At 37.4% G+C, this 49,011-nt stretch carries 47 protein-coding genes and 4 pseudogenes; 26 read left to right on the top strand and 25 right to left on the bottom strand.

The window, feature by feature from the left end; translation table 11 throughout:
- The 10 genes from L647_RS0110815 to L647_RS0110760 all read right to left on the bottom strand — a co-directional run.
- Positions 1-262, bottom strand: a 262-nt coding sequence (locus L647_RS0110815; protein WP_024611120.1) for a biopolymer transporter ExbD, incomplete at its 3' end; no start/stop codon positions are given.
- A 53-nt stretch (positions 263-315) separates the two neighbouring features.
- On the bottom strand, positions 316-843 hold the full coding sequence (locus tag L647_RS0110810) for a MotA/TolQ/ExbB proton channel family protein (protein WP_024611119.1): 528 nt from the start codon (positions 841-843) through the stop codon (positions 316-318).
- Positions 844-846: 3 nt separating this feature from the next.
- Positions 847-2,226 (bottom strand): MotA/TolQ/ExbB proton channel family protein, encoded by a 1,380-nt coding sequence (locus tag L647_RS0110805; protein ID WP_024611118.1) that lies wholly within the window; start codon positions 2,224-2,226, stop codon positions 847-849.
- 10 nt (positions 2,227-2,236) lie between these two features.
- Positions 2,237-2,989 (bottom strand): DUF3450 domain-containing protein, encoded by a 753-nt coding sequence (locus tag L647_RS0110800; protein ID WP_024611117.1) that lies wholly within the window; start codon positions 2,987-2,989, stop codon positions 2,237-2,239.
- A gap of 241 nt (positions 2,990-3,230) precedes the next feature.
- A complete protein-coding gene (locus L647_RS0110790; RefSeq protein ID WP_024611116.1) occupies positions 3,231-3,845 on the bottom strand; it encodes a DsbA family protein in 615 nt (204 codons plus the stop codon).
- Between the two features lie 9 nt (positions 3,846-3,854).
- Entirely contained in the window at positions 3,855-4,949 is a 1,095-nt protein-coding gene (locus L647_RS0110785; RefSeq protein ID WP_024611115.1) for a GGDEF domain-containing protein, read from the bottom strand.
- 450 nt (positions 4,950-5,399) lie between these two features.
- A complete protein-coding gene (locus L647_RS0110780; protein ID WP_253948862.1) occupies positions 5,400-6,239 on the bottom strand; it encodes a transporter substrate-binding domain-containing protein in 840 nt (279 codons plus the stop codon).
- 194 nt (positions 6,240-6,433) lie between these two features.
- The gene (locus L647_RS0110775) at positions 6,434-6,946 is read right to left on the bottom strand and encodes an RNA methyltransferase (RefSeq protein ID WP_024611113.1); all 513 of its coding nucleotides are present in this window, start codon (positions 6,944-6,946) and stop codon (positions 6,434-6,436) included.
- Positions 6,946-7,458, bottom strand: coding sequence for a YcgN family cysteine cluster protein (locus tag L647_RS0110770; protein WP_024611112.1), 513 nt, complete (start codon positions 7,456-7,458; stop codon positions 6,946-6,948). Before L647_RS0110770 ends, L647_RS0110775 begins: the two co-directional genes overlap by 1 nt.
- Before the next feature lie 97 nt (positions 7,459-7,555).
- Positions 7,556-9,391 (bottom strand): DUF885 domain-containing protein, encoded by a 1,836-nt coding sequence (locus L647_RS0110760; protein ID WP_024611111.1) that lies wholly within the window; start codon positions 9,389-9,391, stop codon positions 7,556-7,558.
- A gap of 144 nt (positions 9,392-9,535) precedes the next feature.
- Here L647_RS0110760 and L647_RS0110755 point away from each other — a divergent pair, with 144 nt between their 5' ends.
- Positions 9,536-10,810, top strand: coding sequence for an amidohydrolase family protein (locus L647_RS0110755; RefSeq protein ID WP_024611110.1), 1,275 nt, complete (start codon positions 9,536-9,538; stop codon positions 10,808-10,810).
- Positions 10,811-11,085: 275 nt separating this feature from the next.
- Positions 11,086-13,503 carry a TonB-dependent receptor gene (locus L647_RS0110750; RefSeq protein ID WP_024611109.1) on the top strand — a complete coding sequence of 806 codons (2,418 nt, stop codon included), beginning with the start codon at positions 11,086-11,088 and terminating at the stop codon, positions 13,501-13,503.
- A 78-nt stretch (positions 13,504-13,581) separates the two neighbouring features.
- Here L647_RS0110750 and adhP read toward each other — a convergent pair whose 3' ends face one another.
- Positions 13,582-14,592, bottom strand: a complete 1,011-nt coding sequence (gene adhP / locus L647_RS0110745) for an alcohol dehydrogenase AdhP (protein WP_024611108.1) — start codon at positions 14,590-14,592, stop codon at positions 13,582-13,584.
- Positions 14,593-14,994: 402 nt separating this feature from the next.
- Here adhP and L647_RS0110740 point away from each other — a divergent pair, with 402 nt between their 5' ends.
- Complete coding sequence (locus L647_RS0110740) at positions 14,995-15,540, top strand: MarR family transcriptional regulator (RefSeq protein ID WP_024611107.1); 546 nt, start codon at positions 14,995-14,997, stop codon at positions 15,538-15,540.
- 40 nt (positions 15,541-15,580) lie between these two features.
- Here L647_RS0110740 and L647_RS0110735 read toward each other — a convergent pair whose 3' ends face one another.
- Positions 15,581-16,597 carry a lytic murein transglycosylase gene (locus tag L647_RS0110735; RefSeq protein WP_024611106.1) on the bottom strand — a complete coding sequence of 339 codons (1,017 nt, stop codon included), beginning with the start codon at positions 16,595-16,597 and terminating at the stop codon, positions 15,581-15,583.
- A complete protein-coding gene (locus tag L647_RS0110730) occupies positions 16,590-16,871 on the bottom strand; it encodes a YcgL domain-containing protein (protein WP_024611105.1) in 282 nt (93 codons plus the stop codon). The genes L647_RS0110735 and L647_RS0110730 overlap by 8 nt, the downstream gene beginning before the upstream one ends.
- Before the next feature lie 154 nt (positions 16,872-17,025).
- Here L647_RS0110730 and minC point away from each other — a divergent pair, with 154 nt between their 5' ends.
- The 3 genes from minC to minE are packed head-to-tail and all read left to right on the top strand — an operon-like array spanning position 17,026 to position 18,810.
- Positions 17,026-17,730 (top strand): septum site-determining protein MinC, encoded by a 705-nt coding sequence (minC, locus tag L647_RS0110725; protein WP_024611104.1) that lies wholly within the window; start codon positions 17,026-17,028, stop codon positions 17,728-17,730.
- A gap of 5 nt (positions 17,731-17,735) precedes the next feature.
- Positions 17,736-18,545, top strand: a complete 810-nt coding sequence (gene minD, locus L647_RS0110720; RefSeq protein ID WP_008172113.1) for a septum site-determining protein MinD — start codon at positions 17,736-17,738, stop codon at positions 18,543-18,545.
- Between the two features lies 1 nt (position 18,546).
- Positions 18,547-18,810 (top strand): cell division topological specificity factor MinE, encoded by a 264-nt coding sequence (gene minE / locus L647_RS0110715; RefSeq protein WP_008172115.1) that lies wholly within the window; start codon positions 18,547-18,549, stop codon positions 18,808-18,810.
- A 463-nt stretch (positions 18,811-19,273) separates the two neighbouring features.
- Here the strand turns inward: minE and rnd are convergent, their stop codons facing one another.
- The 3 genes from rnd to L647_RS0110700 form a co-directional block, all read right to left on the bottom strand.
- A complete protein-coding gene (gene rnd / locus L647_RS0110710; protein ID WP_024611103.1) occupies positions 19,274-20,404 on the bottom strand; it encodes a ribonuclease D in 1,131 nt (376 codons plus the stop codon).
- Positions 20,405-20,455: 51 nt separating this feature from the next.
- On the bottom strand, positions 20,456-22,108 hold the full coding sequence (gene fadD / locus L647_RS0110705; RefSeq protein WP_024611102.1) for a long-chain-fatty-acid--CoA ligase FadD: 1,653 nt from the start codon (positions 22,106-22,108) through the stop codon (positions 20,456-20,458).
- 115 nt (positions 22,109-22,223) lie between these two features.
- Positions 22,224-23,075, bottom strand: coding sequence for an alpha/beta hydrolase (locus L647_RS0110700; protein WP_024611101.1), 852 nt, complete (start codon positions 23,073-23,075; stop codon positions 22,224-22,226).
- A gap of 390 nt (positions 23,076-23,465) precedes the next feature.
- On the opposite strand from L647_RS0110700, the gene L647_RS0110695 reads away from it, so the two are divergent.
- Positions 23,466-24,755, top strand: a complete 1,290-nt coding sequence (locus L647_RS0110695) for an alkaline phosphatase (RefSeq protein WP_024611100.1) — start codon at positions 23,466-23,468, stop codon at positions 24,753-24,755.
- Between the two features lie 94 nt (positions 24,756-24,849).
- On the opposite strand, the gene L647_RS0110690 is transcribed toward L647_RS0110695, so the two are convergent.
- The 3 genes and pseudogenes from L647_RS0110690 to L647_RS01000000124050 form a co-directional block, all read right to left on the bottom strand.
- On the bottom strand, positions 24,850-25,179 hold the full coding sequence (locus L647_RS0110690) for a hypothetical protein (RefSeq protein WP_024611099.1): 330 nt from the start codon (positions 25,177-25,179) through the stop codon (positions 24,850-24,852).
- Positions 25,180-25,247: 68 nt separating this feature from the next.
- A complete protein-coding gene (gene tsaB, locus L647_RS0110685; protein ID WP_024611098.1) occupies positions 25,248-25,949 on the bottom strand; it encodes a tRNA (adenosine(37)-N6)-threonylcarbamoyltransferase complex dimerization subunit type 1 TsaB in 702 nt (233 codons plus the stop codon).
- Between the two features lie 9 nt (positions 25,950-25,958).
- A pseudogene (locus L647_RS01000000124050) lies at positions 25,959-27,871 on the bottom strand (ATP-dependent DNA helicase).
- Positions 27,872-28,293: 422 nt separating this feature from the next.
- Here L647_RS01000000124050 and L647_RS0110675 point away from each other — a divergent pair.
- From L647_RS0110675 to L647_RS1000000126400, 3 genes are all read left to right on the top strand, one after another.
- Positions 28,294-29,577 (top strand): sodium:proton antiporter, encoded by a 1,284-nt coding sequence (locus L647_RS0110675; protein WP_024611097.1) that lies wholly within the window; start codon positions 28,294-28,296, stop codon positions 29,575-29,577.
- 194 nt (positions 29,578-29,771) lie between these two features.
- A complete protein-coding gene (locus L647_RS01000000124045) occupies positions 29,772-31,169 on the top strand; it encodes a c-type cytochrome (protein ID WP_253948861.1) in 1,398 nt (465 codons plus the stop codon).
- 23 nt (positions 31,170-31,192) lie between these two features.
- Positions 31,193-31,696 carry an FTR1 family protein gene (locus tag L647_RS1000000126400; protein WP_253948860.1) on the top strand — a complete coding sequence of 168 codons (504 nt, stop codon included), beginning with the start codon at positions 31,193-31,195 and terminating at the stop codon, positions 31,694-31,696.
- 66 nt (positions 31,697-31,762) lie between these two features.
- Here L647_RS1000000126400 and L647_RS0110665 read toward each other — a convergent pair whose 3' ends face one another.
- A complete protein-coding gene (locus L647_RS0110665; RefSeq protein WP_024611096.1) occupies positions 31,763-31,999 on the bottom strand; it encodes a hypothetical protein in 237 nt (78 codons plus the stop codon).
- Positions 32,000-32,419: 420 nt separating this feature from the next.
- Here L647_RS0110665 and hisG point away from each other — a divergent pair, with 420 nt between their 5' ends.
- The 11 genes from hisG (at position 32,420) to L647_RS0110605 (ending at position 41,540) form a co-directional block, all read left to right on the top strand.
- Positions 32,420-33,319 (top strand): ATP phosphoribosyltransferase, encoded by a 900-nt coding sequence (hisG, locus tag L647_RS0110660; RefSeq protein ID WP_007580644.1) that lies wholly within the window; start codon positions 32,420-32,422, stop codon positions 33,317-33,319.
- A 5-nt stretch (positions 33,320-33,324) separates the two neighbouring features.
- On the top strand, positions 33,325-34,626 hold the full coding sequence (hisD, locus tag L647_RS0110655; RefSeq protein ID WP_024611095.1) for a histidinol dehydrogenase: 1,302 nt from the start codon (positions 33,325-33,327) through the stop codon (positions 34,624-34,626).
- Complete coding sequence (gene hisC, locus L647_RS0110650; RefSeq protein WP_024611094.1) at positions 34,616-35,725, top strand: histidinol-phosphate transaminase; 1,110 nt, start codon at positions 34,616-34,618, stop codon at positions 35,723-35,725. The genes hisD and hisC overlap by 11 nt, the downstream gene beginning before the upstream one ends.
- Entirely contained in the window at positions 35,722-36,783 is a 1,062-nt protein-coding gene (gene hisB, locus L647_RS0110645; RefSeq protein ID WP_024611093.1) for a bifunctional histidinol-phosphatase/imidazoleglycerol-phosphate dehydratase HisB, read from the top strand. The genes hisC and hisB overlap by 4 nt, the downstream gene beginning before the upstream one ends.
- Complete coding sequence (hisH, locus tag L647_RS0110640) at positions 36,780-37,370, top strand: imidazole glycerol phosphate synthase subunit HisH (RefSeq protein ID WP_002960265.1); 591 nt, start codon at positions 36,780-36,782, stop codon at positions 37,368-37,370. The genes hisB and hisH overlap by 4 nt, the downstream gene beginning before the upstream one ends.
- Before the next feature lie 33 nt (positions 37,371-37,403).
- A complete protein-coding gene (locus L647_RS0110635) occupies positions 37,404-38,138 on the top strand; it encodes a 1-(5-phosphoribosyl)-5-[(5-phosphoribosylamino)methylideneamino] imidazole-4-carboxamide isomerase (protein WP_010552951.1) in 735 nt (244 codons plus the stop codon).
- Positions 38,120-38,899, top strand: coding sequence for an imidazole glycerol phosphate synthase subunit HisF (hisF, locus tag L647_RS0110630; RefSeq protein ID WP_024611092.1), 780 nt, complete (start codon positions 38,120-38,122; stop codon positions 38,897-38,899). The genes L647_RS0110635 and hisF overlap by 19 nt, the downstream gene beginning before the upstream one ends.
- Positions 38,890-39,504: a bifunctional phosphoribosyl-AMP cyclohydrolase/phosphoribosyl-ATP diphosphatase HisIE gene (gene hisIE / locus L647_RS0110625; RefSeq protein ID WP_007580656.1), complete on the top strand. Its 615-nt coding sequence runs from the start codon at positions 38,890-38,892 to the stop codon at positions 39,502-39,504. Before hisF ends, hisIE begins: the two co-directional genes overlap by 10 nt.
- 108 nt (positions 39,505-39,612) lie before the next feature.
- On the top strand, positions 39,613-40,167 hold the full coding sequence (locus L647_RS0110620) for a hypothetical protein (RefSeq protein WP_024611091.1): 555 nt from the start codon (positions 39,613-39,615) through the stop codon (positions 40,165-40,167).
- Positions 40,168-40,169: 2 nt separating this feature from the next.
- Positions 40,170-40,361 (top strand): DUF1289 domain-containing protein, encoded by a 192-nt coding sequence (locus tag L647_RS0110615; RefSeq protein ID WP_024611090.1) that lies wholly within the window; start codon positions 40,170-40,172, stop codon positions 40,359-40,361.
- Between the two features lie 492 nt (positions 40,362-40,853).
- The gene (locus tag L647_RS0110605; protein ID WP_024611089.1) at positions 40,854-41,540 is read left to right on the top strand and encodes a LipL32 family surface lipoprotein; all 687 of its coding nucleotides are present in this window, start codon (positions 40,854-40,856) and stop codon (positions 41,538-41,540) included.
- A gap of 165 nt (positions 41,541-41,705) precedes the next feature.
- Here L647_RS0110605 and L647_RS0110600 read toward each other — a convergent pair whose 3' ends face one another.
- The 3 genes and pseudogenes from L647_RS0110600 to L647_RS0110590 all read right to left on the bottom strand — a co-directional run.
- Positions 41,706-42,977, bottom strand: coding sequence for an aminotransferase class I/II-fold pyridoxal phosphate-dependent enzyme (locus tag L647_RS0110600; protein WP_024611088.1), 1,272 nt, complete (start codon positions 42,975-42,977; stop codon positions 41,706-41,708).
- 214 nt (positions 42,978-43,191) lie between these two features.
- A complete protein-coding gene (locus L647_RS0110595) occupies positions 43,192-44,517 on the bottom strand; it encodes a hypothetical protein (RefSeq protein WP_024611087.1) in 1,326 nt (441 codons plus the stop codon).
- Positions 44,518-44,938: 421 nt separating this feature from the next.
- Positions 44,939-45,183, bottom strand: a pseudogene (locus L647_RS0110590) (S46 family peptidase); the annotation flags it as partial.
- A gap of 203 nt (positions 45,184-45,386) precedes the next feature.
- Between L647_RS0110590 and L647_RS0110585 the strand changes: the two are divergent.
- Together L647_RS0110585 and map are read left to right on the top strand one after the other, a co-directional pair.
- Positions 45,387-45,593 (top strand): ParD-like family protein, encoded by a 207-nt coding sequence (locus L647_RS0110585; protein WP_024611085.1) that lies wholly within the window; start codon positions 45,387-45,389, stop codon positions 45,591-45,593.
- The gene (gene map / locus L647_RS0110580; protein ID WP_024611084.1) at positions 45,586-46,362 is read left to right on the top strand and encodes a type I methionyl aminopeptidase; all 777 of its coding nucleotides are present in this window, start codon (positions 45,586-45,588) and stop codon (positions 46,360-46,362) included. The genes L647_RS0110585 and map overlap by 8 nt, the downstream gene beginning before the upstream one ends.
- 109 nt (positions 46,363-46,471) lie before the next feature.
- On the opposite strand, the pseudogene L647_RS0110575 reads toward map, so the two are convergent.
- Both L647_RS0110575 and L647_RS0110570 read right to left on the bottom strand, forming a co-directional pair.
- Positions 46,472-46,773, bottom strand: a pseudogene (locus L647_RS0110575) (S46 family peptidase); the annotation flags it as partial.
- Between the two features lie 82 nt (positions 46,774-46,855).
- Positions 46,856-47,236 (bottom strand): annotated as a pseudogene (locus L647_RS0110570) (EAL domain-containing protein); the annotation flags it as partial.
- A 136-nt stretch (positions 47,237-47,372) separates the two neighbouring features.
- Between L647_RS0110570 and L647_RS0110565 the strand changes: the two are divergent.
- The 3 genes from L647_RS0110565 to L647_RS1000000125290 all read left to right on the top strand — a co-directional run.
- The gene (locus L647_RS0110565) at positions 47,373-48,203 is read left to right on the top strand and encodes a heteromeric transposase endonuclease subunit TnsA (protein WP_024611082.1); all 831 of its coding nucleotides are present in this window, start codon (positions 47,373-47,375) and stop codon (positions 48,201-48,203) included.
- Positions 48,190-48,756, top strand: a complete 567-nt coding sequence (locus tag L647_RS0110560) for a hypothetical protein (protein ID WP_024611081.1) — start codon at positions 48,190-48,192, stop codon at positions 48,754-48,756. Before L647_RS0110565 ends, L647_RS0110560 begins: the two co-directional genes overlap by 14 nt.
- A 92-nt stretch (positions 48,757-48,848) precedes the next feature.
- Positions 48,849-49,011: helix-turn-helix domain-containing protein (locus L647_RS1000000125290; RefSeq protein WP_139015434.1), on the top strand; the 163-nt coding region annotated here is incomplete at its 3' end.

Here is a 49,011-nt window from a genome sequence, read left to right as displayed (position 1 = left end):
TGGCTTGCACTGCACGTATGTCTATTTGACGTTTGTTAATCCAAATTTCACCTTTATCTGAAATCGCTACTAATATGTTTGCACGTTCTTTTTTAACAGCGGTTGCAGCTTCTGGGCGATTTACATCTATACCCGCTTCTTTTACAAACGACGCTGTAACAATAAAGAAAATAAGCATAATAAAAACAACATCTAACATAGGTGTCATGTTTATTTCTTCTGCTTCATCTTCTTGCATTAAATTACCTAAAGGGGCTCTCATTTTTATTCTCCTAAAATAAGCTGTTTTATATAGTTACCGCTTATAAAAATTATTTAGTGATCTAACACCATGCTGTCTTCAAGCAGTTCTACTTCGCGCTTAGCTTTGCGTTGTAAGTACGTTGAGGCAAATACCCCCGATAACGCACCCACCATACCTGCCATAGTTGGAATAGTGGCTTTAGATACACCCGATGCCATAGAGCGAGCACTCCCTGTGCCTGTAATTGCCATTACATCAAATACTTCTATCATGCCCGTTACTGTGCCTAATAAGCCAAGCAACGGACATAACGCCACCATCACATTAATTAGCGGTAAGTTAGCATTGAGGCGCATACTTGCTCGCGAAATCATTGCTTGGCGTATTTGCTCAGCATTCCAACTATTACGTTCACTTCGCGCAGTCCATGTGCCTTTAACATTTTTTTTATAACCACGATAACCATTAAAAAAATAAATAAATCGCTCGAGTATCAATAACCACATCGCGAAGATTAACACCCCAATGACCAAGAGAACTTGGCCACCAGTGTCGAGAAAATCACGGATAGCATTGATTGAGTCAATCAATAGCACCATGGTTTATGCTCCTTTCTCACTTCGCTGTGCAATAATTCCCGCGCTTTGTTCTTGTAATATAAGCAGTAATCTTTTTGAGCGAGTATTAAGTAACGTGTATATAAATACGGTAGGAATCGCTACAACTAAACCCAGTACCGTAGTCACTAGAGCTTGAGAAATACCACCAGCCATTAACTTAGGATCTCCGGTACCAAACAGTGTAATTGCTTGGAATGTGTTGATCATACCGGTTACCGTACCGAGTAAACCTAATAGCGGCGCGACTACCGATATAATTTTGATAAGTGTTAAGTTACGCGTAATTTTTGGCATTTCGCGTAAAATTGCTTCGCTTAATTTAAGTTCAAGTGTGTCGTAAGCTACATTTGGGTAGTCGTCTTTTACTTTCATAACACGACCCAGTGGATTATCATCTCGCGCTACGCTATCTTTTAACTGGCGGCGAATTTTGCCACCAACAAGTAATAACGATACAAAACGCTCAATAGCAATTAGTAATGCAAGTAAACCAACACCCAAAATAACGTAACCAACGGCACCCCCTTGATGAACTTGCTCAGCGGTATCTGGGGCTTGAACTAACAAGCCTAAAATTGAACCACCTGTTGGGTCTAGTGCAAACTGGATAACGCCATTTTTAGCGCTTTGTAAATCCTCGGCTGTAGCTGTATAGCGAGAAACAGGTTGACGAGTAAGCTCGCTTAGCGTGTTTGTACCAGGGTTATACTCTAAGTATTTACCCCCTGATATTAAGTTAAACGCACCTACACGTAATACTTCTTGCTCAGCTTTATTACCACCTTCCACTATTACCGTGGTATTGAAGCGGCTAACTTTACCCTGCTCAGTCATTTCGCGTTGCAACTCGTACCATACTTTTTCAATATCTTCGATTGAGGCAAGTTTTGATGTTGAACCCATTTTTTGAGCAAGATCATCCATAAACACGCTTCGCCCCGGAATTTGCGCCGATACAACAGAAGTCGCAAATTTATTACTCGAATCACCAGCAACCTGCTGAAGTACTCCAAACAACTCTTTAAGTGATCCCATACGCTTAGATAAAGTGTCGGTTAAATTAGCAAGCCTAACTTCATTTTCTTCAAACTGTGTTTCTAAGCGCTCAGACTCACTAAGCATTTGATTACGCTTTGCTTGTGTATCTTTTAGCATTTGTACCTGCTCGTTTTGACGCGAAGCAAATTCTTGCTCTCGTTGCTTATTTTGCGCACTTTGAACAGATTTACCGTCTTCAATTGTTTTAAGTAATGAATCAAGATCCATTGGTGCTGCAGCAACACTCATACCTGTAAAACTAAGAGCTATTGTCAGGCTTGCAGCAAATAAAGCCGTTTTAGTAATTTGAGTAAACAATTTCATTTTTAACCTCTTATTCTGCTGCGTGTACTGGCAGAGTTAACATATCTGGGGCAAGTTGCTTACGCGCAATGCGTAGCCCTTTATTAATTTGGCTTATAGTTGAATCAGGAAGTGCCGCAAACGTTTTAGTGTTTGTATCCCAGCTGCCTGCTTGCTTACCATCTCGTGTTAAATAAATAAGCTCTAAACGACCAATGCGTAAAAAGTCTACTTCACGCTCTTTACCACTTACTTCTAATAAAGCGGTGTACGCTTCAATTGTGCGTCCGTAATCAACCTCTACTTGATAGGCTTCTAACACACGACGAAATTTTTCACTTGAAGTGATATCCGCGCGATCCATCATCGTTTTTAAAGAGGCTAAACGTTTTGCACGCTCGTCTTGTAAAAATGGCACATCGAGTGATACAAATTGCTCAAGACCTGTGATCATGCGCATCATTAGTGGGGTTATTTGACGTTCGATAATAGAAACCTGATCCATTGACAGATTCAACGATTCCATTTCTTCTATTTGATTATTTAACTGTTTACTTAGCTGAGCGTTATAAACAGCTAAACCGTCAATTTCTTTATTAAGGGTTTTAAATTGCTGTAAACGTCCTTGCATTGAGTCTGCAATCTTGTCTATTTTTGTTTGTGATTGCGCAGCTGATTTATTAATTTCACTGCTTTTATCAATAACCTTATCTAAATCGTTTGCGTGTACTGCTGCACTTGCGGCTACAATACCAGCTAAGATTAATGGTTTAACGCCTTTCATCGCATACACCTTTACTCGTTAATTAGCAGATTTGCTAGTTTGTTTTTTAAGGTCATAAACTTTGTAATATAAATAATTTATGACTTTAGAATTTCAATGAGCAGAAGTTTATAGGTAGATCATGACAAGGATGTTGCGCAAAAAAGTCGCTTTTATTACAGTGGTAACATTTAAGACTTACAAGGGAGTTTTAACGATAATGAGGGTACTTGTTAATCAAATACCCTTTATTGAGAGGTGGTTAGTCTAAAATTGAATTAATTTGATCAAAAGAATGCTGCCAATCAGTGTAATTAATTTCTATTGGGTACGCTTTATTATCTTTAATAAGCACTAAAGAAGGAAACCCCTGAATAGGTAATGTGCGAACAAAAGACAGCTCATCATTAAATTCATTATTAAGCTCGCTTGATGTTAGCTGCGCAGTAAACTGGGCTTTATCTAAACCAATTTGTTCAGCTAAAGTAATTAGCGTACTTTCATCTGACGGGTTTTGCGCATTTAGGTAATAAGCATTTTGAATTGCGGCAACCATTTCAGTTTCTTTATTTGATTTACGTGCAATAAGTGCAGCTCTACATGCGGGATACGTTGAACGCCTTGGCTGGCAATCGCGCCAAAAGTTATAATTAAATTGCGTACCTAATTGAGCTGAAATTTTATGCCAAGTCCCCTCAAGCATCTCTTTCATATTTTGTGGCATTGGGTCTTGGCTATCGGGTGCCAAACCACCTACCTTATATTCAATATTCACTTTAGCCTCAAGCTGTGCCTTTAACTTAAGCCACGTTGGCGAGTAACCCCAGCACCAGCTGCACATTGGGTCATGAACATATATTAATTTACTTTGAGACATATTAATCCTTCAATTAGAGACTGGGTTCGAAATGACTCTATTACGACCAGCAGCCTTAGCACTATAAAGAGCTTCATCAGCTTGTTTTAATGAATCATCATAATCAAATACTTTATTTACTTGGGCAATACCAATACTACAAGTTATTGATACATGCTTATTATCATCAGTAAACATAACATGACCTGCTACAGCCTCTCTAAATTTATTTGCCATTACAGTAGCTGCAGGTACAGTGATTTGAGGTAAAATAACAACAAACTCTTCCCCTCCGTAACGTGCTTTTAAAGCAGTAGCAATAAATTGAGATTCAAGAAGTTTGGTAAACTCAATCAACACCGTATCACCAAAATCGTGACCATGAGTATCGTTTAAAGATTTAAAGTTATCTAAATCAATTAATAGTAACGAAAAAGGTAAGTATTGGTCGGGTCTAGTTTGCGCAATATGTAAAAAGTGTGAAGTAATAAAACGCCTATTTGCAATGCCTGTAAGGGGGTCGGTGTAAGCATCTTGTTTTTGCTCAAGGGTAATATCGGCAATTGCCATATGACTTTTATTTCGAAAATACTCACCAATAAATGAGAATAAAAACACCATTGAAAAAGACGCGATAAACCGTGTTTTTTCAATATCCCCATAACTTACTTGTCCAAAATCAGGACCATATAAAATAATAATGCAGCAAAATAATAAAGTAAAACCTAACCAACCACCCAGCCTAACGCCTAAAGATGCAAATGTAACAACGGGATAAAACATTAACCAATACAATGCGGTGTTTTCTTTACCACCTGTGTAAACAAGTGCTACAAACATCATGCACACAATACTCATACTGATTAATGCGACTATTTCAAGCTTACCCGTTTTTATAAAGTAGACAGAGCAACCAATAATTGTAATGTTAACAATGATTAACGAAATAGTCAGTATTGGGGAATAAAGCTCATAATTAAAAAACACTAATAGCGTTATCACCACAATAGATATACCTATCATGGTAAATAAAGAAAACGCTTTACGGCGTTTATCAGAGCTATACACACTGTCGATATTTATTAAATTAAGCCAATTTTGCTTGTTTAACTTTTTATTATGCATTTAGGTAGGTACTTTTGAACCAGATAATTTAGTTATTAAATTGAAGTTTGAATTCAACCTATAATCAGCTTTACTTTTATAAATAAAAGCCATGATAACAATTAGTTTTACGCTTTATTTGAGCAATAAATGAATTACATTTTTAATTAATACTCAATTTGTTCTGTACTAATGAATGCTAAAAATAGAAATAATTAGAATGCTTACTTTGTTTAAACAATAAATCATAAACATACTTTCTATCTATATTACTTATTGTGTAGTTTTATCAAAAATTTAACTGAATGTCTTTACTAACCATACTTATACATTAATGTTTAATTAAAAATAAGATGAAAGAGCTAGAAAAATGATCGAAAACAATTAATTCATTAATTGTAATCCTCTGTAAATCTTAGGCCATAAATAAGCATTAAAATAAAAGCAGTCTAAATCATTCAAAACAGCCCCTCAGAAAGTACACTCTGAGCCTAGAGTATCAATCAACCTTTGAGTCTCACCACTGTTATGAAATTTATACAATCCTTCGTTAATATCTTCTAACGTATTTAGCCAATTAGGCGTAAGTTTGCTTATTGCAAAATACAGAGGGTTATACTGCAAAGGAATTGTTTCATGAGCGAGAGAGTCTAATAATGATTTTTTTTCTGAGTTACTTAACGAAGATAGTTTTACAGAAAGCTTTAATACTTGTGGATCACCAATAATTAAATCAACTCGCTTAGCTACAAGTAACTGCACTAATTGCAGGTCATCTACTGAGCTTATAATTTTAAACTCATTATTATCCATCATCGCATCAAACTCTGGGGTGTTTTGATAACCTCGTACAACACCAATTTTTTGCCCTTTAAGTGATTTTAAATTTCCTGAAAAACGGTCTTCGTCACCTTTTCTTTTTAAAAAAGCAATTTCACCACCTTTAAAAGAATTTGATAAGCCAAGTAATTCTCTGCGTGTTTTTTTAGCAACATAATCTGATGGCGCCGTATCTTCAATAAAATATTCGGGCATTAAAATATCAGCTTTACCGAGTTCTACATTTCGTACAGCGCGTGCCCATGGTAAAAATTCAATGTAAACGCTATAGCCCTTACTGTTTAATAACGAAACTGCAAAATGATATACCCAACCTTTATTACATAGCTCATCACCAATGTAAGGAGGCCATTCAACAGTGGCTATATGCATCGTGGGCATATTCGTATCAGATTTAAATAACATACCCGATTTATAACGTTGCCCCTTAACTGTTGTTTGTTCACCCTCACTATAATAACTCACTGACATATCAGCTAAGCTCATTGAAGATGCAAATAGGAAGAAAATTATCAGTGTGCGCATTGAGTTCCTCGTTTACAAAATAAATTAAGTATATTGAGTGTAGAACGAATTTTTAACTTGAATAGAAAATTAATGATTTGGAGAGGTTATAACCGCAGATTATGATAATAAGAGTAAAAAGAGAGCGTTGAAAAAAAGGGTTAGCTTTTAACCCATTTCATTTTATTATTTGTATCTCGGGAGCTTATGATAGTTGAATCACTGCTTTCAACTCCACCTAACTTAGATAAGCGATCGTATAAAACAACGTTACAAGTGGCTGCTAAATTCATACAGCCTATAGTCGGGACGTATACAACTTCATCACACCATTTCAAAACATCTTTAGAAATTGACCCATCTTCTGGACCAAATACATAAAATGCATTTTCAGGATGGTTAAATTCAGGAAGCGGAGTTGCACCTTCAATTAGTTCAATAACCACAACAGTTGAACCTTCAGGCTTTACCAACTCTAAACTATTTGTTTCAGTTAACGGTATACGTTCAACAACATTTTTAGTATCGGTATGAAACTTTTTAGCGTTTAAGTAACGATTACCTGTAAAAAAAACCTGCTTAGCGTCGTAACATCCAGCGGCACGTAATACGCCGCCAACATTTGTCGGGCTTTTAGGGTTAATTAAACCAATACTCGCTTTTAACTTATTCATTAATCAGCGTCCTTTGTTGGCCACTCTGCAATGTATAAATCAAAATCATCTAGCTTCACATCACAGTCTTTTACTGTTTTATCTTTTACAGAAATACCTAGCTCATGCATATTAGTTTTATCGCCATTATTTAATAGCGGATGCCAAGAAGCCAAACCACGACCTTCGTGTAAACGACGGTAACTGCAGCTTTGTGGCATAAAAAAGATGTCTTTAAGGTTTTCTTTTGTAAGTTTTACGCAAGAAGGAACAAGTGTTTGGCGGTTTTCGTATTCGCTACAACCACAGGTGTTGTTATCGAGATACTGACACACAATATTAGTAAAAATTAACTGCTCGCCTTCTCGTAACTGATCGGTTGCAGTAAATTCGTCTTCATCTTCGCTATCAATAAACGTATTTAAACAACACTTTCCGCATCCATCACAAATAGCTTCCCATTCGTTTTGACTCATGTCGCTTAAGCTTTTCTTAAGCCAAAATTGTGTATTTGCTAATTGTTGATCAAACATAATTTACTCGTGCCCCCTAAAGAGCGCGCATTCTACCGTATTGCTGCAAATGGCGCAAAGCCAATACCCTTTAAAAGTACTGACTTTACGCTACAAATTAGCTTTGAGATTTAACCCAACGCTTAATTTTTTCCTCTAGGATTGGCATTGGTAATGCACCATCAATTAATATTTGCGTATGAAACGCTTTAATATCAAATTTATTACCCAATTCTTTTTTAGAATAATCACGTAACTCTTGAATTTTAAATTGCCCTAACTTATAAGACAGCGCTTGACCAGGCCATGCTATATAGCGCTCTACTTCAGCAATTACGTCACTTTTGGCCATAGACGAATTTGCAAGCATGTAGTCTATACCTTGTTGACGCGTCCACCCTTTGGCATGAAAACCGGTATCAAGTACCAAACGCATTGCACGTAATTGCTCGTCTGATAAACGCCCGTACCACATGTATGGGTCGGTAAATAAGCCCAATTCTTTACCTAAGCTTTCTGCATACAGTGCCCAGCCTTCAGCAAATACGGTGTAACCACCAAATTTGCGAAAATCCGGTAAGCCATCAATTTCTTGCTGTAATGCAATTTGAAAGTGATGACCAGGGGCTGCTTCGTGTATCGATAAGGTTTCGAGTAAAAACTTAGGTTGCGCTTTTAAGTTATAAGTATTGATATAAAAAATACCAGGGCGCGAACCATCAGGTGCCGGAGATGCATAAGAAGCCCCTGCAGCAGATTGTGCACGATAAGCTTCAACAGGTTTTACTATGTATGGCGCTTTTGGTGCTACATCAAACAATAAAGGCACGCGAGCATCAATTTTTTTCTTAACGTTTTCATATGCCGCAATTAACTCTTCGGGAGTGTCGTAATAAAACTCGTCTGAATCACGTAAGTGGTCAAAAAATTCAGGTAACTCGCCTTTAAAGCCAACCGTTTCTTTTACTTTTTTCATTTCGGTTAAAATACGCGATACTTCACTTAAACCAATGTCGTGAATTTCGTCAGCCGATAAGCTAAGAGTGGTATTTTTTTTAATTTGGTATTCGTACCATGCTTTTCCGTTTGGTAAGTCGCTGTACCCGACTGTTTCTCGGCTATTAGGTATATATTGCTTAACTAAAAACTCGCTCATACTGTTATAAGCAGGTACTAAACGCTGCATAATTAATTCACGGTATTGCGCTGTAATTGCTTGTTTTTGTTGAGCAGTAAATGAATCAGGAAGGTTTTTTATCGGTCCCCAAAATAATGAATCTTCAGCTTTGGTTACAACATGTGCTTTAAACTGTGGTGCAAGCTTTTGTGCTAATGGTTTAGGTAAAACCACACCTAATTTAATACCTTCAGCCATCGAATTTTGTACGCTAGCTAGCCATTTAATAAAGCCTTCACTTCGCTTTAAAAAATTACTGTAGTCGTCAACTGATTTAAACGGTTGCGCACTTTGCCCCGTGCCAAAACCTGCAAATGTATTATGCGCACCTGACATTTGATTTATGGGTAACAAATAACTAGGAAATTGCATCCCTTCGAGCTTTAAAGCTAAATCGCGGTCTAATATTTCATAACTTAAAAGAGCCTGCCCTACTAACTGCGCTTTATCAATAAATGATAAACGTTGTTGATATTTTTTATAAAAAGCAGCTTTTTTTGCACGGTTAGCTTGTGAAATTTCAGGCGTGAATTGACCGTTAAACTCGCTTCGACCATTGTAAGTTGCACTGATTGGGCTAAAGGTAAGAGATTCATCGTAATATTGTGATACTAGTACATCGAGCTGCTGCTCAGCGGAAAGTTCTGATACAACATTTGCTGAAGTACTATCTATGTTTGATTGCGAATGTGTATTAGTTTTAGAGTCTGTATTAACGCAACCACTTAAAGCAAACATAACACCGCTGGTAACAACGGCTAATTTAATTAATTTCATGGTAATCCTTTTAAAATTTACGCCCTTATTATGGGCATTAGCGCCCATTAAAGAAAGAAATTACGTTCATCGCTATTTATTTGCACTTTATTTTTAGCTTGATAGAGTTAATTAAGTCTTAACTACTTCTATAAGAAAAACAAAATGAAAAAACAATTGCTCTCAGCTTCTATCGCATTGTTGTGCTTAAACAGTTTAGATGCGCAGGCATTAACGTATATTTCTGCCAAAGCAATGCTTGATGTAGAAAATGGAAAGTTGATCCAGTCACCATTAATTACTATAGATAACGGCATAATCACTTCTATTGAACAAAATAAAAAACCGACACTCACCAAAGAAGATGAATTGATTGACTTACCACAGTTAACATTAATGCCTGGTTTAATGGATATGCACGTACATTTAACAAGCGATCCAACGGTGCCGCGCAGTGAACGCTTAGGACAATCGGTACCTAGAATGGCAATTAAAGCGGCTCATTTTGCTAAAAAAACCTTGGAAGCCGGATTTACAACAGTACGCAATGTGGGTGCTGAAGGTTATAGTGTGATTGCAGTACGTGATGGTATAAATGCAGGTGACATTGTGGGTCCTCGCATTTGGGCTGCGGGTCCATCTTTAGGTATTACAGGCGGACATTGCGATAACAATAGATTACCACCTGAACTTAAATATACTTCCAGCGGTGTAGCAGATGGTCCGTGGGCTGCGCGAATAAAAGTGCGCGAAAACATTAAGTACGGTGCAAACGCTATTAAATTTTGTGCTACGGGTGGTGTGTTTTCAAAAGGCACTAAAGTAGGCGCACAACAATATTCTTTTGAAGAAATGAAAGCCATTGTTGATGAAGCCCATATGCGAGATTTACCTGTAGCTGCTCACGCACATGGTACAAGCGGTATAAAAACAGCGATTAAAGCCGGTGTAGACAGTGTTGAGCACGCGAGCTTTTTAGATGACGAAGCGATAGCGCTTGCCAAAGAGCATGGAACTTGGCTTTCTATGGATATTTATAACACCGAATACACTTTAACTTATGGCGAGCAAAACGGCGTAGATGAAGAAAACCTAAATAAAGAACGCCAAGTGTCTAAAAGGCAGCGTGATAGTTTTAGCCGTGCTGTTAAAGCTGGCGTTAAAATGGTTTTTGGTACCGATGCTGCAATTTACCCACATGGCGATAATGCAAAACAGTTTTCACGCATGGTGAAATTTGGAATGAGTGAGCTACAAGCAATCCAAGCATCTACAATTAATAGCGCTAAATTATTAAAAATGGGTGAGCAACTAGGACAAATTAAAACGGGTTTCGCTGCAGATATAATTGCAGTAAAAGGCAATCCCTTAAAAAACATCTCACTTTTAGAGCAAGTTCCTTTTGTTATGAAAGCAGGTGTTGTTTACAAAGCTAACTAATGATGACTGCACAACATTAAATACAAAATAAAGGCTGAGTACTTTAAAGCTCGGTCTTTATTATTTCTAAATTAACATTTTGCTTTCCCTTTCTCTGCATTTTACTTTAATTAAATGTTAAATAACTTAGTTATATGTTATAAAAATTCGACAATCGCTTAAATACCAATCAAACAGTTCTAATTTATTAAAATAATTGAACTTTTCCATTCACTTTAAAAACAATAACCATTATCATTCGCGCAAAGTTATTAAATGCGAATACGTATCACCTCATGAAAAAATTTAAATACTCATTAATTACCTTAGCTTGCTTAAATGCACATGCAGCTATTGCAGCAACAACTGTAGAAGATGACATAGAGCGCATTAGCGTATACGAAAAACAAAACCGTGTTGTGATGAGCTCAGGATTAGCAACTAAATCAAACATGTCTCTTATGGAAACACCTGCACCGGTTGTAATAATAGACCGTGAACTAATTGAATCTCAAGGTGTTGATAGCTTACAAGATTTAGTAAGAAACGTGAGTGGCTTAACTCAAGCCGGTAATAACTACGGTATTGGTGATAATTTAGTAATTCGTGGTTTAGATGCTAACTACACATACGATGGTATGTACGGCGGTGCTGGTTTAGGCAATACATTTAACCCTACCCGTTCTTTAACTAATGTTGAGTCGGTTGAAGTATTAAAAGGCCCTGCTACCGGTTTATACGGGATTGGTAGTGCTGGTGGTGTAATAAACTTAATAGAAAAAAAACCAGAGTTTGAAGAAAAGCATAAAGTGGCAGTTGAGCTTGGTCAGTGGGATAGCTATTCATTATCGTTTGATAGCACCAACGCCATAACAGATGATTTAGCTTATCGTGTAATGGCTAAAACAGCGTCAAGTGACGGTTTTCGAGACTTAAAAGAAGATCGAGACGAGATTTATACCTCACTTAAATACGTGCTTAACGACAGACAAAACATCATGCTTTCTGCAGCGTATATAAAAGATGAAATAGCTGTTGATTCTATTGGTCACCCTATTCGTATTTACAACGCCGAAACAGCAAACGGTTTAAGCGCGGGTGAAGTAACGGGTGCTGATTTAGTAAACGATCCAACAGGAAGCGGCGTACAGTTAAGTGATGCACAACGCGACCAACTTGCTAATTCATTATCTTCAACTGATGGCTTAACACCTTATAGCTTTGGCACAAATGGTATTATTTCACCAATGGCTGATGCTAACGAAGGTGAAGAGTTGCGTTTTAAATTAACGCATAACTATTACATCACTGACGATTTGTTTTTAAATCAGCAGCTACAGTACCGTAACTACACATCAAGCTTTGCTCGCCAAACAGGTGCTTATAACTACGTTTACTCTACTCGTGATGGAATTATAAATAACGATCCTCGTGCTCCTTTAGTTGAAGACGGTGTACTTTACCCGTATGCAGCACGCCGCCAAGAATACCGCCAAGTAGAAGCAGATGAAAAATCGTGGCAGTACTTTTTAGATTTACGTTATGACTTTTCGTTAGGCGACGTAGATAACGAATTACTTGTTAACGCAAACTACGAAGATAGAGATATTCGTTTTAAACAGTACTCAATATGGGATCAAGATTACGTACTCACAAACGATGTTGGTGATGTAACGTACCAAGGTTCACTTCCGTATATTTACGATATAAGAGAACCAAATTGGCCAACAGGTAACTTTGAAGATTACGATCCGCTTAAAACAAGCGACTACAATAAAAAAGTACAAGCATGGGGTTTAGGCATTCAACATGTTGGTTATCTAACTGAAGAGCTTACAACGCGTATTGGTGTAGCATATAACCGAATTGAGCAAACTTACGAGCACTTTGGTGTAGATGAGCGCTATAGCTCAAGCAGTGCAGAGCCAACACCTGAAGCAAGTACATCAGATTCTGGCTTAACGTATAATCTTGGTGCAACGTATCAGCCATCTGAAGATTTATCTGTATTTGTAAATCACTCAAAAGGTCGTACAGCGTATAGTGTATTGGGATCTGTTGCGGGTAATGAAGCAGACAGAGAAGATTCTGAATCAATAAGTAACGATTTAGGTTTTAGATTTAAAGCGTTTGATGATCAACTACTGGCTTCTGTTGTTATATTTGAAAGCTCTCGTACTAATTTAGAATACACAAACCCGCTTTATGACGCTTTAACATCAAGCTCAGATGTACCTGAAAGCTATTATGATGGTAAAGAAGAAACAACAGGTATTGAACTTGATTTAAACGCTTACTTAAATGATAAATGGAAACTAAACGTAAACGGTATTTATCAAGATGCACGTGACAAAAGTAATCCTAATAGCAGCAGTTATGATACACGCCAAAAAGGTGTCCCTTACGTAACAGCAAGCACATGGGTAACTTACTACGCAGATATGTTTAACTTACCTGAAGCTGTGAATATTAGTGGTGGTATTACATTTGTAGATAACAGAAGTACTAATTCGAGTTCGTTCTCGATTCCAGATGGATATGTACCAAGTTACACGATATACGATACAGCTGTATCGTATACAACTGATAAATGGCATATGCAGCTAAACTTAAATAACTTGTTTAATAAAAAGTATTACTCAAAAGCAATGTTTTTAGGTGGTATGCCAGGCGAAGAGCGTAATGCAAAACTAAGTTTTAGTTACACTCTATAACTGATTAAAGACTTAAAAAGCACTGTTTTCTAATTTAGAAACCGTGCTTTTCTATGTTTAATCAACGCTTAATTTTGATCAGATAGTAACAACTATGCGACCGTTAATTTCACCTTTGAGCATATCGTCAAAAATTTCGTTAATGTCCTCTAAGCGCTTTTCTTCAATAATTGCTTTTACTTTACCTTGCGCTGCAAACTCTAAACATTCTTGTAAATCTTTACGTGTACCAACAATAGAGCCCACTACCGAAATGCCATTAAGAACAGTATCAAAAATAGGAAGCGGCATATCCTCTGGAGGTAAGCCCACTAATACACATTTACCGCCACGGCGTACACTTTTATAAGCTTGTTCAAACCCAGCTTTAGATACCGCAGTACACACAACGCCATGCGCGCCACCTACTTGTTCAAAAATAGCTTCGCTAGGAACAACATCTTTAAAATCGAGTGTTATATCTGCTCCGAGTTCTTTAGCAAGGGCGAGCTTTTCTTTACCTGTATCAACAGCAACTACATTAAAGCCCATTGCTTTAGCGTATTGTACGGCTAAGTGGCCAAGACCACCCACACCAACAATAGCAACCCACTGCCCTGGCTTAGCACCGGAGACTTTTAACGCTTTGTAAGTTGTAACACCTGCACAAAATAAAGGAGCAGCTTCTAAAAACCCAAGCCCCTCTGGTATTTTTACAACGTAATCACCGTGTGCCAAACAATACTCAGCATAACTACCATCAATAGAATAGCCGGTATTATGTTGGGATAAACACAATGTTTCTTTCCCATCTAAACAAAACTCACAGTGGCCACATGCGCTGTAAAGCCAAGGGATCCCGACCCTGTCGCCAACGTCTAAATGCTTTATATTAGTACCCACTTTTTCAATAACGCCAACACCTTCGTGACCTGGTACTAAGGGCATTTTGGGTTTTACTGGCCAATCGCCATGACAAGCATGTAAGTCGGTGTGGCAAACACCACAAGCCGCTATTTTTACTAAAACGTCGTTTATTCCAACCTCAGGGATTGGCAGATCTATTATTTGTAATTTACCTTTATATTCATTATTAATTGCAGCTTTCATAGTCATTCCATCGTATGTGAAAAAATTAAAAATAAGGATTTATTTAACGAACCTGAACTCTGGTTAAGAGATTTACTAACATATTTAGCCATGATGATATTTAAATTTGTTTATCTCTAGCCAGAGATGTTCAGTGAAAACAAGGTGAATTTACGCGTCAATAGCGGGCCTATTGCAAGTAAATTCAACGCAGTTAGCGCTGAAAATAACTGCTTGAGATAGATTTATTATCCAGAGTTCAGGTTAACTATCATCTGTAGAACATAACCCAATATAGATGTATAAATATTAATCTAAATCAGACTTTAGTCGTTAAAAATTATTTATATAAGAGCTAAGAACTTGCTATACAAAATGAGCGTGCTAGCATTAGTTTCTGAATTTATTGAAAGTTAATAAGCTATGAGTTTATCCGAAAAGAATTTTGCCTTTGTAATGCATTGTGGTGAGATGGGCAGTCGCTGGGGATTCAATCGTACAATCGGGCAAATGTGTGGCTTGCTGATTATTACTAAAAATCCTATGACCGCAAACGAAATTGCCGATGCGTTAAGTATTTCTCGCGGTAATGTAAGTATGGGTATTAAAGAATTGCAATCGTGGCAATTAATTAGAGTGCAACATATTCCAGGAGATCGTAAAGAATACTATGCTCCTGCTGGTGATATTTGGGATATGGCAAATCGCGTATTTGAAGAGCGCAAAAAACGCGAAATTGAACCCACCTTAACACTGCTACGTGATAACTTATTAGACGAAGCCAGTAATGACGATGAGCTTTACGCACAAAAACAGATGGGGGAAATTCATAACCTGCTTGAAACCGTAACAAAGTGGTCGTCTGAACTACAGCGCTTAACGCCTGAGCAGCTTAATAAACTTATGAAGCTTGGTTCTGGGATTGGTAAAGTTATTGATTTAAAAGATAAGATATTTAAAAAAGAATAAAGCCGCAATTGCGGCTTTATTTATATGTATACCTCAAGAATTAGATTTTTGGGTAACCAATTCTATCTGACAAGTAACCAACGCTTGTAGCAAAGTAGTATGAACGATTCCAATGCATAAACACTTTATAATTATCGTACGCTAAATACATACGGCCATTTATATCATCTGGCATAACAAGTGCTGCACGTACATCGACATTAGGTAAGTCAGAGCCGTCAGCTTTGCGTACACCTAATGCTTGCCAATCAGCTAGCGAACGCTCTGAATCATTCCAATATTCTAACCACTGCTTGCGTGTTTTTGTTCCACGAACTAATACATATTTACTATCAAAATTTTCAGGTAATTGAACTTGGCGACCCCAAGTAAGTGAGTCATTCCAACCCTCTTGCTTTAAATAATTAGCAATAGAAGCAAAAGCATCCTCTTTTGTCGTCCAAATATCTTTGCGACCATCGTTATTGTAATCAACTGCGTATGCATTAAATGAGGTCGGCATAAATTGCGTTTGACCCATTGCACCAGCCCACGACCCTTTAAATTTGTCTAAGGTAATATGACCCGATTTTAAAATATCGAGTGCCGCCCAAAGTTGGCGTTTATAAAGTGCTTCTCTTCGCCCGTCAAAAGCAAGTGTTACAAGGGATGAAATAACGTTATGACCACCCTGAATAGCGCCAAAGTTACTTTCAAGACCCCAAAGCGCAACGATAAAGCGTGCTTGCACACCAAACTCTTTTGCTACTTGCTCAAGTACTTCTTTGTTTTCGCCGTATAATTTACGTGCACGATCAATTTTCCATTGAGGTACTCGTTTTGGTAAATAAGTTTCAAGAGTCTCTTTTACCTCTGGCTGATTTTTATCAGCTGACACAATTTTTTCTTTATAAGTAGCCGTTGCAAAAGCATCATCAATAAGTTGTTCTTCGTAACCCTTAGCGATTGCCTCTTGCTTTAAATTAGTTAAATACTCTTGAAATTCTGCTTGGGTTTTTGCCATCACAGATGAGCTTAAACATACACCACATAATAAAACGATAAGTTTTTTAATCACTATCCACTCCATTTTCTTTTCGTAACTGACTTAACAAATTAGGCTCTGGTGGTGGAAGCTGTAAATAATAGCCTTTCTCAATCAATGACGCTTTTACAGACTCTAAATCAGAACCACCTAAATGCTCACGCTTTGCTAAGTTTATGATCATCACATAATGAGGTTGACCAAACATAGTCATTAAAGGTTCCGGAACTTTGTCAAAATCATCTCTTTTTTCGACAAATAAGAACGTATCCGCTTTTTTCTTACTTTTATACACTGCAGTCAGCATTATGACCCTATAAATCTTGCTTAACAATGCTTCGCACTATAACATGAGAGTAATAATAAGTTAGAAAAATTAGATTAGAAATTTGAATAAAGGGCCTATTCAGCCTACGTTTATCTAAATTTAATTTCTGATCAGACAATCCAATTGAGCGTGTATGTCAGACCAAATTTTTGAGCTAAAAGGAAATCTTTTTACGTTATCAGTTTTGCATCTTTATAGTACTGATATAAACCTTTTAGCAGAGCAGTTGTATGTAAAAATAGCCCAAGCACCTAAATTCTTTGAAGGTGCTCCTATTGTTGTTAATTTAATTGAGATAAAAAATAGTTCTCTCGATTTTGTACATTTAAAATCATTAATAGAACGCATGAGTTTTAATGCTGTTGGTATTTGTAATGGTTCTGATGAGCAAAATGTACAAGCAAAGGCTGCTGGTCTATCTGTTTTAAATTATTCACAAGACGTTAAGTCTGAACCTGTTAAACAAGAGCCTAATACTTCTATCGTAGAAAAAAACGTTATTTTGCCAGCGCAAATTATTAACGGTACGGTACGTTCAGGACAGCAAGTATATGCAAAAGATCGAGACTTAATTGTACTAGGTGCTGTAAGCCACGGTGCAGAAGTAATTGCCGATGGCAATGTACATATATATGGAACCCTTCGAGGACGAGCTATTGCTGGCGCGAAAGGGTTAAAAGACGCACACATATTTTGTCACCGCTTAGAAGCAGAGCTTGTTTCTATAAATGGCAATTACTGGATCAGCGATTCGCTACAAGGCGAACACTGGGGTAATGCTGTGCAAATACAACAAAAAAATGAATCATTAGAAATTTCAGCTTTGGTTAAAGGATAAATCTCATGGCAAAAGTAATTGTCGTTACCTCGGGTAAAGGCGGTGTTGGTAAAACAACATCAAGTGCTGCTATTGGCACTGGCTTAGCTTTAAAAGGCTATAAAACAGTTATTATCGACTTTGATATTGGTTTACGTAACCTCGATTTAATCATGGGTTGTGAACGCCGTGTAGTATATGACTTTGTAAACGTAATTAACGGTGAAGCAAAACTTAACCAAGCACTTATTAAAGATAAGCGTGTAGATAAATTATTTTTATTACCCGCTTCGCAAACACGTGATAAAGACGCACTAACTCGCGAAGGTGTTGAGCGCGTACTTAACGAACTAAAAGAAGACTTTGATTATATCGTTTGTGATTCACCAGCGGGTATAGAAGCTGGCGCAATGATGGCAATGTACTTTGCAGATGAAGCAATTGTAACGACAAACCCTGAAGTTTCGTCAGTACGAGATTCTGACCGTATTTTAGGTATTTTACACAGCAAATCAAAACGTGCTGAAGAAGGTTTAGAAAATATTAAAGAGCATTTGTTATTAACACGCTATAATCCAGAACGTGTTGCTAAAGGCGAAATGCTATCTGTTGAAGACGTACAAGACATTTTAGCAATTCCATTATTAGGTGTTATTCCTGAATCGCAAGCAGTATTGAGCGCATCAAACTCGGGGCAGCCGGTTATATTAGACAGTGAGTCTGATGCTGGTCAGGCGTATGCTGATGCAATTAATCGCTTACTCGGTGAAACCGTCGATTTTCGCTTCTTAGATGTAGAGAAAAAAGGCTTATTTAAACGGATTTTTGGAGGTTAACGTGTCTTTACTTGACTACTTCCGCTCAGAAAAGAAAAATAGTGCGTCATTAGCAAAAGAGCGATTGCAGATCATTGTCGCGCACGAGCGTTCCCAACGAGGAACTCCGGATTACTTACCACAATTAAAACAAGATATTTTAGATGTGATCCGCAAATACGTGAACGTAAGCAGCGATGCAGTACAGGTACAGTTTGATCAAAACGAAGATGATTTAGCCGTACTTGAGCTAAACGTTACATTACCTGATGAAGAAAGAAAGTAATTAAAGAATGGGCGCTACTAATTAATGGCGCCCTCTTCTTTAAACGCTATTTACTGAACAATTAAAGATTGTCATGCTCTATTACAGTATGAAATATTTAGCTGTTTGTTTAAACCTTTCAGTAGCTTGCATATACTTTTTACTTATACTTTAACTACATAAAGCAATATAACCTGCCTATACATTTTGGTTTACAAACTTCCTGTACATAAAACTTATCTCTGTGTTTAATCCTTAAACTAAATAAAGTTTATAGCGACTTACAAACGTCATATTTAAATTAAAAACATATCAACTAAACTCGCTTTTTAGCACGCTATTAATATGTGTCTAAAGCAATCAGCTAAATATTAAATTATAAGTACAATTGAAACCTATAATAGATGTAAGCAGCATTAACCCAAAGTAAGTTGTTAGTATTAAAAAATTAATACTGCTTTATTTATTCGATAGAATTAGAGTACTAAGTATCCCATTCGTTTAGGGCTGCTTTAACGTAATCATAACGCCAAGAGCTTAATAAATCGGGCTTGATATGCTTTAGTTTTTGTTCTGAAGTTAGTTTCCAATTCCAGCTAATTAATTGATTAACTTGCTTTTTAGATGCCATAACATCTTCAGGAATATTATGCTCTTTTGCTACTTTAGTGATTTTTTGTTTTACATCTTTTGCTACTTTTTTATAAGTAGGAAAATCAATTAAACGCTTTAGAGTCTCTGGGTGCTGCTCATCTGGTATCAGTTTAGCGACCTCAATACACTTAAGAATTTCTACACCAGAGCGATTAACTTCAATTGCTTCAACGCCAGGTATTTGTCTAAGTGCATTTAAACTAGACGGGCCACGTTTAGCAATCTCAGTCATGTTATGTTCTTTAAGAACAAAGTTAAGCGCTAAATTTTTACGTATTGCTTTACTTCGACGCCATGCAGCAAGCTCTTTTAAAACGGCTAATTCATGTGGTTTAAGTTGCCAAGCATTTTTTATGTCTTTGTATAAAAGATCATCCGGTGTTTGAAAAGCACGTTTATTAGCAATTAACTCACTTTCATTTATTACAATATCAAATAAATTAGCGGCTTTAATACGCTCAATAATTAATTCAAAACAGGGCAACAAGTGAAATGTATCAGCAGCTGCATAATCAAGTTGTTTTGTTGTTAACGGACGTTGCAGCCAATTGGTACGAGATTCACTTTTATCTATTTCAATGCCTAATAGCTCTTTTACCATAAGCGCAAAGCCCATACAGTTGCCTTCACCAAGCAATTGTAATGCAAACTGTGTGTCAAATAATGGGGCTGGTACAAACCCTGCGTACTTTTGAAATACTTCGATGTCTTCTGATGGCGAATGTAGAACTTTTAAAACAGCGGGATCTTTTAAAATTTGCCAAAAATCAAATAATGACAGTTCGGCAAGTGGATCGATAAGCGCTAAATGTTCTCCATCAAAAACCTGAATAAGTGCAACTTCAGGATACAAAGTGCGACGGCGCATAAATTCGGTATCAATAGCTAAAATAGGTTTGTTTTGAATCTGCTCAACAAAGGTATTGAGTTGGTTTTGGGTTTGAATCAATTGGTATTGCACTTAGTCTCCTACAATAAAAAAGCCGGCTATTGCCGGCTTTTTTATAGGTTGCTAATCTTTCAAGGCTCTTCTGAGTATTTTACCTACATTAGTTTTAGGCAACTCATCCCTAAACTCAACGAGTTTTGGAACCTTGTAATTAGTTAAATTATCACGACAGTGTTTTATTATATCTTTTTCAGTTAAGGATTGGTCTTTTTTCACAACAAAAACTTTAACTTGTTCGCCACTTGCATCGTGAGGTACACCAATAGCAGCTACTTCTAGCACGCCTTCGTGCATTGCAACCACTTCTTCTATTTCGTTTGGAAATACATTAAAGCCCGATACAATAATCATATCTTTTTTACGGTCTACTATAAAAAAGAAACCCTCATCATCATAAGTCGCTATATCGCCAGTTGCGAACCAGCCGTCTTTTAAACATTCAGCGGTAGCGTCTGGTCGTTTATAGTAACCCACCATAACCTGTGGGCCTTTAACGCATAGTTCGCCAGGTTCGCCTTTTGCAGCTTCTTCACCATTATCTAGTATTAGCTTAATGTCTGTATTAGGTGCTGGTAAACCAATCGAGCCATTATAAGATTCTAAGTCATAAGGGCTTATAGTAACTAAAGGAGAACATTCGGTTAAACCATAGCCTTCCATTAATTTTGAGCCAGTCACTTTGTGCCATTTTTCAGCAACAGGACGTTGAACAGCCATACCACCACCAAGTGACATTTTGAGATGACTAAAGTCAAGATCTGCAAAACCAGGTGTGTTTAATAAGCCATTAAATAAAGTATTTACGCCAGTAATAGCTGTAAATTTAGTTTGTCCTAACTCTTTTACAAACCCTGGCATATCACGAGGATTAGTAATTAATAAGTTTAAACCACCATATTTCATAAAGGTTAAGCAGTTAGCCGTTAGTGCAAAAATATGGTAAAGCGGTAAAGCGGTAACAACCACTTCCTTCCCACGAACCAATACATTATCTAAACAACCTGATACTTGCTCTAAGTTACCTACCATATTTCCATGGCTTAACATCGCACCTTTAGATACACCCGTAGTACCACCGGTATATTGTAAAAATGCTAAATCATTTAAACCCATTTCTGGACGTTTATATGCATTTTCGTCTGCATCTAATAGATCAGAAAACTTAATTGGGTTTGGTAAACTAAACTTAGGTACCATTTTTTTAATGTACTTAACGACAAAGTTTACTATGTGCTTTTTAATACCACCCACCATATCGCCCACTTGCGTCACTACAATGTGTTTAACATCAGTGTGTGCAAGTGACTTTTCGAGCGTGTCAGCAAAGTTTGCAAGTATAAAAATAGCTGTTGTATCAGAGTCTTTTAATTGGTGTTCTAACTCACGAACAGTATAAAGTGGGTTAACGTTAACAACCACACAACCTGCACGCAAAATACCTAAGATAGTTACTGGTGTTTGCAGTAAGTTAGGCATCATAACAGCAACTTTATCGCCTTTTTTAAGACCTAAGTTATTTTGGATGTAGGAAGCAACTTTTTTAGTCGCTGTATCAATTTCGTCATAAGATAACGTTTTACCCATATTAGAAAATGCAGGTAAATCTTTGTAATCACTAAAACTTTTTTCAAATACTTCGAGTAACGAGTTGTAATGCTCAGGATCGATTGTTTCAGGCATACCCTCTGGGTAGCGCTTAAGCCAGATTTTTTCCACTCTTAGCCCCTGTTTATAATTATATTTTTATTAACCTTAATCTAAGTAAGGCACTTTAACAATTGAGCAAATACTCTAATGCGATGATAATCCCACATTTAGCGTTAATATACAATTAACATGCACCACTTTGCACCATAAATGCATTTATGTGCTCAAAACATAGTTCACTACTTTGCATATGGCAATGGTGTCCCCCATCCACATGAAAAACATTCAAGTTGTTGTAATAACTAACATACTTTGCCAAATTTTGTTTCACAAATGAATAGCCTTCATTGCCTAAAATTAACTGACATGGTGCAGATAAATCTTTTATTGCACCAATACATTGCGCCTCATCAAACCTAAAACCTGAGTGATTTTTAAGCTTTGGATCTGTTGTTAATTTAAATCCGCCTGATACTGATTTTATATTTCGATCCATTAAAAGCGCAATAAGTTCATTATTTAAGTCGGTTGTTAGTGATCGCGCTTCATAAATAAGCTCTTTAGATTTGTAAATTCTCGGCTTTTTACTTTTTAATCGCGACCTATTTAACACCGCACTTTTTAACTGCTCACACACACTTTCGCTTGGGGTGGTAATGCAACCAATTCCTTCTATAAAGGTAACTGACTTTACATAACTATTAAAACAACTAGCGAACAATCCTGCGACCATAGCCCCCATAGAATGCCCCACTAAATGTACTTTTTTAACACCAAGTGCATTTATAAGTTGGTATATATCATCTATATAATCAACAAAATAATAATGTGCATCATCACTTCGCCAAGACGATAAACCATGCCCAGCAAAATCAACACAATACCAAGTTTGCTCTGGTTGTGCATTAACTAGCATAGGTACAAAGCTGCTACTATTATCTAACCAGCCATGTAAAGCAATAACAATCTCATCACCGCAACCGGTCTTTAAACCATGAATATTTAAATTATTAGTTTTAATATTAAAGGGCTGCACACCATACCTCTTCTTTTTAGTTATTATTATTTATAGCATACAAGTTGTCAGACCACTAACATGTAAATTCAACCCACTTATCTAGCCAATTAACAGCTTATATTATGCAATACTAAGTGGATTAATGTAATAAAACTAATTATTTCAAAACCTTAAATAAACATTAGGTCTTAATAGCTATCAAGCAACCTAATTAATTATTATTTTGTGCTAAGTTTTTTACTGAATCTGGGTATATCTGACGGTTATAGTAACTATAAACTATAAAAATGATCTGTTAGATAAAGTAAGCTTATTAATTGTTATTCATCTCATATATTCATTTATTTATAACACTTACGGTATACAATAAATCCGGCTATTAAATTAAGGTACACATAAGGTACAACCATGAAAAAACAGATCAGTTTGTTGGCACTTTTATGCACCACTTGCGGTGCTTACGCAGAATCAGCTCCTAAAAATGTAATTTATATGATTGGTGACGGCATGGGTCCGGCTTACACCACTGCTTATCGCTATTTTAAAGACGACCCTGCGACTAAAGAGATCGAAGGTACTGTTTTCGATACGATTTTAAAAGGCATGGCGCACACTTACCCTGATGACCATACATATGTAACTGATAGCGCAGCAGGTGCGACAGCGCTTAGTAGCGGCCATAAAAGTTATAATGGTGCTATAGCGGTAGATACAGATAAAAAACCAGTTAAAACGATGCTTGAAATAGCTAAAGAACGCGGTATGACCACAGCGCTTGTTGTAACATCACAAATTAACCACGCAACTCCAGCAAGCTTTGCAGCCCATAACGAGTCTCGAAATAACTACGATGATATAGCAAATGATTACATTGATAATAAAATTGCCGGTAAATTACCTGTCGATTTAATGCTAGGGGGTGGTACTAAATACTTTATTCGTGAAGATCGTAATATTGTTGATGAATTTAAAGCTGCAGGTTATCAATATGGTGACGACATTAAAAACCTAGGGCAAATTACACAAATACCTGCAATTGGCTTATACGCATCTAAAGGCTTGCCTTTTGCATTAGATGAAAACCCAACTCGCCTTACTCAATTAACGTCCAAAGCACTTGATTTACTAGACGGTCAAAACAAAGAAGGATTTTTTGTAATGATTGAGGGAAGCCAAATTGATTGGTGTGGGCACGCCAACGATATTGCCTGTGCGATGGCTGAAATGGACGACTTTGCTAAATCAATCGAGAAAGCAAAAGCGTACGTTGATAAAAACAAAGACACTATTTTAGTTATAACAGCCGATCACTCAACGGGCGGCCTAACTATTGGTGCTCATGGTCAATATAAATGGGAAACTGAGGTAGTTAAAGGGGTTAAAGCATCAGCTTCTAAATTAACTGATCTGCTTATGGAGTCTAATAATTTAAAGTCGGTTTGGACTGCTAATACAAATATTGAGTTTACAACTGAAAATCAAATTAAACTCGAACAAGCTAAAAAAATGGGCGAAAAGGCACTTAACTTAGCAGTTAAAAGTATTATTAGTGATACAAGCTTTACTGGCTGGACAACTGGCGGGCACACTGCTGTAGACGTTCAAGTATTTGCTTATGGCAAAGGCAGCGAGCAATTTATTGGTTCGCAAAACAATACAGATATTGCAGATAAGCTAATTGGCTTTATTGAACAATAATTTAAGACTTTGTTTTGTATAATACAAAAGCCCGAACTTATGTTCGGGCTTTTTATTGAGCTACACGATTTTACTAAATTAAAACGCTAAAGTTTTAAGCGTATATATCAACGCCTATTAAATTTTTAACTTCTGCTCTGCGCTCTAAATTAGCGAATTCAGTGTAAGTCGAAATTGCTTTACTAATTTTAGCTGATGGTTGGTCATAAATTGTTTGGCTGTATTCATTACTTTTAGCACTGGTTTTAAACAGCTGATTGGCAAGCTCTACGCCCTCTTTACTGCTTTTTACATAATCAGTATTCGTTTTTTGGACAGCAGGTTGTTCTAATAAACTTTGTGGTTTATTAGTAACAATTTTAGTAGAGCTAACTCTACCTGGAATATCCCCTGTAAAAAAACCTGAACCAATAGGCAGCGTCATTACGCTTCTCCAACCTTAATCTTACTCAAAATTATGATTTAAAAACAACCAATTTGCAAATAATGTTGCTACTCACGACCTGGTAACTTTTTCCAAGTAACCGTATCACGTACATACTTAGGTTGTGCATCGCTCGCTTTTACAACGTCTCCCGCTAAAAAAGCAGCTTCAACTTGAGCCAACATATAACGAGCGTCTGGCAATGTAATATCACTATTAATTATAACATTATCAAAACTGTTCAGTGCATCAGGGTATGTTTTAAAGCCTGTGCCTACCGCAATAGATGACTCAGTTGTTGCTATATAATCATTATTTAGTAAGTCAGGCTTTATTACGCACTCTTGATTAACTAAAAGCATTAAATTATTTTGCGCTTGGTAATGTGCAAAATATATTTCGCCCATACGTGCATCTATACTTGGGTAAACGCTCACACTACCGTTTTGTTCAAATGCTTGTTGCGCCATAATTCCTAGGGTTGATACACCTACAAGCGGTAAATTAGTTGAATATGCTAAGCCCTGCGCTATAGCTACACTAATACGTACACCAGTAAAACTGCCAGGTCCTTGACCAAATCCTATAACATCTAAATCCTTTAGTTTGCAGTTTGCTTTAGTTAATAACTCGTCAATAAGCGGTAGAATTTTTTGACTATGCTGCTGCGGACATTCTTCAAAATGATGAAATGTTTGGCCCTGAAAATGCAAAACAATTGATAATGCTTCAGTTGAAGCGTCAAGGGCAAGAATGTTACTTTTAATCATTTTATTACTCTAATTAATTTGTTGTAAAAATTTATTGGCGTCTTCTAAACTACGCGTTCGGCGCATTGGCGGCAGACTTTTTAAAAAGACTTGCCCATATTGGCGCGTAACTAGGCGGTTATCGCATATTACAAGTACGCCTTTGTCTTTAGTATCTCGTATTAAACGTCCAACACCTTGTTTAAGTGCAATAACAGCTTGTGGTAATTGTATATGCGCGAATGGATCTTTTCCCTGCATTTGGCAGTCTTGCATTTTGGCTTGTAGTAATGGATCGTCTGGTGCTGCAAATGGTAATTTATCAATAATAACACAGCTTAGCGTGCTACCGCGTACATCAACACCTTCCCAAAAAGAAGCAGTGCCAAGTAATACAGCATTACCGTGACGCGTAAATTTTTCTAAAATAATACGCTTAGACATCTGCCCCTGCATATAAACCGGATAGTCTATTTGTGTAGTAAGCCCTTCAGCCACTAAGTGCATCATTCGATAACTAGTAAAAAGTACAAAGCAACGTCCTTGCGCTGATTTTATAAGCTCAAGTGTTAATTTTACAATCGCATGTGGCATGTTATCAGCGTGCGATTCTGGTAAATAGCGAGGTAAACATAGTAGCGCCTGATTTGGATAATCAAACGGGCTATCTACCATCATGCTTTGTTTTGGTTTTAAGCCAAGGCTTGCATTAAAGTGCTCTAGTTTGTTGTCAACAGAGAGCGTTGCTGATGTAAAAACAAAGCCCGCACCGGTGTCTTGCATCATTTGAGCAAATTTAGCCGATACATTTAAAGGCGTTATATTAATAGTTAAATAACGCCGTGTTGTTTCATACCAATAACTAAAACCTGTTTGAGCCGTGTCAAAAACACGCTCTAGCTGACCTTTAAAAGCCAGTGTACGCTCAAATGGGTGCTCTATTTTATCGCTTCGGTCTAAGCACAACTTTAATACCTGGTAAACAAAATCTAAGTCGCTAATTACGCGATGTAGCGCAGCACATATTAATTTATCGCTGAGTTTTTCTCGCCAATCGCCTCTACTTCCATCTACACCAAACTGCAGTCGTAAATCGGCAACACTTGTTTCTAATTTATTTAAGCTTTTACCTAGCTGCAACATATCTGGAATTTCGGATCTATAAATAGCACGTAAATCATTTATTAAATCCACCAGCTTTTTAGTACCCACACTTTCGCCAAAGTAATCACTGGCAATTTCGCTTAACTGATGAGCCTCATCGAATATATAAGCGTCAGCTTTAGGCATAAGTTCAGCAAAACCACTTTCTTTTACTGCCATATCTGCAAAAAATAAATGATGATTAATAACAACCACATCAGCATCAGCCGCTGTTAATCGCGCTTTACGTACATAACAACTTTGAAAATCGGGGCATTCTTTACCTAAACAATTGTCGGCCGTTGAATTTACATAAGGCAGCACTTTGGCATCATCTTCTATACCAATACAATCGGCTAAATCGCCTGTTTGTGTCTCACTTGCAAACTTAGCAACCATTGCAAGTTGGTGCATTACATCAGAATCATCAGTCGGTACATGAGCAACATGTTGATTTAGTCTGTAAGTACATAAGTAGTTAGCTCGTCCTTTCAATAAGGCTGTTTTTTTAGAAGCGCTTAAAGCTTTAACTAACTGAGGTAAATCACGATGGTATAACTGTTCTTGTAGGGCTTTTGAACCTGTAGAAATAATGGTTCTGCCTTTTGACTTAAGTGCAGGTGCTAAATAAGCAAACGTTTTGCCTGTACCTGTACCGGCTTCAACTACCAATTGGGAACTGCTTTTTAATGCATCTGCAACGGCTANATATCTATTTGAGGCTGACGTGGTGTATATCCATCTAAAGATAACGCCAACGGCCCGGTTGCACTAAACAGCTGTTTGATAATACCAATCACTTTACAAGAAATAATAACGGGATTTTACGTAAGCAAAGCGTTGAGGGCAAGCAATTAGAAATCTTGTGTAATAAATTAAAACCATCTGGTTATAATTTATTTGTAACCTAACAAATTTGTTATTGTTCAATGCTTGTTTAGAAAATTTCATTTTTACATAAGTACGTAAAATTAGTCACATCGTTTCACTTACTAAAACGATATGAAGATAAAATATAATTGAAGTAAATAACTTACTTTTAAAGTAATAACCACTCGTTTTAACACTCTTAAATAAACATTAACTAAATGTCCACTTGAGCCATAATTAAAAGGCAATTAATACCATAAAACTTGTGACACACTAATATGACAGGAGTACCATTAGCGCGGTTTAAAATCCTATTTTTTATATGTCATTTATAATTTGTTAAGGTTAATCAATGAATGCTTGGTACCTCATTTGTTTTCTCTCTGCACTTGCTATTTTTATTGCATTTGCAAATCAATATATTCTTAAAATGCAAACAACAATTGCGATTACAACAGGCTCGGTTGTTATTTCATTGCTGTTGATTGTTGCAGTTAAATTATTAGGCGATCAAAACGCACTTGAAATGACAAAAATAGTCTCGAGTATTAACTTTAACGAATTACTCCTCAAAGGTATGTTAGGTTTCTTGCTTTATGCAGGTGCACTGGAAATAAACCTGTTAGCACTGAGAAAACAACGCTGGGAAATAACGGCACTTGTATTGTTTTCTACTCTTGTTTCTACTTTTATTGTTGGCTATTTTAGTTTTTACTTATTTGCTTTATTAGGCTGGCCTGTTCCCTTCATTTATTGCTTACTGTTTGGTGCTTTAATTAGCCCAACCGATCCAATTGCTGTACTTGCAATCATTAAACAAATGCGTGCTCCAGAGGGTATATCTGTACAAGTTGAAGGCGAATCATTGTTTAATGATGGTATTGGTTTAGTAATCTTTACAACCATTTTTTCGATTGCTTTTTATGGTACCGATGCAAACTTTTATGATGTGGCTGAGCTATTTTTTGTTGATGCACTTGGTGGTATTGCATTTGGTTTAGTAATTGCTTTAGTTGGTCACTTTTTAATAATTAACAGCCGTGATGTAAACATTCGTCTGTTAATAACACTCACTATACCTTCAGCCGGCTTTGCCGCAGCCAATATCTGGGAAATATCAGGGGCGCTTGCCATGGTTACCAGTGGTATATTAATGGGTAATATTACGCGTACTAAAGCAACGGAACGCACCGGTCCAGAAGACACTCGCTACGTAAAAGATTTTTGGCATGCAACCGATAGCTTTTTAAATGCTTTATTGTTTTTGATAATTGGTATGCTAATTGTGACTATGCCTATTACAATCGGAGAAATTGGCTTAGGGTTATTAATGGTACCTGCTGTATTACTCGCGCGTTTTATAAGTGTTGGAGCACCGTTTATTATCTTTAAACGCTTTAGAACTTACGACAAGCACAGTGTTAAAATTTTAACTTGGGGTGGTTTACGTGGCGGACTTGCACTTGCAATGGCGGCGGCTATTCCTCGCGATCAAGTTTATATAGCGGGATCTGACTTGCATAACCTTATTGTTATTGTGACCTACGTTGTCGTTATATTTTCTATTATTGTACAAGGTTTAACTATTTCACCATTAATACAAAGCAGTATTAAGTCGGCTGAAGAATCAAAATAGCTTTACCTTTTATAAATAATTAAAATTAGTAAATAAGGTTAAACTTGGCTTTATTTACTAATTTTTTAAGTTTAAAAACATCGTAGTAACATAAAAAATTATATTTTCGACTATTCCTCCTCTCTTAGTACAATTCCCTTGAAATGCAAATGAAAATGATTATACTTTTTGGTTTTCACCTCTAGGGCTATACGATGTCCAGTAATTCCTATTTTGCATTTTTAAATACCATTTCTTTAACTAAGCGTCATTTGTATGCTGCTTTTATGCTATTTTTTATGGTACTGAGTAGTTTTTCTGTTTCGGCTTCACCTGAACAGCAAACGAAAATTAAACAAATTGCACAGCTTGCCGAATATGTAGGTGTTGATTACGTTGCCGCAGTGGGTGATGGTAAAGTTCTTGACGCTGACGAATATCAAGAAATGACTGAGTTTTCTAATGTAATTATCAGTCAAGCAACGTTACTTACAAGTAATACAAATGAATTTGATATTGTAAAAACTCACGCACAAACGTTGCACAGTATTATATCTAACAAAGGCAGCGTTGAGGAAGTTCGTGCTGCTAGCTCTGTTCTTCGCGAATCCTTACTAAAATTCATGCCACAACTTTCTTTACCCAATTCTTTGCTACCTATTGAGCAAACTAAAGCCCTCTTTTCGGCTAACTGCTCAATGTGCCATGGTCCAAGTGGTAAAGGCGATGGTCCTTTAGCTAAAAACTTAACACCAGAACCGACTAATTTTACAAATGAAGAACGTGCAACTAACCGTTCTTTAATGGGATTGTTTGATGCTGTAAGTAACGGCATTGAAGATACGCCGATGGTCGCTTTTACTCAATTTAACGAGCAACAGCGTTGGTCTTTAGCATTTTATGTAGGTAGTTTAGCGTTTCAGTCTGTAGAACAACCTAAAAACGTTGAGCAAAACATAACAGCATCACAAATTGTTAATCTTAACCCTGCACAACTCAGCGTAGGGCTAAATGATACTCAAAAGCAATATGTGCAATGGCTGCGTGGCAACCCTGAACATTTGTTTAGCGCAAAAAAAGATCCTATATCGGTTACACGTACGCAATTACTTGCAGCCCAACAGGCACATGCTAAAGGTAATTATTCTCAAGCAAGTGACTTATCGATTAGTGCTTACTTAGATGGTTTTGAACTAGTTGAAAATAACTTAAATGCATACGATGAAAATTTACGTAAAAGCATTGAAGTGCAATTAATGGATTTGCGCAAAACGTTTAAAGAAGAAAAAGACACTGCCATCGTAAATGAAAAAGTAACAGCTGCGCTTGCCCAATTAGCAAAAGCAAGCAACATGCTTAACGAAACAAAATTAACCGACAGCGCCCTGCTTTCAGCAAGTTTGGTTATTTTACTTCGCGAAGGACTAGAAGCACTACTAGTTGTTATTGCATTAATGACCGTACTTATTAAAACCAAGCGCCAAGATGCGTTAAAATATGTTCATGTAGGTTGGATTGCAGCGCTTATTGCTGGTGGCTTAACGTGGGCTGCTGCGCAAACATTGATAGAAATAAGTGGTGCAAGCCGAGAAGTAATGGAAGGNCCGCCGTAATATTACTGTATGTCGGTGTTTGGATGCACAGCAAAACCAGTGCAAAACAGTGGCAAGCTTATATTCAAAACAATATTAATAAACGTCTTGAATCAGGAACCCTCTGGGGATTAGCTGGGCTCTCGTTTATAGCCGTTTATCGTGAAGTATTCGAAACTGTATTGTTTTATCAGTCACTGCTTACACAAAGCACCACAGAGCAATACTCGTCTATTGCTATGGGCTTTGCCATTGGCGTAGCAATACTCGCTGTAATTACTTGGGTGTTAGTAAAATACTCAATAAAATTACCTGTTGCTAAGTTTTTTGCAATTACGACGTACCTGTTGTTCTTACTTTCGTTTGTGCTTATGGGCAAAGCCGTAACGGCGCTTCAAGAGGCAGATATTGTTGGCATTACGACCTTGCCTATTAATATTGATTTAGTATGGCTTGGTATTAAATCAACATGGCAAGGAGTGACTGCCCAGTTAATTGTTATTGCGATATTTGGATTTTATATCTTTAAAGGCAAAAACCAAAAGTAAACTAAATGTAGTTAAAAGGCCCAATTTGGGCCTTTTATTCTCATTAGCTTAAAGTTCTAAAATGTACTAAGCCCATGTATCTAAATGTGGACCATCTTCATCATCTGAGCTTGTATTTGCTTTTTGGGTTTGATCGTCAAACGTATTAAGCTTTTTCTTTTTTTGTAACTCACGCCTTTTTTTATTCTCTAGCTCAACCTTTTCAGTCGCAGCACCACTTTGCACTCCTGCAATATGGAATGCTCCTTTAGACTCAACTTCTAGCCTGGTTATTCTTCCTAAATAAGGGATCATGATATCCATATGTACTTCCTTATTTTATTGTTTTATTAACTAATCACTTGGTTTGACTAATAAACAAACAAATATATTGTTGAAATCACTCATCTTACTTTAATATTATCGACAGTTATAAGATATGCTTTAATTAAGCTAAAAAAAACTTGCCATAATATGGTCGTTTATGTTTTTATGAATGCGAAATTTATTTAAACAGATAACAACTGCACGTTAACAAAATAACGGGCAGTTATATAGGATAAAAAATGCGCTTAAACCTGACAACAGTACATCATCACCACCATTCACCGGAATAACCTGTCAGGTCTTTCGCTGAGAGGTTATTCCTAAAAGGAACCTCTGGCGATTCAAATAACATTGATTCATTTTCGCCCTGAGGTTCCCCTCGGGGTTTTTAGTTTTTAAATTAAAGGAAAATGAATAATGAACAACAGTAATCGTCTACGTATCGCCATCCAAAAAGGCGGCCGCCTATCTAAAGATTGTCAAGATCTGCTTAAACAGTTAGGTGTTAAACTTAACCTTCGTGAACAACGCTTAATTGCACACTCAACTAATATGCCAATTGACGTACTACGTGTGCGCGATGACGATATTCCGGGTTTAGTAATGGACGGTGTATGTGACTTAGGCATAGTTGGCGAAAACGTACTAGTAGAAGTTCAAGCAGAACGTGAACGCCAAGGTGTTCCAAGTGAAGTAACCAAACTTTCAAAACTAGACTTTGGTTACTGTCGTCTTGCACTTGCATGGCCACAAGAGCTTGGTGCTCGTGATAAGAGCTGGTTTGAAGGCAAACGTATTGCTACTACCTACCCAGAAATTTTAACTCAGTGGTTAAAGCGCGAAGGCATTAACGCAAGTACAGTAATGCTTACTGGTTCTGTTGAAGTAGCACCGCGTGCGGGTTTATCTGATGCAATTTGTGATTTAGTATCTACTGGCGCAACACTTGAAGCTAACGGCTTAATTCAAGGCGAAACAATTTTAGAATCAAACGCCTGTTTAATTCAAAATAAAGATCTTCAAGATGCTGACAAACTAGCACTAATCAATAAGCTTATGCCGCGCCTACGTGGTGTTAGACAAGCTAAAGAAAGCAAATACATCATGCTACACGCACCAAAAAATAAACTTGATGAAATTTGTGAAATTTTACCAGGTTCTGGTCAGCCTACTCTGCTTGCCCTTGCTGGTAACGATGAATACGTAGCACTTCACATGGTAAGCAGCGAAACATTATTTTGGGAAACAATGGAGCAGTTAAAAGCCCTAGGCGCTAACTCTATTTTAGTTATGCCAATTGAAAAAATGATGGAGTAAGTGCCATGCTTCGTTGGAATGAGGAATCTTCACAAGTACAAGCAGCGGCACTAATGCGCCCTGCAGTTTCTGCCAGTGCCAAGGTTGAAGCTATATGCAAAACTATTTTAGCTAACGTAAAAGAGCAAGGCGATGAAGCCTTACTTAGCATGGCTAAAGAGTTTGATAATAGAGCTAACCCTCGCTTATGTGTTCCGCTTGATGAAATTAACGCATCAGAGCAAGCACTAAGTGCAGAGCTTAAATACGCAATTGATACCGCTTATGCAAACGTTAAACGTTTTCACGAAGCGCAATTGCCAAAAGATATTAAATTATCGACCCAACCAGGCGTTGTATGTGAACTGAAATATCAAGCCATCGAAGCAGTCGGTATTTATGTACCCGGTGGCAGTGCTCCACTGCCATCGTCGGTTATTATGCAGGGTGTATTAGCGCAGTTAAGTGGCGCAAAAACCGTTGTACTTGTTACACCGGTACAAGGTAATAAAGCGATTAACCCTGCTATTTTATATGCAGCTAAGTTATGTGGCATTACTACTTTAATAGAAAGTGGTGGCGCAGGCGCAATTGCAGCAATGGCTTATGGCACCGAATCGGTTCCTAAAGTAAACAAAATATTTGGCCCAGGTAATAGCTTTGTAACAATGGCTAAACAGCTCGTTGCGCAAACTATTCCAGGTATGGCAATTGATATGCCAGCAGGTCCGTCTGAAGTACTTGTTATTGCAGATGAACGTGCGAACCCAGAATTTATAGCCGCCGATTTACTCTCACAAGCAGAGCACGGCGCAGACTCGCAAGTTATTTTATTATGTAACAGCGAAAGTATAATAGAACAAACTCAGCAGGCACTTACACGCCAGTTAGCTAATTTGAGCCGTAAAGAAACAGCCGAGCAAGCGCTCGCTAATTCTTCACTTATTTTGGTTGATTCAATTGAGCAAGCATTTGATGTATCGGCGCAATACGGCCCAGAGCACTTAATTTTACAACTAGGCGATGCAACACCTTACCTAGATAAAGTTAAAAACGCAGGCTCAGTATTTGTAGGTGACTACACGCCAGAATCTGCAGGCGATTACGCATCGGGTACTAACCACGTGTTACCAACATATGGTTACAGTGCAACATATTCTAGCTTAAACTTGCTTGATTTTTTTCGTACATACACAGTGCAAACAATTACTAAAAGTGGTTTAACCCAGCTTTCAAAAGCTATTTTACCACTTGCAGATGCAGAAGGCCTTGATGCCCACGCTAATGCGGTTTCAATTCGTTTAGAGGCAATTAAAAATGAGCAATGAGAGCGCACAAGCGTCTAGCTTATTACCTAAAAATATTGCAGCCCTTGCTGCATATAGCTCTGCAAAAAGTGAAAAGCTAACCGGTACTACGTGGCTAAATGCTAACGAAAGCCCGTATGCTAAAAATCTTGAACTGAGTATTGAGGATTTAAATCGCTACCCTGATCCACAACCGCAACTGGTTATTGACCGTTACGCCGCTTATACAGAGCTTGAAAGCGAAAATATATTAATGACGCGTGGCGCAGATGAAGGCATTGAGCTTTTAGTGCGCACATACTGTGAACCAGCTAAAGATAGTATTGCGCTATTTTTACCAACCTACGGTATGTACAAAGTAACGGCCGATACACACAACGTTGGCATTAATGCGCTTACCCAAGAGTTATTACTAAATGGCAGTGTTGACGAAATAATCGCAGCTGTAGGCAGCTCAAAACTGGTGTTTATTTGTAACCCAAATAACCCAACGGGTAGCTTAACGCCACTTGATAAAGTAAAAGCGATTGCAACAGCACTTGCAGGTAAAGCATTAGTTATTGTTGATGAAGCCTATATAGAGTTTTGCCCAGAGCAAAGCGCGACTAAGCTTATTAATGAATTTAGTAATGTAGTGGTTTTGCGTACGCTTTCTAAAGCCTTTGCGCTGGCAGGCCTTAGAACAGGCTTTACCCTTGCACAAGCAGCAACTCTTGCGCCAATTCGTAAAGTCATTGCGCCGTATCCGGTATCGGGAGTAGTAGCAAGTATTGCAGCGCAAGTAATTGCACCCGATGCAATTACATCAATGCGCCGCCAAGTTACTATTTTAAATAGCTTAAAAGCTAAATTAGTGGATTGGCTAAACGCATCTCCTGCTGCATTAAAAATTCTCACTGGTGAAGGTAACTTTGTTACTTTAAAATTAGCCGATAAAAACTATTTTAAAATTGCACTTGAGCAAGGTTTGGTTATGCGCGCTTTTACGCTATACGGTGAAAACGACTGGCTACGAATTTCAATTGGTAGTGAACAAGAACTTGAACAAGTAAAAATTTGGTTAGATGGCCTACAAACACCAGCTTCCACAGCATCTTTAGCAGGAAACGAAGTATCATGAGCAACCCCTATTTATTTATCGACCGCGACGGCACTATCATTGAAGAGCCAATTACCGACAAACAGGTAGATAGTCTTGAAAAGCTAGCATTTTTACCTGGCGTTATCCCTGCGTTATTACAATTACAAGCTGCAGGTTACCGTTTAGTTATGGTATCCAACCAAGATGGTTTAGGCACAGATAGCTTCCCTATTGCTGACTTTGATATTGCACAAGACAAAATGATGGACATAATGCAAAGCCAAGGCATTAGCTTTGACGAAGTATTAATTTGCCCTCACTTTAACGAGCAAAACTGCGATTGCCGTAAACCTAAAACAGGCTTACTCACCGAGCTTATGCGCTCAGGCAAAGTAGATTTAGCACGCTCTTTTGTTATTGGCGACCGTGAAACTGATATTGGCCTTGCTCAAAACTTATGTTGTGAAGGTATTTTATACGACGGCGATTGGAGTGCGATAGTGACTAAATTGACCACTGCAAACCGCGAAGGTCGTGTTACACGCAATACCAAAGAAACCCAAATTGATGTGGCAATAAACCTAGATCAAACTAAAAATGGCAGCATAGACACCGGACTTGGCTTTTTTGATCACATGCTTGATCAAATTCGCACGCACGCAAACATTGGTTTAAACATTAAAGCCAAAGGCGATTTACACATAGACGAGCACCACCTTGTTGAAGACATTGGTATTGCTCTTGGTGTTGCACTTAAACAAGCCCTCGGGACTAAATCGCAAATTGCGCGCTATGGTTTTGCTCTTCCTATGGATGAATGTAAAGCCGAAGCACAAATTGATTTATCGGGTCGTGCATCATTTGTATTAAACGCTAACTTTAGCCGCGAAAAAGCCGGTGATTTAGACGTACAAATGGTTGAGCACTTTTTCAAAAGCTTAAGTGATAATGCCGCTATTAGCCTTATTTTATCGGTAAGCGATGGTAACTGTCATCACCAAGTAGAAGGCTTATTTAAAGCATTTTCACGTGCACTTCGCATGGCAGTAGCACAAGACACGACCCAACAAACAGCCAGCTCTAAGGGATGTTTATGATTGCCATAATTAATACCGGTTGTGCCAATATAAATTCAGTACGTTTTGCGTTTGAACGCTTAGGGCAAACACCAACAGTAATTACTTCACCAGAGCAATTAGCGGGTTTTGAGCGCGCTATATTGCCAGGTGTAGGTCATGCATCAGTTGCTATGAAACGCCTAGTAGATAACGGCTGGCAACAAGCTATAAATGAATACCAGCGCCCGCTTATGGGTATTTGTTTAGGTATGCAGTTACTGTGCGAAAGCACCGAAGAAGGTAACGTACAGTGCCTAGGTAAAATACCAGGGCAAGTAAAAGCGCTTGATGTAGGCAACTTAACGTCGCCGCATATGGGTTGGAATAACTTAAGTGTTAACAAAGAGCATGCATTAACTAAAGGGCTGACGCTCGATGAGCAAGTGTATTTTGTTCACAGCTTTGCGCACACCGTAAACGACGCCACACTCGTGAGCGGCGAATACGGTCAAACCTTTTCAGCCATTGTTGCTAAAGACAATTACGCGGGCATGCAATTTCACCCAGAGCGCAGCGCAAAAGTTGGCGCACGTTTATTACAAAATTTTGTTGATTGGCAGTTGTAAGCTGCCCATTAACTAACAAAAAAGAGATTATTTGTGATTATTCCAGCATTAGACGTATTACAAAATCAAATTGTGCGCTTGTACCAAGGTAAATACGACACAGCACAGTTTTACCCTTTCGAACTTGGCGCGCGTTTAAAAGAATACGCCGACAGTGGCGCAGGTAAACTACACCTTGTAGATTTAGAAGGTGCACGCGATCCAAGTAAAAAACAGTGGAAACATATTCAAGCTGCAACCAAAGCACTTAACGTACCTTACCAAGTGGGCGGCGGTATTCGCTCAGAGCAAGATGTAAGTGATTGGCTAAAAGCCGGTGCAAACCAAGTTGTTATTGGTTCAATGGCAGTAGAAAAACGCGAACAAGTAAAAGCCTGGATTGAGCAATTTGGCGCAGAACACTTTGTAATTGCCCTTGATGTAAATAAAACAGCCACGGGCTGGGCACCTGCTACACACGGTTGGTTAAGTGAATCTGAATTTGGTTTACTTGAGCTGGTAGATTTTTACGTGGGCTTAGGTGTTATCGACTTTTTATGTACGGACATCAGTAAAGATGGCACCATGACTGGACCATCGTTTGAGCTTTACGAAGATCTAACTCGCCACAACAGCACAATTAAAGTGCAAGCCTCAGGGGGCGTAAGCTCACTTGACGACATTAAAAAGCTTAAAGAACTAGGTGTTGGCGGCGTTATTTTAGGCAAGTCTCTGCTTGATGGCGCATTTAGCGTTGAGGAGGCATTGGCATGTTATCAAAACGCATAATTCCATGTTTAGACGTTAAAGACGGTCAAGTAGTTAAAGGCGTTAAGTTTAAAGGTCATGAAGTTGTTGGCGACATTTTGACAATGGCTAAAGCCTACAGCGAAGCTGGCGCCGATGAACTGGTTTTTTACGAAATCAGTGCAAGCGTTGAAAAACGCCTACTTGATGTAAACTGGGTAGAGAGCATTGCACGCAATATCGATATTCCATTTTGTGTAGCCGGCGGTATTAAATCAGTGGCTGATGCAGCGCGTGTTTTAGAGCGCGGTGCTGACAAAATAAGCATCAACAGCCCTGCTATTGCACGCCCTGAACTTATTAAAGAATTACACGATGAGTTTGGTAAGCAATGTGTTGTAGTCGGCATTGATAGTTTTTTTGATGAAACAACTGGTGAATATTTAGTTTATCAATTAACTGGCGATCCTAATGCATCAAGCCGTACACGTTATAAAACACAAGAATGGGTTAAACGCGTACAAGACTTAGGCGCAGGCGAAATTGTATTAAACTGTATGAACCAAGATGGCGTTCGTAACGGTTACGACAACGAGCAGTTAAGTAAAATTCGCGAGCTATGTAACATTCCTTTAATCGCCTCTGGCGGTGCAGGATCAATGCAAGATTTTGTTGATGTATTTAAACAAAGCAAAGTAGATGGTGCATTAGCCGCCAGCGTTTTTCATAAAAATGTGATTAACATTGGCGAACTAAAACAATTTTTAACAGATAACCAAGTGGCAGCAAGATTATGCAAGTAACACAACAAAACCAAGCTCAAGTCGATTTCGCTAAAAGTGAAATGATCCCTGCTATTATTCAAGATGCCCGCTCGGGTGTTATTTTAATGCAAGGCTTTATGAACAGCGAAGCACTAAACGTTACGCTTGAGAGTAATAAAGTGACGTTTTACTCGCGTTCAAAATCGCGTTTATGGACTAAAGGTGAGTCATCAGAAAACTACTTAAACGTAGTATCTGTGCATACCGATTGTGACTACGATTCAATTTTAGTACTTGCCAATCCAGAAGGCCCAACGTGCCACTTAGGCACACAAAGCTGTTTTGGTGATGAAGCAAAACCAAGTTTAAGCTTTTTAGCACAGTTAGAAGATGTGATTGTTGCGCGTAAAAATGACGACCCTGAAAAAAGCTACACAGCGTCATTATTTGCAAAAGACTTAAGCCGTAGTTGTCAAAAAGTAGGTGAAGAAGGCGTAGAAGTTGCCCTTGCCGCTATGAAACACGATAACGATGAGCTAACAAACGAGTCTGCTGATTTAATTTATCACCTTACAGTATTGCTACAACGCCAAGGCTTAGCCCTTGAAGATGTAGTTAAATGCTTGCAAGGTCGCCATAAATAGCATTAGTTATGGCTAACAAACAGGCTCATATTTATATGAGCTTTTTTATTTTTACAGTAAATCACGTGTGATATAGTGCGTGGCTAAATTAATCGGTTACTGTGAACTATGAAAAACTATATTACTCCTTCTATTGTCGCATTTATTTTAGTCTTCGCGTTTATTTTAGCGGGCTGTACCAGCAAAACTAATCAGACTACAACTACAGCAGCCACTACTACAACGAATCAGTCTGTAAAAACCACAGTAACACCCGATGAATGCAGCACCATAAATAACCTAATAAATGGTTATGAGTCTGGTTTTAATTCAATCAAAACAGATAAAGTAAATAACCAGTTCACTAATCAATGGCGTACTAATACTCATATTATTGGAGCAACCTGTACGGTTACTTTAAATAAGTCAGAGCAAGCAAGCTACCAATGCCAAACGCCTATTAAAACACAAACGCAAACAGTAAAATCTCATCAAAAACTGGCTAAGCAATTACGCCAATGCTTAACCAAAACAGGTTGGTTTGAAAGCCAAAAAGAAACAGCAAATTCAATTTACAGCACCTTTGTACTTGATACCAAAACCCCTGTCATTACACTCTCTACCAATCAAGAAGGTAATGGGTTCACTACTCGCTTTGAAATTGCACCACCGTTAGGGATTTAACAATGCGCCAATTAAATCAAAACAAAAAACCATCTAAATTTAAAACTGATTGCCTAGGAATATGCGAAAGGCGCAGCGGTTACTGCACCGGTTGTGGGCGCACAAATGAGGAGATTTTTGATTGGATTATATTATCTGAAGATGAAAAAAAACAAATACTCGCAATGCCGCGCGCTGAAATAAAAAAGGTATGAAATACTGTTTAAACTTAAATAATGATAGGTTTAAAATTAGCTTTACATAATTAATTTAAACGCTCTAAATAAATGTTTAATATTGATAATTTAACCAACAATAAATGCTCATAACAAAAACTTTTAACAACTTCTTTTATTTAAAATAATGCAATAATAGATTTAATTATATTATGATTAACACCTTAAACGGCATGTTCAAATTAACCATCTAAATCTAAAAACAACAACCATAAAAACAAAGGCTTGAAATCAAGAGTTTTTAAAAACAACAATAAAATAAAATTTTAAGTTACTATTTTTAATTTTTAACTTTAGTGCTTTAAACTGATTTATACTTTGCACATACTAAAGATTATACTCTTCCTTGCATGCAATTAAAAAGAAGTTCTTTGTTGGAGAGTATTTCATAGCCAACAATTCTAATATATAATCCCCGCCGTAAAATCATGATGATTTAACATATAATTACAAAATATAACAAGGAATAGAATGAACTTTTCAATCGTAAAAAAAGCAGTATTAGTTGCGGCAATGGCAACATCTTTAACAGCTTGTATGACTACTGGTCCGGCTTTAAAAAGCTCTAATTCAGAAAGTGTTGCTGGAATAGAAGCACGTTTACCATATGCAAACTATGCTAGCTACTTCGGTTACATTGATAAAGGTACTGCTCCACAAGGTACGTACAAAGAAAAAGATGCATACTACTTATTCGTATGGGTACCAGCAGCAATTGATGAAATTGGTGTATCAATGGTTTCTCCAGCATCGGGCACGCCAAGTGACACTGATTTCGTAAGTGATGCATACACAAAACTTAATGAAAGTAATCCTGATACGTTCTTCGATACTTACATTGTATTAGATCGCTTAGACATCGTTGATAGCGCTAAGATCAGTAAAGGTGGCAAATCTTTACAAACTCTAACTTACAATGATGACAGCAGCGAATTACCAGCTAACCCAGGTGGAAGTACTTATAACTCTTTAATTCGCCACGTTAGTGAAGTAAGCAGCCCAACTAAAGCGTTAGTACGTGGTGTTTACCGTATCTCATTTACATCTTTCCGTTCAGCTATCGAAGGTTCTTTTGAAGCGACTGTTGGTACTAACGTACCAGGCATCAAAATTGCTAAAAGCCTTGAAGAACTTCAAGCTCTAGTTAACGAAGGTTAATATCTAATTTTATTAGGTAATTAAAAATGCCGTTCATTTAAAATGAGCGGCATTTTTGTATCTATCACTTTTACTATTGGATAATTTGGTAGATAAGTAATTATTTTAAGTCGTGCTTAAGTATTTTACTTTTAGCAGATTAAGCTTTTTTCTAACAAAAATAATTTACGCTTTATCGAGCGCTTGGCTTACATCGGCAATAATGTCGGCAATGTTTTCAATGCCAACCGATAAGCGAATTAAATCGCGACTTACACCAGCATTTGCTAATTCATCATCGTTTAATTGACGATGTGTAGTTGATGCAGGATGACACGCAAGCGACTTAGCATCGCCAATATTAACTAAGCGTAAAATCATATTTAGCGCATCAATAAAACGAGTACCTGCCTCTAGCCCACCTTCAATACCAAAGCTTAAAATACCCGATGCTTTACCACTAGTGATTTTTTGGCTCATTTCGTTATACGGGCTTGATTTTAATCCTGCGTAATTAACCCAAAGTACTTTTGGATGATTTTCTAAATACTCAGCCAGATGCTGTGCATTTTCGCAGTGGCGATCCATTCTTAAGCCTAAGGTTTCAAGGCCGATTAAAATGTCAGATGCGTTTTTAGGCGCAAGCGCTGCGCCGGTATTTCTAAGTGGCACTACTCTGCAGCGTCCAATAAATGCAGCTTCAGCAAAGGCTTCGGTATAAACCACGTTGTGATACGACGGATCGGGCTCGTTCATCATTGCAAAACGCGTAGCATTCGCTTTCCAATCAAATTTTCCTGAGTCGACAATCATGCCGCCAATGGCAGTACCGTGCCCGTTTATATACTTAGTAAGTGAATGAACCACTATATCGGCGCCCAGCTCAAATGGGCGGCATAAATACGGCGTAGCCACAGTATTATCAACTATAAGCGGCACACCTTTACTGTGTGCAATGCGTGCTAAACGCTCAATATCAACAATATTACCTGCCGGATTACCAATAGATTCACAAAAAACAGCGCGGGTGTTGTCGTCAATCGCATTCTCAAACGCGGTAAAGTCATCGGCTTTAATCATGCGTGCTTCAATACCTTGTCTAGGTAAGGTATGTGCAAATAAGTTATACGTGCCACCATATACTTGGCTGGTGCTTACAATATTAGTACCGACTTCACACAAACATTGAATAGCATACGTAATAGCAGCCATCCCAGAGGCGACAGCTAGCCCACCGATGCCTCCTTCCATCGCGGCAATACGTTGTTCAAGTACGGCATTGGTTGGGTTCATTATGCGGGTGTAAATATTCCCAGGTACTTTTAAATCGAATAAATCAGCACCATGCTGTGTGTTATCAAATGTATAAGATGAAGTGTGATAAATAGGCACGGCTGCCGATTTGGTCGTAGGCTCAGATTCGTAACCGTGGTGCAGTGCTAATGACTCTAATTTCATAATTATGTCCTTCAATTAATTTACCACTAAGCTAGCACTTCTTGGTTATAAAATGCACATGAAATATATATTAAAGGGTGTTGAGGTGGTTTGATTTAAGTTAAAGGCGGATAAGAGCGATTAGCAGACCGTCAGCCTTTGTCTTTGCGGTAGGCTGTTTCAAGCTCATTGTTGCCATTTGATTGACTCAAATAAATGAGCAACGAGCGCTCATTTATAACGATTCTAATTGGTTAATGTAATTTTCAGGGTCTGCTAACTTATCCGTAGTTAAGTTTTTTAGCCCTTGTAGCATATCACTAGAAATATATTTTTCAGTCACAGCCCAAAAACCTACTGCACCCGTTTTACCTTTGTTTTTTCCTTGTTCTTTAAAATCATTCCAAACATTAAAAATAGATTGTTTTCCTTTTGATAATTCGCGAGTTTTTTTATCTATTAGAGAGTGAATAATGATCCCACATTGATAATACAATCGGTAATTACCCTTCCTAGCTGCATCTTCTAATGAATATTTCGTTAAAGCATTGGCACAATCTGACTTTGCTTGGTTTAACTTTTTACTAATGAATAGCTCAATAATTTCGGGATAGAATTCCCGCAAGGCTATAGCGGATAACCACTCTGCATTACCTTCATGTATCCAGCTTTCAGATTTATCGCTTACTAATGAAGCGCTATCTTGATAAAAATGTGAAGCTTCATGTGCAAACATCCATAAAGTTCTATTAATAAAGTTTTTTTCTTTTAATTTTTCGTCCAAGTTATCCATATCCCAATGGATAAACACTTGATTAGGCAGAACACCTCCTTGAATATCTTTCCCCTTTTTATTTGAATATGAGGCAAATAGCATCGGTTTAACACTACTACTATTTTCTCCTAAATGTGATTCAAAGAACGTCATTGTTTTTGGTAGTGATTGGCTAAGTTCCATCTTCATTTTTTCAGGCAACCCTTGATCAATCATGGCTAAAAACGTTGGCTCATCTATAGGCTTTTGTTGTCCTATATAAACGTATTGTCCATCATCATACCCAAGCCAGTTTTCGGATTGATAGTTAACTTTTCCATTGGCAATAAAATGGGTATTTCCTTCTACTTCTATTTTGATTTTCCAACCATTATCATCATCCGAGCATAGGTCGATGCATGCAAATAAACGGCCCGTATGAATTAGAACGCCTCCGTCTGAAAATGGTGCTATAGGTGCGTAAGATTTAGGCAAATGCTTATAAGTTGGTGTTAAGCTAAGTTGCACATGATTAAAGGCTTTACCATCTATTCGTTGAATAAACTCTTGATGTTTTTTATAAACAACCTCAAATTCATTATTAACAGGTTTCCACCTTTTGGTACGTGAGTCATTTGGGCTATTAACGAAGGCAATTTTTTGTGCAGGAGTGCCAGTAGTGTATATAAGCGATAAAGTTTCCACTGATTTGTTGATCTGTATATTTACGTCAGCTTTTGCAAATGCACTTGTTTGAAAAAGAAAGTAAAGACATGCGAAAAAAGAGAAGTAATGTACGGCTTTCATTAAATTTAATTCCATTTATTTTTATTATTCAAATTATTATACATATCTTTCGTATAACTTTAAGTTATTGTTATACCTTCTTTAGAGCCATAGAGATAAAACTTGGAGACCTTCTGTTTCTCACATTTTTAGGTCATGCTCAGAAATAACCTGAATGACCGCTCTGGTGGCTTAGCTGTCCAATTTAGAGGTTTTTGAAAAGTAATGTCAATGTCTGCTGTTGGCACCCTCCAGNTTCGCCACTTATCCGACCTACGTCAAAAGGTAGGTTGGTTAAGCCGAAGACGCCACCCAACAGAGTATCGATTCACGCCTTGAAGTTCAGCAGCTAGCACTTTGCAGTCATAAACAAGCAAATCAAACATCAATAAAAAAGGCGCTTCCTTTACGGTAAGCGCCCTTCTCTTATATCACTAATTACTTATTTTACGATTGTCATTTCGTCTAACAAATTTTGTGCATTATCTACTTTATCCATTACCCACAGCATGTAGCGCGAATCAACGTGGATTGAGCGATTAAACTCAGGGTTGTAATCCAATCATCAATAATACTTTCGTAAACATCGTCAAACAGTAAGCCTACAAGATCTGCTTTACCGTTAAGTGTTGGCGAGCCTGAGTTACCACCTATTTGGTCATCATTTAATAAAAAGCTAACAGCCATTATTTGAGCGAAGTAAACTCCTGCCTACAGGCATACTATAATCATTAAATTTATTAACCTAAAAATACAGTTTAAAAGTGCTAGCCATATAATTAAATATAAACACAAAGGGCAGTGAGCAAAAACATACTGTAAAACGTCTATGTTGACATCACAACCCTCAATGTATACGATTCGCATACAAACCATATACGGTATATATAATGGGAATAGTAAAAATATCAGACGGGTTGCATGTAGAAATTAGAAAATCGAGTAATATCATGTCTAGATCTATCAATTCACAAGCAGAGTTTTGGATTAAAATAGGCATGCTTGCTGAGCTAAATCCGACACTCACCTACCATGAAATAATTAAAAAACAACTTATAAAAGAAAAGCTTACTATTCAGGATCTTTTGCATGAATAAAGCAATAGTAAAAACGGATGCAGAAATTGAGCTCATGAGAGAGTCAGGAAAGCTCTTAGCTCAAGTATTTAAAATGCTTGATGATTTTATTTGCGAAGGCATGACTACGTTAGATATAGACACTAAAGTAGAAAGCTATATAACCAACGTGTTACATGCTCGTCCTGCTAGTAAAGGCCAATATGGCTATCGGTATTCATTAAACTCATCAGTTAATGACGTAGTGTGCCATGGTGTACCCAATAATATTTATAAATTAAAAAACAAAGATATTTTAAATATTGATATTACCTTAGAGAAAAATGGTTATATCAGTGATTCAAGTAAAATGTATACTTTTACAGCGACAAGCTCAGAAGCCAAACGTTTGGTTAAAACGACTTATGATGCAATGTGGGCAGGTATTAAGGTGGTAAAACCAAAAGCAACGCTTGGTGATATTGGCTATGCTATTCAAAAGCACGCTGAGTCTTCTGGTTATAGTGTAGTACGTGAATATTGCGGTCATGGTATTGGTAAAGAAATGCATGAAGAGCCGCAAGTTTTGCACTATGGTAAACCGCATACAGGGTTAGTACTTGAAGCAGGTATGACCTTTACTATAGAGCCTATGATCAACCAAGGTTCCAAGAAGGTAAAAACTAAAAAAGATGGATGGACAGTCGTAACAAAAGACAAGAAACTTTCTGCTCAATGGGAACATACCGTTCTAGTAACAGAAACGGGCTTCGAAGTTTTAACACTTCGCGATGAAGAGAAGAGTGCTTAGCAAAACTAAGTTAGGTTATGCTACTGACGCATACAAACCGTAACCCATTATGATTAATAAAAAGGCGCTTCCTTTACGGTAAGCGCCCTTCTCTTATCTCACTAATTACTTATTTTACGATTGTCATTTCGTCTAACAAGTTTTGTGCATTATCTACTTTATCCATTACCCACAGCATGTAGCGCGAATCAACGTGGATTGAGCGATTAAGCTCAGGGTTGTAATCCCAGTCACCAATAATACTTTCGTAAACCCCGTCAAACAGTAAGCCTACAAGCTCTGCTTTGCCGTTAAGTGTTGGCGAACCTGAGTTACCACCGGTAGTGTCTACATTTGATAAAAAGTTAACTGGTACTGTATTCATGCACCGGTGTAATCACCATAAAGCTTGGCTTTAATTTACTCTTGTAACCACTAAGCCTTTTGGTGATACAAACATGGGATAATAAGGTTAATAGCCGTGCAATGATTTATTACAATCGAGTACTTAATCTTATTTTTTATCAAAATTCATCGATAAATCAAGGAACTGTTTTGCTGGTATTGGTTTGCTAAAGTAAAAACCTTGCATAAAATCACAGCCCAATTCGTTCAATAAAGTATGCTGCTCTTTTGTTTCTACCCCTTCGGCTACAACTGTCAGTCCTAAACTGTGCGACATGGCAATAATTGCCTTTACAAGATTACAATCTTCATTGTTTAGCACAATACCATCAATAAAATTTCTATCTATTTTTAGTACATTAAAAGGGTATTCTCTCAAATAACTTAATGATGAATAACCTGTACCAAAGTCATCCATTGATAAGTTAATGCCTAATGCAGTAATCTCAGTCAGTATATCAACAACATTAGTGTGACAACTCATCAATACTGTCGGATAACAATAAAGTTTGAAACTTTACAATAAAGATTAAAACTATAACAACAAAGTTCGAACTGTGACATTAAAGTTTGAACTGATTTAAGCCTCGGTTATACTGGTTAAAAGTTAATCGAGGTTTTTTGTTATGGCGAAATCAATATTCGGGCTCAATAAAACAGAGATAAACAAGCGAATTAAAGAAGGAAGAGGTTTAGGATCAAAATCAGATTATAAGCCTTGGATTTATGTTCATGAGGTTCCTTCAGCAGGAAGGGCGCAAAGAGCTTATTCTCATCTCACTAACCGAGTTCATCATGTTCTATCTGATATAGAGTTTGGTGTTCTTCTTCTACTTGATCACAATCCAATAGTTACTGATATTCGAGAACAATTCCCTCTCAACCTGCAAGATACTCTAAAGATAGCGAAAGCATATAAACTATGGCATCCCACTTTAAATAAAACACCTCAAGTAATGTCCTCTGATTATTTAGTGAATACTACATCAACCTCAATGCCATTATTCGCACTTCAAGTTAAGTCTTCAGAAGACTTAAATGATCCCCGTACTATTGAAAAGTTAGAAATAGAGCGTAGGTATTGGAAATCTAAAGAAATTCCTTGGTTTATTATTACAGATAAAGAAATTAAGAAAGAGATGAAAAGTAACATTGAGTGGCTATATGGTGTTAAGGGCTTTTTTGATGATATTGATATTGAAAGCTTGTCAGCAGAAGTGGTCTTAATGAAATCGTATTTTGAGTCTAATCCAGATAGAAAAATAATAGATATATTGAAAGAATATGATGCTGCGTATCAATTGAAGTTAGGTGAGTCTTTATATATTTTTCGACAATTATGTGCGGCTAGACTTATTGAATTTAACATTGAAAAGAGAATTCATTTAATGACAGCAAAAGAAGTACATTTTATGGTTCGTCATCAACATAAAGGGTTACAGCATGTTGCAAGTTAATGATGTTATTCAATTAGAGAAAATACGTTATCGAGTTCTTTCTGTAGAGCAAAATACTTTATTCTGGATTGATATAGATAGTACTAAAGGCTTGCCTGAATCACTTCATTTAGAACAATATTATCAGCTAGTAGAATCTGGAGACTTGAAACGAGTTGATGATCCCTATTTACACCTACAAGGTGTTAACCCTGAAAAATCGATAAAATCACAAAAAAAATTAGAAGATAATTACACTCTTATTGCTCCAATTATTAAAGACTCACTTGTATTTTATAAAGAATCGAGAAGTAAGCGAATTAATCAAGTGATTGTTGATAAAGACGTTTCTAAAGCAACAATATACAGATTATTGAGACGTTATTGGCAGCGAGGACAAATTAAAAATGCACTTTTATCTAGCTTTAGTAATTCTGGTGCGAGCGGGAAGAGACGTAATTTAACAGAAAATAAGCCTGGTCGACCTCGTCAATTTGGAAGAGGTGAAGGTCAGCCTGTTACTGAAAGTATTAGAAAAAAATTTCGAATATTTATTGATAAATATCTGACCTAGATTCAAATTGTAAGTGCATAACTTGTTTTGGCTAGATTAAATGGTCAGTTGCTCATAAGCTAACTGCTTTTTCTCCGGCAAGAGATTTTACAATGAGACATTACAAACAACTGACCTATGCGCAAAGATGCCAGATCGCCGTTCTAAAGAAAAGCGGTTTTACGCAACAAACTATTGCTGAGCTAACTAATTTATCGCAATCTACGATTTCAAGAGAGCTTTCTAGAAATACAGGTAAGCGAGGTTACAGACACA

Source organism: Pseudoalteromonas sp. TB64 (assembly GCF_000498095.1).
Lineage (GTDB): Bacteria > Pseudomonadota > Gammaproteobacteria > Enterobacterales > Alteromonadaceae > Pseudoalteromonas.
Note: the sequence above shows the minus strand (reverse complement) of the source record. Positions and strands in the feature narration are given on the sequence as shown.

Bases quoted from the DNA above. Each gene is read 5' to 3' on its own strand.
- L647_RS0110810 (WP_024611119.1), bottom strand. From the start codon at position 843: ATGGTGCTATTGATTGACTCAATCAATGCTATCCGTGATTTTCTCGAC.
- L647_RS0110805 (WP_024611118.1), bottom strand. From the start codon at position 2,226: ATGAAATTGTTTACTCAAATTACTAAAACGGCTTTATTTGCTGCAAGC.
- L647_RS0110800 (WP_024611117.1), bottom strand. From the start codon at position 2,989: ATGAAAGGCGTTAAACCATTAATCTTAGCTGGTATTGTAGCCGCAAGT.
- L647_RS0110790 (WP_024611116.1), bottom strand. From the start codon at position 3,845: ATGTCTCAAAGTAAATTAATATATGTTCATGACCCAATGTGCAGCTGG.
- L647_RS0110785 (WP_024611115.1), bottom strand. From the start codon at position 4,949: ATGCATAATAAAAAGTTAAACAAGCAAAATTGGCTTAATTTAATAAAT.
- L647_RS0110780 (WP_253948862.1), bottom strand. From the start codon at position 6,239: ATGTCAGTGAGTTATTATAGTGAGGGTGAACAAACAACAGTTAAGGGG.
- L647_RS0110775 (WP_024611113.1), bottom strand. From the start codon at position 6,946: ATGAATAAGTTAAAAGCGAGTATTGGTTTAATTAACCCTAAAAGCCCG.
- L647_RS0110770 (WP_024611112.1), bottom strand. From the start codon at position 7,458: ATGTTTGATCAACAATTAGCAAATACACAATTTTGGCTTAAGAAAAGC.
- L647_RS0110760 (WP_024611111.1), bottom strand. From the start codon at position 9,391: ATGAAATTAATTAAATTAGCCGTTGTTACCAGCGGTGTTATGTTTGCT.
- L647_RS0110755 (WP_024611110.1), top strand. From the start codon at position 9,536: ATGAAAAAACAATTGCTCTCAGCTTCTATCGCATTGTTGTGCTTAAAC.
- L647_RS0110750 (WP_024611109.1), top strand. From the start codon at position 11,086: ATGAAAAAATTTAAATACTCATTAATTACCTTAGCTTGCTTAAATGCA.
- adhP (WP_024611108.1), bottom strand. From the start codon at position 14,592: ATGAAAGCTGCAATTAATAATGAATATAAAGGTAAATTACAAATAATA.
- L647_RS0110740 (WP_024611107.1), top strand. From the start codon at position 14,995: ATGAGTTTATCCGAAAAGAATTTTGCCTTTGTAATGCATTGTGGTGAG.
- L647_RS0110730 (WP_024611105.1), bottom strand. From the start codon at position 16,871: ATGCTGACTGCAGTGTATAAAAGTAAGAAAAAAGCGGATACGTTCTTA.
- minC (WP_024611104.1), top strand. From the start codon at position 17,026: ATGTCAGACCAAATTTTTGAGCTAAAAGGAAATCTTTTTACGTTATCA.
- minD (WP_008172113.1), top strand. From the start codon at position 17,736: ATGGCAAAAGTAATTGTCGTTACCTCGGGTAAAGGCGGTGTTGGTAAA.
- L647_RS0110695 (WP_024611100.1), top strand. From the start codon at position 23,466: ATGAAAAAACAGATCAGTTTGTTGGCACTTTTATGCACCACTTGCGGT.
- L647_RS0110690 (WP_024611099.1), bottom strand. From the start codon at position 25,179: ATGACGCTGCCTATTGGTTCAGGTTTTTTTACAGGGGATATTCCAGGT.
- tsaB (WP_024611098.1), bottom strand. From the start codon at position 25,949: ATGATTAAAAGTAACATTCTTGCCCTTGACGCTTCAACTGAAGCATTA.
- L647_RS0110675 (WP_024611097.1), top strand. From the start codon at position 28,294: ATGAATGCTTGGTACCTCATTTGTTTTCTCTCTGCACTTGCTATTTTT.
- L647_RS1000000126400 (WP_253948860.1), top strand. From the start codon at position 31,193: ATGCACAGCAAAACCAGTGCAAAACAGTGGCAAGCTTATATTCAAAAC.
- L647_RS0110665 (WP_024611096.1), bottom strand. From the start codon at position 31,999: ATGGATATCATGATCCCTTATTTAGGAAGAATAACCAGGCTAGAAGTT.
- hisG (WP_007580644.1), top strand. From the start codon at position 32,420: ATGAACAACAGTAATCGTCTACGTATCGCCATCCAAAAAGGCGGCCGC.
- hisD (WP_024611095.1), top strand. From the start codon at position 33,325: ATGCTTCGTTGGAATGAGGAATCTTCACAAGTACAAGCAGCGGCACTA.
- hisC (WP_024611094.1), top strand. From the start codon at position 34,616: ATGAGCAATGAGAGCGCACAAGCGTCTAGCTTATTACCTAAAAATATT.
- hisB (WP_024611093.1), top strand. From the start codon at position 35,722: ATGAGCAACCCCTATTTATTTATCGACCGCGACGGCACTATCATTGAA.
- hisH (WP_002960265.1), top strand. From the start codon at position 36,780: ATGATTGCCATAATTAATACCGGTTGTGCCAATATAAATTCAGTACGT.
- hisF (WP_024611092.1), top strand. From the start codon at position 38,120: ATGTTATCAAAACGCATAATTCCATGTTTAGACGTTAAAGACGGTCAA.
- hisIE (WP_007580656.1), top strand. From the start codon at position 38,890: ATGCAAGTAACACAACAAAACCAAGCTCAAGTCGATTTCGCTAAAAGT.
- L647_RS0110620 (WP_024611091.1), top strand. From the start codon at position 39,613: ATGAAAAACTATATTACTCCTTCTATTGTCGCATTTATTTTAGTCTTC.
- L647_RS0110615 (WP_024611090.1), top strand. From the start codon at position 40,170: ATGCGCCAATTAAATCAAAACAAAAAACCATCTAAATTTAAAACTGAT.
- L647_RS0110605 (WP_024611089.1), top strand. From the start codon at position 40,854: ATGAACTTTTCAATCGTAAAAAAAGCAGTATTAGTTGCGGCAATGGCA.
- L647_RS0110600 (WP_024611088.1), bottom strand. From the start codon at position 42,977: ATGAAATTAGAGTCATTAGCACTGCACCACGGTTACGAATCTGAGCCT.
- L647_RS0110595 (WP_024611087.1), bottom strand. From the start codon at position 44,517: ATGAAAGCCGTACATTACTTCTCTTTTTTCGCATGTCTTTACTTTCTT.
- L647_RS0110585 (WP_024611085.1), top strand. From the start codon at position 45,387: ATGGGAATAGTAAAAATATCAGACGGGTTGCATGTAGAAATTAGAAAA.
- map (WP_024611084.1), top strand. From the start codon at position 45,586: ATGAATAAAGCAATAGTAAAAACGGATGCAGAAATTGAGCTCATGAGA.
- L647_RS0110565 (WP_024611082.1), top strand. From the start codon at position 47,373: ATGGCGAAATCAATATTCGGGCTCAATAAAACAGAGATAAACAAGCGA.
- L647_RS0110560 (WP_024611081.1), top strand. From the start codon at position 48,190: ATGTTGCAAGTTAATGATGTTATTCAATTAGAGAAAATACGTTATCGA.